General features: G+C 71.4%; 47 protein-coding genes and 1 pseudogene. 23 read left to right on the forward strand and 25 right to left on the reverse strand.

The features are described 5' to 3' along the window. Positions 1–57: 57 nt before the first annotated feature. From QFW80_RS13280 to QFW80_RS13295, 4 genes are all read right to left on the reverse strand, one after another. The gene (locus QFW80_RS13280; RefSeq protein WP_280602453.1) at positions 58–819 is read right to left on the reverse strand and encodes an endonuclease/exonuclease/phosphatase family protein; all 762 of its coding nucleotides are present in this window, start codon (positions 817–819) and stop codon (positions 58–60) included. Positions 820–831: 12 nt separating this feature from the next. Then, positions 832–1689, reverse strand: a complete 858-nt coding sequence (locus QFW80_RS13285; RefSeq protein ID WP_280602454.1) for a thiol:disulfide interchange protein DsbA/DsbL — start codon at positions 1687–1689, stop codon at positions 832–834. Positions 1690–1750: 61 nt separating this feature from the next. Further along, the gene (locus QFW80_RS13290; RefSeq protein WP_280602455.1) at positions 1751–2383 is read right to left on the reverse strand and encodes a thiol:disulfide interchange protein DsbA/DsbL; all 633 of its coding nucleotides are present in this window, start codon (positions 2381–2383) and stop codon (positions 1751–1753) included. A gap of 26 nt (positions 2384–2409) precedes the next feature. Beyond that, positions 2410–3318 carry a c-type cytochrome gene (locus tag QFW80_RS13295; protein ID WP_280602456.1) on the reverse strand — a complete coding sequence of 303 codons (909 nt, stop codon included), beginning with the start codon at positions 3316–3318 and terminating at the stop codon, positions 2410–2412. A gap of 146 nt (positions 3319–3464) precedes the next feature. On the opposite strand from QFW80_RS13295, the gene yihA reads away from it, so the two are divergent. The 4 genes from yihA (at position 3465) to ppc (ending at position 11115) form a co-directional block, all read left to right on the forward strand. After that, a complete protein-coding gene (gene yihA / locus QFW80_RS13300) occupies positions 3465–4076 on the forward strand; it encodes a ribosome biogenesis GTP-binding protein YihA/YsxC (RefSeq protein WP_280602457.1) in 612 nt (203 codons plus the stop codon). Positions 4077–4339: 263 nt separating this feature from the next. Further along, the gene (locus tag QFW80_RS13305) at positions 4340–6814 is read left to right on the forward strand and encodes a cation-translocating P-type ATPase (protein ID WP_280602458.1); all 2475 of its coding nucleotides are present in this window, start codon (positions 4340–4342) and stop codon (positions 6812–6814) included. A gap of 132 nt (positions 6815–6946) precedes the next feature. After that, positions 6947–8311, forward strand: coding sequence for a glutamate--cysteine ligase (locus tag QFW80_RS13310; RefSeq protein ID WP_280602459.1), 1365 nt, complete (start codon positions 6947–6949; stop codon positions 8309–8311). An 86-nt stretch (positions 8312–8397) separates the two neighbouring features. Further along, the gene (ppc, locus tag QFW80_RS13315) at positions 8398–11115 is read left to right on the forward strand and encodes a phosphoenolpyruvate carboxylase (protein WP_280602460.1); all 2718 of its coding nucleotides are present in this window, start codon (positions 8398–8400) and stop codon (positions 11113–11115) included. A 69-nt stretch (positions 11116–11184) separates the two neighbouring features. Here ppc and QFW80_RS13320 read toward each other — a convergent pair whose 3' ends face one another. Then, on the reverse strand, positions 11185–12042 hold the full coding sequence (locus QFW80_RS13320; protein WP_280602461.1) for an alpha/beta hydrolase: 858 nt from the start codon (positions 12040–12042) through the stop codon (positions 11185–11187). 106 nt (positions 12043–12148) lie between these two features. On the opposite strand from QFW80_RS13320, the gene QFW80_RS13325 reads away from it, so the two are divergent. From QFW80_RS13325 to QFW80_RS13340, 4 genes are all read left to right on the forward strand, one after another. Beyond that, the gene (locus QFW80_RS13325) at positions 12149–12424 is read left to right on the forward strand and encodes a metal/formaldehyde-sensitive transcriptional repressor (protein WP_280602462.1); all 276 of its coding nucleotides are present in this window, start codon (positions 12149–12151) and stop codon (positions 12422–12424) included. Positions 12425–12472: 48 nt separating this feature from the next. After that, entirely contained in the window at positions 12473–13582 is a 1110-nt protein-coding gene (locus QFW80_RS13330) for an S-(hydroxymethyl)glutathione dehydrogenase/class III alcohol dehydrogenase (protein ID WP_280602463.1), read from the forward strand. Between the two features lie 183 nt (positions 13583–13765). Continuing rightward, complete coding sequence (fghA, locus tag QFW80_RS13335) at positions 13766–14605, forward strand: S-formylglutathione hydrolase (RefSeq protein WP_280603064.1); 840 nt, start codon at positions 13766–13768, stop codon at positions 14603–14605. A 256-nt stretch (positions 14606–14861) separates the two neighbouring features. Beyond that, positions 14862–16694, forward strand: coding sequence for a methyl-accepting chemotaxis protein (locus QFW80_RS13340; protein WP_280602464.1), 1833 nt, complete (start codon positions 14862–14864; stop codon positions 16692–16694). On the opposite strand, the gene QFW80_RS13345 is transcribed toward QFW80_RS13340, so the two are convergent. From QFW80_RS13345 to QFW80_RS13365, 5 genes and pseudogenes are all read right to left on the reverse strand, one after another. Further along, positions 16679–17386 carry a Dph6-related ATP pyrophosphatase gene (locus QFW80_RS13345; RefSeq protein WP_280602465.1) on the reverse strand — a complete coding sequence of 236 codons (708 nt, stop codon included), beginning with the start codon at positions 17384–17386 and terminating at the stop codon, positions 16679–16681. The two genes, QFW80_RS13340 and QFW80_RS13345, sit on opposite strands and share 16 nt — an antisense overlap. 5 nt (positions 17387–17391) lie before the next feature. Next, a complete protein-coding gene (locus QFW80_RS13350; RefSeq protein ID WP_280602466.1) occupies positions 17392–17733 on the reverse strand; it encodes a hypothetical protein in 342 nt (113 codons plus the stop codon). A 64-nt stretch (positions 17734–17797) separates the two neighbouring features. Continuing rightward, complete coding sequence (locus QFW80_RS13355) at positions 17798–18739, reverse strand: DegV family protein (protein ID WP_280602467.1); 942 nt, start codon at positions 18737–18739, stop codon at positions 17798–17800. A gap of 235 nt (positions 18740–18974) precedes the next feature. Then, entirely contained in the window at positions 18975–20279 is a 1305-nt protein-coding gene (locus QFW80_RS13360) for an amidohydrolase family protein (protein WP_280602468.1), read from the reverse strand. After that, positions 20276–21547: pseudogene (locus QFW80_RS13365) on the reverse strand (amidohydrolase); the annotation flags it as partial. The gene QFW80_RS13360 and the pseudogene QFW80_RS13365, both read right to left, overlap by 4 nt. Positions 21548–21771: 224 nt before the next feature. On the opposite strand from QFW80_RS13365, the gene QFW80_RS13370 reads away from it, so the two are divergent. Further along, positions 21772–22548 carry an AMP nucleosidase gene (locus QFW80_RS13370; protein WP_280602470.1) on the forward strand — a complete coding sequence of 259 codons (777 nt, stop codon included), beginning with the start codon at positions 21772–21774 and terminating at the stop codon, positions 22546–22548. 389 nt (positions 22549–22937) lie between these two features. Next, on the forward strand, positions 22938–23483 hold the full coding sequence (locus QFW80_RS13375; protein ID WP_280602471.1) for a DUF924 family protein: 546 nt from the start codon (positions 22938–22940) through the stop codon (positions 23481–23483). Positions 23484–23567: 84 nt separating this feature from the next. On the opposite strand, the gene QFW80_RS13380 is transcribed toward QFW80_RS13375, so the two are convergent. Both QFW80_RS13380 and grxD read right to left on the reverse strand, forming a co-directional pair. Then, positions 23568–23843 (reverse strand): hypothetical protein, encoded by a 276-nt coding sequence (locus QFW80_RS13380; RefSeq protein ID WP_280602472.1) that lies wholly within the window; start codon positions 23841–23843, stop codon positions 23568–23570. 171 nt (positions 23844–24014) lie between these two features. Continuing rightward, a complete protein-coding gene (grxD, locus tag QFW80_RS13385) occupies positions 24015–24941 on the reverse strand; it encodes a Grx4 family monothiol glutaredoxin (RefSeq protein WP_280602473.1) in 927 nt (308 codons plus the stop codon). Positions 24942–25065: 124 nt separating this feature from the next. Between grxD and QFW80_RS13390 the strand changes: the two genes are divergently transcribed. Then, a complete protein-coding gene (locus QFW80_RS13390) occupies positions 25066–25833 on the forward strand; it encodes a polysaccharide deacetylase family protein (protein WP_280602474.1) in 768 nt (255 codons plus the stop codon). 91 nt (positions 25834–25924) lie between these two features. Here QFW80_RS13390 and QFW80_RS13395 read toward each other — a convergent pair whose 3' ends face one another. The 3 genes from QFW80_RS13395 to QFW80_RS13405 are packed head-to-tail and all read right to left on the reverse strand — an operon-like array spanning position 25925 to position 28499. Then, on the reverse strand, positions 25925–26596 hold the full coding sequence (locus QFW80_RS13395; RefSeq protein WP_425603591.1) for a methyltransferase domain-containing protein: 672 nt from the start codon (positions 26594–26596) through the stop codon (positions 25925–25927). Positions 26597–26616: 20 nt separating this feature from the next. Continuing rightward, positions 26617–27225 carry a GDSL-type esterase/lipase family protein gene (locus tag QFW80_RS13400; protein ID WP_280602476.1) on the reverse strand — a complete coding sequence of 203 codons (609 nt, stop codon included), beginning with the start codon at positions 27223–27225 and terminating at the stop codon, positions 26617–26619. A 5-nt stretch (positions 27226–27230) separates the two neighbouring features. Next, positions 27231–28499: an aminotransferase class I/II-fold pyridoxal phosphate-dependent enzyme gene (locus tag QFW80_RS13405; protein WP_280602477.1), complete on the reverse strand. Its 1269-nt coding sequence runs from the start codon at positions 28497–28499 to the stop codon at positions 27231–27233. Positions 28500–28714: 215 nt separating this feature from the next. Between QFW80_RS13405 and rsgA the strand changes: the two genes are divergently transcribed. The 4 genes from rsgA (at position 28715) to QFW80_RS13425 (ending at position 34607) form a co-directional block, all read left to right on the forward strand. Then, positions 28715–29995 (forward strand): ribosome small subunit-dependent GTPase A, encoded by a 1281-nt coding sequence (gene rsgA / locus QFW80_RS13410; protein WP_280602478.1) that lies wholly within the window; start codon positions 28715–28717, stop codon positions 29993–29995. 19 nt (positions 29996–30014) lie between these two features. Beyond that, positions 30015–31259 (forward strand): flavohemoglobin expression-modulating QEGLA motif protein, encoded by a 1245-nt coding sequence (locus tag QFW80_RS13415; RefSeq protein ID WP_280602479.1) that lies wholly within the window; start codon positions 30015–30017, stop codon positions 31257–31259. Between the two features lie 195 nt (positions 31260–31454). Next, positions 31455–33773, forward strand: a complete 2319-nt coding sequence (locus QFW80_RS13420) for an NADP-dependent malic enzyme (protein ID WP_280602480.1) — start codon at positions 31455–31457, stop codon at positions 33771–33773. 297 nt (positions 33774–34070) lie between these two features. After that, positions 34071–34607, forward strand: coding sequence for an REP-associated tyrosine transposase (locus QFW80_RS13425; protein ID WP_280602481.1), 537 nt, complete (start codon positions 34071–34073; stop codon positions 34605–34607). A gap of 762 nt (positions 34608–35369) precedes the next feature. Here QFW80_RS13425 and QFW80_RS13430 read toward each other — a convergent pair. From QFW80_RS13430 to QFW80_RS13455, 6 genes are all read right to left on the reverse strand, one after another. Further along, entirely contained in the window at positions 35370–35735 is a 366-nt protein-coding gene (locus tag QFW80_RS13430) for a response regulator (protein WP_280602482.1), read from the reverse strand. Positions 35736–35791: 56 nt separating this feature from the next. Then, a complete protein-coding gene (locus QFW80_RS13435; protein ID WP_280602483.1) occupies positions 35792–36232 on the reverse strand; it encodes a response regulator in 441 nt (146 codons plus the stop codon). Next, complete coding sequence (locus QFW80_RS13440; RefSeq protein ID WP_280602484.1) at positions 36229–38040, reverse strand: ATP-binding protein; 1812 nt, start codon at positions 38038–38040, stop codon at positions 36229–36231. Before QFW80_RS13440 ends, QFW80_RS13435 begins: the two co-directional genes overlap by 4 nt. A 212-nt stretch (positions 38041–38252) precedes the next feature. Continuing rightward, positions 38253–38642 carry an STAS domain-containing protein gene (locus QFW80_RS13445; RefSeq protein ID WP_280602485.1) on the reverse strand — a complete coding sequence of 130 codons (390 nt, stop codon included), beginning with the start codon at positions 38640–38642 and terminating at the stop codon, positions 38253–38255. A gap of 14 nt (positions 38643–38656) precedes the next feature. Then, entirely contained in the window at positions 38657–39067 is a 411-nt protein-coding gene (locus QFW80_RS13450; protein WP_331488503.1) for an ATP-binding protein, read from the reverse strand. A 5-nt stretch (positions 39068–39072) separates the two neighbouring features. After that, positions 39073–41082 (reverse strand): SpoIIE family protein phosphatase, encoded by a 2010-nt coding sequence (locus QFW80_RS13455; protein ID WP_280602487.1) that lies wholly within the window; start codon positions 41080–41082, stop codon positions 39073–39075. Between the two features lie 195 nt (positions 41083–41277). On the opposite strand from QFW80_RS13455, the gene aceE reads away from it, so the two are divergent. Then, complete coding sequence (gene aceE, locus QFW80_RS13460) at positions 41278–43968, forward strand: pyruvate dehydrogenase (acetyl-transferring), homodimeric type (RefSeq protein WP_280602488.1); 2691 nt, start codon at positions 41278–41280, stop codon at positions 43966–43968. A gap of 79 nt (positions 43969–44047) precedes the next feature. Here the strand turns inward: aceE and QFW80_RS13465 are convergent, their stop codons facing one another. Beyond that, entirely contained in the window at positions 44048–46444 is a 2397-nt protein-coding gene (locus QFW80_RS13465; RefSeq protein WP_280602489.1) for a DUF4062 domain-containing protein, read from the reverse strand. A gap of 377 nt (positions 46445–46821) precedes the next feature. Here QFW80_RS13465 and QFW80_RS13470 point away from each other — a divergent pair, with 377 nt between their 5' ends. Continuing rightward, a complete protein-coding gene (locus QFW80_RS13470) occupies positions 46822–47442 on the forward strand; it encodes a YoaK family protein (RefSeq protein ID WP_425603592.1) in 621 nt (206 codons plus the stop codon). Positions 47443–47570: 128 nt separating this feature from the next. Here the strand turns inward: QFW80_RS13470 and QFW80_RS13475 are convergent, their stop codons facing one another. Continuing rightward, a complete protein-coding gene (locus QFW80_RS13475) occupies positions 47571–47984 on the reverse strand; it encodes a hypothetical protein (RefSeq protein ID WP_280602491.1) in 414 nt (137 codons plus the stop codon). A gap of 381 nt (positions 47985–48365) precedes the next feature. Between QFW80_RS13475 and QFW80_RS13480 the strand changes: the two genes are divergently transcribed. Then, the gene (locus QFW80_RS13480) at positions 48366–49844 is read left to right on the forward strand and encodes a serine hydrolase domain-containing protein (RefSeq protein WP_280602492.1); all 1479 of its coding nucleotides are present in this window, start codon (positions 48366–48368) and stop codon (positions 49842–49844) included. Between the two features lie 249 nt (positions 49845–50093). Here QFW80_RS13480 and QFW80_RS13485 read toward each other — a convergent pair whose 3' ends face one another. Next, positions 50094–52067: a M61 family metallopeptidase gene (locus QFW80_RS13485; protein WP_280602493.1), complete on the reverse strand. Its 1974-nt coding sequence runs from the start codon at positions 52065–52067 to the stop codon at positions 50094–50096. 209 nt (positions 52068–52276) lie between these two features. On the opposite strand from QFW80_RS13485, the gene ahr reads away from it, so the two are divergent. From ahr to QFW80_RS13505, 4 genes are all read left to right on the forward strand, one after another. Further along, entirely contained in the window at positions 52277–53293 is a 1017-nt protein-coding gene (gene ahr / locus QFW80_RS13490) for an NADPH-dependent aldehyde reductase Ahr (RefSeq protein ID WP_280602494.1), read from the forward strand. 102 nt (positions 53294–53395) lie between these two features. Then, entirely contained in the window at positions 53396–54196 is an 801-nt protein-coding gene (locus QFW80_RS13495; protein ID WP_280602495.1) for an AraC family transcriptional regulator, read from the forward strand. 105 nt (positions 54197–54301) lie between these two features. Further along, entirely contained in the window at positions 54302–54736 is a 435-nt protein-coding gene (locus tag QFW80_RS13500) for a nuclear transport factor 2 family protein (RefSeq protein WP_280602496.1), read from the forward strand. Next, a complete protein-coding gene (locus QFW80_RS13505) occupies positions 54733–55545 on the forward strand; it encodes a class I SAM-dependent methyltransferase (protein ID WP_280602497.1) in 813 nt (270 codons plus the stop codon). Before QFW80_RS13500 ends, QFW80_RS13505 begins: the two co-directional genes overlap by 4 nt. A gap of 93 nt (positions 55546–55638) precedes the next feature. Here the strand turns inward: QFW80_RS13505 and QFW80_RS13510 are convergent, their stop codons facing one another. After that, a complete protein-coding gene (locus QFW80_RS13510) occupies positions 55639–56067 on the reverse strand; it encodes a TetR/AcrR family transcriptional regulator C-terminal domain-containing protein (protein ID WP_331488504.1) in 429 nt (142 codons plus the stop codon). Here QFW80_RS13510 and QFW80_RS13515 point away from each other — a divergent pair. Continuing rightward, the gene (locus QFW80_RS13515; RefSeq protein WP_280602499.1) at positions 55973–57574 is read left to right on the forward strand and encodes an MFS transporter; all 1602 of its coding nucleotides are present in this window, start codon (positions 55973–55975) and stop codon (positions 57572–57574) included. The genes QFW80_RS13510 and QFW80_RS13515 overlap by 95 nt on opposite strands. Positions 57575–57671 lie beyond the last annotated feature (97 nt).

Genomic DNA, 57671 nt, shown 5'->3' on the forward strand with positions numbered 1-57671 from the left:
CTTCCGATCTCCGGGCGGCCGATTGCCCTGGGCGGAAAAGTCGACTCTGACCCCTGTTCAGCGCTGCAGCGCCGACTCCGGCACTTCCAGGTTCAGCGACAGCGCGAGGTGGTCGGAGAATGCCGCCGGCACCGCGCGCAGGCCTTCGCAGCGCAGGCTATCGCTGACCAGGATGTGGTCGATCGCGCGCATCGGTTTCCAGGCCGGGAAGGTATGCACCGCGCAGGCCGGTGGCTGCAGCCGCGTGCGCCGGAACAGATTGCCCATCTCCGGGCAGTCGACCACGCAGTTGAAGTCGCCCATCAGCACCGCGTTGGGGAAGTCCTGCAGCAGCTCGGCGATGAAGTCGAGCTGCATGCGGCGCGACTGCGCGCCGAGCGACAGGTGCGCGACGGCGACCGTGAGGCCTTCCGGCCCGTTGCCGAAATGCCCGAGCAGCACGCCGCGCCCCGAGATCCGCCCGGGCAGCGCGTGGTCGGCCACCTCCACCGGCTCGAGCCGGCTGAGCAGGCCGTTGGCGCTGGAGGCCACCGCGCCCATGCGGCGGTTGGGCTGGTGGCTCCAGTAGTCGAAGCCGGCGCGCTCGGCCAGGTAGTGGGTCTGGTTGGTGAAGCCCGAGCGCCAGCTGCCCGGGTCGCTCTCCTGCAGGCCGACGATGTCGTGCTGCCCGGCGAGCTGGGCGATCGCGTCGAGTGAGGTGCGCTTGCCGCCCGTGGGCAGCACGTGCGACCAGCTGCGCGTGGCGTAGTCGCTGTAGCGCCGGGTGCTCGAGCCTGCCTGGATGTTGGCGCTGAGCAACCGCAGGTGTTGCGTCGACATGCAGGAGGGGCCTCAGCCGCCGGCGCGCACCTGCGCGATGACCCGGTCGGTGTTCTCCAGCATGGTCTCGAAGTTGCGCGCCTTGATGCGGTAGCGGCCGTTGACGATCATCGTCGGGGTCGAGTTCGCGCGCTGCTGGGCGATGTACTGCTTGGCGCGGCCGAACTTCGCGTTCACCGTGAAGCTGGCCATGGTGCTGGCGAACTGCGCCGGGTCGGCGCCGAACTTCGCGTAGGCCCGGGCGATGTCCTGCGCCGAGTCGGCGCCGCGCTCGCCCTTGAGGCTGCGGTCGACGTGGATCGCCTGGAAGATGCCGTCGTGGGCCTTGTCGGCGATGCCCATCGCCTCGGCCGCGTAGTACGCGCGCACGTAGGGATCCCAGTTGCCGCCGAAGGGCGCGGGCACGTAGGTGAAGCGCACGTCGGCCGGCAGCCGCGCCTTCCAGGTGTTCACCAGCGGCTGGAACATGGCGCAGGCCGGGCACACGTAGTTGAACACCTCGACCACCTCGATCTTGCCGTCGAGCGGCTCGAATGGCTGGCCGCCCGGGATCAGGTCGTAGTGTTCGCCCTCGGTGGCGAAGGTGACCGCGGACGGCGTGGACGCCGGCGCGGGCGGCGGGGTCTCGCCGGCCGGCGCGCCTTGGGCCGCGGCGTCGGCGCTGGCATCGGCCTGGCCTGCAGCTGCCGCGGCGGCGGGGTCCAGCGCCGGTTCGTCGGCGATCGCCTCGGCCGGGGCGTCGGCAGCGGGCGCTTCGGCGGCCGGCGGCGCGGCGGCCGCCTCCTCGGGCGTCGACGGCTGGCAGGCGGCCAGCAGCAGCGCCAGCGCGGCGGGCATCAGGACGAGGCGGGAGGCGGCACGAAGGTTCATCGGCGGGTTCCTGGAGCGTTGGGGGGCAAGCGTACCGTGCCGGCCGTGAGGGCCGCGGACCTCAACGCGGAACTGCGCGTTCCATCGCGATCAGGCCTTCGGCGATCCGCAGGCTGTCGCCCAGCGAGCAGCCCTGGACCCGGTACTTGCCGTTGATGATGAGGGTCGGCGTGCCCTGCAGCCCGCTGCGCATCGCGAACTCGCGCGCGGCATTCATTTTTTCGTCAGTCGCCGGCGCGGACATCGCCGCGGTGACGGCGCTCCGGTCCAGGCCCTCGCCGGCGAGGAAGGTGGCCACCTCGGCCACCGAGGCGCCGCGGGCGGGCAGGCTGCCCTCGCGGTGGATCGCGTCGAACAGCCGCGGGTGCAGTTCGGCCACCCGCCCGAGCGCCTCGAGCGCGAAATACGCGCGGGCGTAGGCGTTGCCGGGATCGTAGGCGGCCGGCAGGTAGTGCACGCGGACGTCGTCGCCGGCGGTGCGCGCCCATGCGGCGAGCATCGACTGGAAGCGGTCGCAGTGGCCGCAGGCGTAGGCGAAGACCTCGACCACCTCGACCGTGCCCGGTTCGGGCGTCCAGCGCTGGCCGCCCTCGATCACGACATAGTCGCTGCCGGCCACCGGCGCCTGGGCGGCCGCGGCCACGGGCAGCAGCAGGGCCAGTAGCCCCAGCAGGCTCAGGCGGCGGAACGTCACGATCGCGCTGCGGGCGGGCGCGGGACTCAGGAGCCCTGCGCGTCCGCCTGGGGCGCGGCCTCGGCGGGCGCGTCGGCCGGCGCCGCGGGCGCGGCCGGGGCGGTCGCCGGGGCCGGCGCGGCGGCCGGCGCCACCGGACCCGCGGCCTCGATCGCGGCCAGGGTGGCGGCGTCGGGACGCTCGTGCAGGCCCTGCAGGTAGCTGGCCAGGGCCTGGATTTCCTGGTCGCTCAGCGGGGCGGCGATCTGGGCCATGATGTCGAACAGGTGCCGGTCCTGCTGGCTGGTGGTGCCGGCGCGGTATTCCTGCAGGCGACGGTCGACGTAGCCCGCTTCCTGCCCGGCGACGGCCGGATAGGCCGGGCCCGGGTTGCCGGCGCCGGAGGGGCCGTGGCAGGCCATGCACGCCGGGATGCCGCGCTCGGCGTCGCCGGCGCGGTAGAGCTTCTCGCCGATCTCGTAGAACTTCAGGCCCTGGTAGGGACCCTCGGCGACCACGGCATCGTCGGCGATGCCGGCGGCGGCGGTCTTGGTGGCGAAGAACGCGCCCAGGTCGCGCATGTCCTGCGCCGACAGCGGGCTGGCGAACGGCATCATCACCGCGGCCTGGCCGGTGTTGCGCTCGCCGCTCTTGAACAGCGCCAGCTGGTGGGCGATGTAGCGCTCGCTCTGCCCGGCGATGCGCGGATAGACAAGGCCATCGGGCGGGTTGCCGTCCAGGCCGTGGCAGGCGGCGCAGGTGCCGGCCAGGGTGGCGCCGCGCTCGGCGTCGCCGGCCTGGGTCTTGTCCAAGGCAGCCAGCGCGCTGGCGTCCAGCGGCGCGACCTCCACCGGCGGGTTCTCCGGCAGCGGTTCGACGGTGGACTGGGCGAACGCGACGGCGCCGGCCACGAGGGCGACGAGACCGGCGAAACCGTAGGCGCGAGCGTGGCGCATTGGCTGGGCTCCGGAAATCGGGAACGCGGCCGGGTTCCCACGCGGCCGCAAGGCCCGGGATTATCAGCGCCGGCCACGTGGACGGTCAAACCGCGTCGGCGCGCGCCCGTGAGAAGCTAGGCGCCGCCCCGAGCCCGTGGACCCCGATGTCGAACCCGTTCGCGCGCGCCAGCTACCTGCTGGCCGCCCACACCCCGAAGCAACTGCCGCCCGACGGCGGCGCCGAGGTCGCCTTCGCCGGCCGTTCCAACGCCGGCAAGTCCAGCGCGCTCAACGCGATGTGCCAGCAGAACGCGCTGGCGCGGGTGTCCAAGACCCCGGGCCGGACCCAGCAGCTGGTGTACTTCGCGCTGCCGCCGCACGAGGGCAATTACCTGGTCGACCTGCCGGGCTACGGTTACGCCAAGGTGCCGCTGGCGCTGCGCGAACACTGGCAGGCCTTCATCGACCAGTGGTTCCAGGACCGCTTCGCCCTGCGCGGGCTGGTGGTGGTGATGGACATCCGCCACCCGCTCAAGGACTACGACCTGCAGATGCTCGGCTACGCCATGCGCCGCGGGTTGCCGGCGCATGCGCTGCTGACCAAGGCCGACAAGCTCTCGCGCGGCGCCGCCGGCAATACCGTGCAGGCGGTGCGCAAACAGCTGTCGGCCCTGTGGGGCGACAGCGTCGGCGTGCAGGCGTTCTCCGGCGAGACGAAGGCCGGGGTGGACGAGCTGCGCGCGGTGGTGGCGGGCTGGCTGGAGCTGGGCGGCTGACCAGGCCGCACTGAGGCACGGGCCTCGCCCCTGGCCATCGCCACCACGGTGGCACCCGTGGCGGTCGCCCTCCGGCTGCGCGCCTTCGCCTGGCGCTGCGCCGGCAGGTCCTGAAGCGGGTGCACGCGCCGCCCCTCCAGCAACGCCCTGCGTGAGGCCCGCCGTCGCCCCGCGAGGGCGGGCGGGTTTTCCGGCGAGAATGGCGGGCCGCAGCGGGCCGCGACCGCCACGCGCCGACCGCGGTGCGGCCTGGGAGATCGCCCATGCACGCGAGAATTCCGGACGAACGCCTCGCCGGCCTGCTGGGCACCGGAAACGGGCTGTCGACCGCGGACGCCGAGGTGCGCCGTGCGCGCCACGGCCGCAACGACATCGTCGAGGCGCCGCCGCCCACCTTGTGGCGGCTGCTGCGCGACACCCTGCGCGACCCGATGCTGTGGTTCCTGCTCGGCACGGCGGCCCTGTTCGCGTGGCTCGGCGACCGGGTCGAGGCCATCATCCTGCTGGTCGCCCTGGTCCCGCTGCTGGGCATGGACGCCTACCTGCACCGGCGCACGCAGGCCTCGACCCGTGGCCTGGCGGGCCGCCTGGCGACCTCCGCGCAGGTGCTGCGCGACGGCCGGTGGCGCCCGCTGCCGGCGGGCGAGCTGGTGCCGGGTGACCTGGTCGAGGTGCACGCCGGCGAGGCGGTGCCGGCGGACGGACTGGTGCAGGCCGTGGACCACGTGCAGCTCGACGAGGCGATGCTGAGCGGGGAATCGCTGCCGGTGTCCAAGCGTCCCTGGTCGGTCGACGCGGATCCGGCGGATCCGGCGCACTGGGTCGCGGCCGGCACCCGCCTGCTGACCGGGCAGCTGCGCATCCGCATCGCATACACCGGCGGCGAGACGCTCTACGGCGGGATCGTGCGCCTGGCGGTCCAGGGCACGCACGCGCGCACGCCGCTGCAGCAGGCGATCGCCCGCCTCGTGCGCACGCTGCTGATCGCCGCGCTCGCGATCTGCGCCCTGCTGGCCGCGATCCGGCTGTCGCAGGGCCACGGCCTGGTCGATGCGCTGCTGAGCGCGGTCACGCTCGCGGTCGCGGCGCTGCCTGAGGAGTTCCCGGTGGTGTTCACCTTCTTCCTCGGCGCCGGGGTCTACCGGCTGGCGCGACGGCAGGCGCTGGTGCGGCGCGCGGTGGCGGTGGAGAACATCGGCCGCGTCACCTGCATCTGTTCGGACAAGACCGGCACCATGACCGAAGGCCGGCTGGCGCTGGCGCACTCCGACCCGGCGCTAGGGACGTCGGACGCGGCGTTGCTCGGCCTGGCGGCGCTGGCCTGCCGTGCCGACAGCGGCGATCCGCTCGATGCCGCGATCCTGGCGCTGGCACCTGCCGGCGCGGACGGGCTGGCGCAACGGCGCCGGGTGTTCCCGTTCACCGAGGCGCGGCGCCGCGAGACCGCGATCTGGCAGCAGCCGGGAGCCCCGGCGCTGGCCGTCACCAAGGGCGCGCCGGAAACCGTGCTCGGGCTGTGCGCGATGCCGGAGGCGATGCGCGCGCAGTGGCGCGAGCGGGTGCACGCCCACGCCGATGCCGGGCACAAGGTCATCGCGTTCGCCGCGCGCGAGCTGGCGTCGCCGTCCGCGCCCGACGTGGAGCCGGACGCGGGTTTCGTATTCCGCGGCCTGCTGGCGTTCGCAGACCCGCTGCGCGCGGGCGTGCGCGAGGCGGTGCGTGCCTGCCGCGATGCCGGCATCCGTGTGCTGATGGTGACCGGCGACCATCCCGGCACCGCGCGCGCCATCGCCGCCGAGGCCGGGCTCGGCGACGGCCGGCCGGTGGTCGCCACGATGGCCGCGCTGGCGGATGCGGACGACGCGCTGGACGGCGTCGACGTGGTGGCGCGTGCGGTCCCGGCGCAGAAGCTGGAACTGGTGCAGCGCCTGCAGCGGCACGGCGAGATCGTCGCGGTGACCGGCGACGGGGTCAACGACGCGCCGGCGCTGCAGGCGGCCGACGTCGGCATCGCGATGGGCGGCAGCGGTTCGCAGAGCAGCCGCGAGCTCGCCGCGATCGTGCTGCTCGACGACAACTTCAGGACCATCGTCGGCGCCATCGCCGAGGGCCGCCAGCTGTTCCGCAACCTGCAGTCCAGCTTCGCCTACCTGCTGATGGTGCACCTGCCGCTGGTGCTGACGGCCGCGATCGTGCCGATGGCCGGCGGGCCGCTGCTGTACCTGCCGATCCACATCGTCTGGCTCGAACTGCTGATCCATCCGACCGCGCTGCTCGCGTTCCAGGATCCGCCCCCGTCCGGGCGCATGGCGCCGGTGGATCGCGACCGGCGCGCGACGTTCTTCGGCCGCCGCGCGTGGACCGCGATCGTGGCCACCGGGCTGGCGATGACCGCGGCGGTGCTGCTGGCCTATGCGGCCGGGGCGGACGACGCGGAGCGTGCGCGCACGCTGGCGCTGGCGACGCTGGTGCTGGCCGGCACCACGGTCGCCGCGACGCTGTCGGCGCTGCGGTCGCGCGCCGCGCGCGTCATCGCGTTCGCCGCGCCGGCTTCGCTGCTGCTGCTGGTGCAGGTGCCGGCGCTGGCTGCCTGGGTGCACCTGCGTCCGCTCGACCTCCATGGCTGGGCGCTGGCGACGATCGCCGGGGTCGCCTCCGGCCTCGTGGCCGTGCTGTTCACGGCCGGCGCGCGCCGCGCGGGGCGCCGGGCGCATGTGGCGCCGCGTCCGTCCGGCTGAGGGGGCGGACGCCGCACCGGTGCCGCGCCTGCGTTCCAGCACCGGAATGCCGTGCGCCGGGGCGACGTTCTATAGTGCCGCCTCGCGACCGCCGTGCCTGCGTGCGACGCGCCCGTCCCCTTCGAGCGTCCCATGTCGAGTCCGAGCCACGCCGGCGAGTCCCCCGTCACCCACCGCGACCAGCTGGTGGAGGTGCTCGCGTCCGGCAACAAGCCGCGCGAGGCCTGGCGCATCGGCACCGAGCACGAGAAGTTCGGTTTCCGTCTCGACGACCTGCGCCCGCCGCCGTTCGACGGCGAGCGCGGGATCGAGGCCCTGCTCACCGGGTTGACGCGCTTCGGCTGGGAGGCGGTGCAGGAACACGGGCGCACCATCGCGCTGCTCAAGGACGGTGCGTCGGTCACGCTCGAGCCGGCGGGACAGCTGGAGCTGTCGGGCGCGCCGCTGGTCGACATCCACGAGACCTGCCGCGAGGTCGGCAGCCACCTGCGCGAGGTCAAGGCGGTGGCGGACGAGCTGCGCCTGGGCTTCCTGGGCATGGGCTTCCAGCCCAAGTGGCGGCGCGAGGACATGCCGTGGATGCCCAAGGGCCGCTACCGGATCATGCGCGACTACATGCCGAAGGTGGGCGGTCTCGGCCTGGACATGATGACCCGCACCTGCACGGTGCAGGTCAACCTGGACTACGCCGACGAGGCGGACATGGTGAAGAAGTTCCGTGTCTCGCTGGCGCTGCAGCCGGTGGCCACCGCGCTGTTCGCCGATTCGCCCTTCACCGAGGGCAGGCCCAACGGCTACCTGAGCTACCGCTCGCACATCTGGACCGACACCGATCCCGACCGCACCGGCATGCTCGACTTCGTGTTCGAGGAGGGCTTCGGCTTCGAGCGCTACGTCGACTACCTGCTCGACGTGCCGATGTACTTCTCCTATCGAGACGGCGAGTACATCGACGCCGCCGGCAAGTCGTTCCGCGACTTCCTCGCGGGGCGCCTGGACGTGCTGCCCGGCGCGCTGCCGACCCTCCGCGACTGGAACGACCACATGACCACCGCGTTCCCCGAGGTGCGGCTGAAGAAGTACCTGGAGATGCGCGGCGCCGACGGCGGGCCGTGGAACCGGCTGTGCGCGCTGCCGGCGTTCTGGGTCGGCCTGCTGTACGACGATGCCGCGCTCGACGCCGCCTGGGACCTGGTCAAGGATTTCACGATGGCCGAGCGCCACGCGCTGCGCGACGGCGTGCCGGCGCAGGCGCTGAAGCTTCCGTTCCGCGGCGGCACGGTGCGCGACCTCGCGCGCCAGGCGCTGGAGATCGCCGCCGCGGGGCTGGCGCGCCGCGCGCGACGCAACGCCGGCGGCGAGGACGAGCGCGAATTCCTCACGCCGCTGCTGGAAGTGGTCCAGGCCGGGCAGACCCCGGCCGAGCGCAAGCTGGCGCTGTACCACGGCGAATGGCACGGCGACATCGACCGCGTCTTCCGCGAGTTCGCGTACTGAGCCAAGGGGCGGCGCGCGGCCACCGGCGACGGTTGCGCCGGCAACGGATGCTGCGCTGCGTCACGAAACACGCTAGCCTCTGGCGGATGAATATCCCAGACGGTCCGCTGCGCGACCAGCTCGAATTCGCCGACACCGACACCCTGCTGCGCGACGACGTGCGCCGCCTCGGCGCCCTGGTCGGCGAAGTGCTCGCCGAGCAGGGTTCGCCGGCATTGCTGGAGGAGGTCGAAGGCATCCGCCGCGCCGCGATCGCGCGGCGCGAGCAGGGCCTGCCGGTCGACGCGCTGGCCGAGGAGATGGCGCGCGTGCCGCTGGCCGACGCCGAGGTGGTGGTGCGCGCGTTCTCCACCTATTTCGGTGCGATCAACCTGGCCGAGCGGGTGCACCGCATCCGCCGCCGGCGCGAGTACGAGCGCAGCAGCGAGCTGCCGCAGCCCGGCGGGTTCGAGGCGGTGCTGCGCGGGCTGCGCGAGGACGGCGTCACCTTCGAGGAACTGCAGGCCACGCTGCCGCGGCTGTGGGTCGAGCCGGTGTTCACCGCGCATCCGACCGAAGCCGTGCGCCGGGTGATGCTGGAGAAGGAGCGCGACATCGTCGGCCGCCTGGTCGACGACATCGACCGCACGCGCACGCCGGTCGAACGTCGCGCGGACCTGGAGCGCATCCGCCTGTCGCTCACCGCCGGCTGGCAGACCAGCGACACGCCGGCCGAGAAGCCGACCGTGGCCGACGAGGTCGAGCACGTCGGCTACTACCTGGCCAACATGCTCTACCGCGTGGTGCCGGTGTACTACGAGGCCTTCGCGGAGGCGGTCGAAGCCGTGTACGGCCGCCGCATCACGCTGCCGCAGGTGCTGCGCTTCGGCACCTGGGTCGGCGGCGACATGGACGGCAACCCCAACGTCAACGCCGACACCATCCGCGCCGCGCTCGACGCGCAGCGGGCGCAGGCGATCGCCCAGTACCGCGCCGACCTGCGCGCGCTCGGCAACATGCTCACCCAGTCGCTGGGCCGGGTGGAGGTGGACGCGGCGGTCGTCGCGCGCACCGATGCCTACATCGCGCAGCTGCCGCAGGCCGCGCGCCGGCTGCGGCCGCGCCTGGCGGACATGCCGTACCGGCGCCTGATCGACATGATGAAGGCACGCCTGGCGCTGACCGCCGAGGGCGATGCACGCGGCTATGCCGGCGCACGCGAATTCATTTCCGACCTGGAGCTGATCGACGCCAGCCTCGCCCGCCACCGCGGCGAGCATGCCGGGCGCTTCGCGCTGCAGCGGGTGCTGTGGCGCGCGCGCACCTTCGGCTTCCACCTCGCCGCGCTCGACCTGCGCCAGGACTCGGCGGTGCACGACACCGCGCTCGGCGACCTGCTGGGCGACGACGGCTGGGCCGCGCGCGAGGCCGACGACCGCACCGCGCGCCTGCAGGCGCTGCTGGACAAGCCGCCGTCCGCGCCGTCTGCGCCCGGCGATGTGCTGGCTTCGACGCTCGCGGTCTTCCGCACCGTGCTGGACCTGCGCGCCAGCCACGGCGTGGACGCGATCGGCCTGTACATCATCAGCATGAGCCGCAGCGCGGCCGATGCGCTGGCGGTGCTGGCGCTGGCGCGCGTGGCCGGCTGCGTCGAGGGCGACGGCGTGCCGCTGGACGTCTCGCCGCTGTTCGAAACCGTCGACGACCTCAAGGCCGCGCCCGACGTGATGCGCTCGCTGTTCGCCGATCCCGCCTATCGCCGCCACCTGTCCGCGCGCGGCGACGAGCAGACGGTGATGCTCGGCTATTCCGACAGCGCCAAGGACGGCGGCCTGTTCGCCTCGCGCTGGGCGCTGCAGCGCACCCAGGTGGAGCTGACCGCGCTGGCCAACGAGTTCGGCGTGCGGATCATGTTCTTCCACGGCCGCGGCGGTTCGGTCAGCCGCGGCGGCGGCAAGACCGAGCGCGCGATCATCGCCGCGCCGCGCGGCTCGGTGAACGGCTCGATGCGCGTCACCGAGCAGGGCGAGGTGATCCACCGCAAGTACGGCATCCGAGCGCTGGCGCTGCGCAACCTGGAGCAGACCACCGGCGCGGTGCTGCGCGCGACCCTGCGCCCGCGCCCGCGCGATCCGCGCGAGGACGCCTGGCGCGAGATGGCCAAGGCCCTGGCCGACGCCTCGCGCGCGCACTACCGCGCGCTGGTGCACGAGCACCCGGATTTCCCCGACTACTTCCGCGCCGCCACCCCGGTGGACGTGATCGAACGCCTGCAGATCGGCTCGCGTCCCTCGCGCCGGCGCGACGGCGGCATCGACAACCTGCGCGCGATCCCGTGGGTGTTCGCCTGGTCGCAGAACCGCTCCGGCCTCACCGGCTGGTACGGCATCGGCCACGCGCTGTGCCAGGGCGTGCAGCGCTACGGCCAGGACGCGATGTCGGAGATGGCGCGCGACTGGCCGTTCTTCGCCGCGATGCTCGACGACGTCGAGATGCTGCTGGCCAAGTCCGACCTCGCCATCTTCGAGCGCTATTCGAAGCTCGCCGGCCCGCTGCACGAGACCTTCCACCCCGGCATCGCCGAGGAGTTCCTGCGCACCTGCGACGCGATCCTGCTGCTCAAGCAGCGCGACCGCATCCTCGCCGACGACTACCGGCTGCGGCTGTCGATCCGGCTGCGCAACCCGTACGTCGATCCGCTCAGCCTGCTGCAGGTCGAACTGCTGCAGCGCTGGCGCGCCGGCGGCCGCGAGGACGAGGACCTGCTGCGCGCGCTGGTGTCGACCGTCAACGGGATCTCGGCGGGCATCCAGAACACCGGCTGAGGCCGCGCATCCGGCGGCACCGGCAACCGGCACCCGCGCACGGTGCCGGCCACCCGCGTGATCGAAGACCTATCGCACCGGCACGGGCGCTTGGCCGAACAGCTGCAGCATCGCCCGCCGGTAGCCCTCGCCGATGCTCGCGGCGTGGGTGCCTTCGGGGAGCACGACCAGGTCCACGTCCCAGGGGGCATCGGCGCGGCCGGTCCAGGCGGCCGTCCACTCCGCCGCGCCCTGCACCCGCGGCGCGGTGTCGCGCGCGCCACTGACTACCACGACCGCCAGGTCGTCGCGCCGGTGCGCCGCCGGCGCATCGAACAGCTGCTCGCGCGCCGGCGCGAACACCGGGTTGCTGGCGATCCGGCCCTGGAACAGATCCGGGTCGCGCAGCGCCGACCACAGCACGAAGTAGCCGCCACGCGACTGCCCGACCAGCACGCGCCGCGCAGGATCGGCGCGGTAGCGGCTTTCTACCTGCGGCAGCACCTGCGCGCGCAGGAACCTGTGATAGGCCTCCGCACCGCCCTGGTCCGGTGCGCTGTCGGGACCCACGGCGGTGAAATCGTGGTCGCGCCGGTTGATCGACGGATCGAAATCGCCGTAGGCGATCCCGACCACGATGGCCTCGGGCAGGCCCTCGTCGTAGGTCAGGAACAGGTGGGTGGGCGCCAGCAGGGGAAACAGGCTGTCGCCGTCGAGCAGGTAGACCACCGGCCACGATGCCTCCGGCGCCTCCTCGTAGCCCGCGGGCAGGCGCACGTAGACGTGGTGGGTGCGCCCGCTGGCCGCGTCCACCAGCGGAAAGTAGCCACCGCGCAGTGCGGGCAGGTGGTCCAGCGGCACCGGTGGGGCGCGCTCGTCCGCGGGCAGCGCCGCAGCGGCGGCCATCGCGCACAGCCACAGGCCCAGGACGCAGAACAGCCTCCGCATGGTGGCTCCAGGCCGGCGGGGTCGGGCGCCGGCGGGGCCGATGCTAGCGCAGCACCGCCATGCCGCCTCGGATATACTGCCCCCCACTATCGAGCCGGTGCCCGTCGTGCCGCATTCGCCCGAGGAAAAGAAGAAGGTCCTCGCCCGCATCCGCCGCATCCGCGGCCAGTGCGAGGGCGTGGAGCGCGCGCTCGGGGCCGGTGCCGACTGCGCGCCCGTGCTGCAGCAGATCGCGGCGATCCGCGGCGCGGTCAACGGGCTGATGAGCGAGGTGCTCGAGGCGCACCTGCGCGAGCAGTTCGGCGAACCCGCGGCCGACGCCGCCAGCCGCAAGGCGCGGGTGGACGAGATGACCGCGCTGGTGCGCTCGTATCTGAGATGAAATCCCTGCCGGCGCTGGCGCCGGCATCCATTGCAGGAGTCGTATCCCATGAAATCCCGTGCCGCCGTCGCCTTCGCCGCAGGCGAACCGCTGAAGATCGTCGAGATCGACGTTGCTCCGCCGAAGGCCGGCGAGGTGCTGGTGCGGATCACCCACACCGGCGTCTGCCACACCGACGCGTTCACGCTGTCGGGCGAGGATCCCGAAGGCCTGTTCCCGGTCGTGCTCGGGCACGAGGGCGCCGGCATCGTGGTCGAGGTGGGCGAGGGCGTGACCAGCGTGGCGCCCGGTGACCACGTGATCCCGCTGTATACCGCCGAGTGCGGGCAGTGCCTGTTCTGCACCAGCGGCAAGACCAACCTGTGCACCGCCGTGCGCGCCACCCAGGGCAAGGGCGTGATGCCCGACGGCACCTCGCGCTTCTCGTACGAGGGCCAGCCGCTGTACCACTACATGGGCTGCTCGACCTTCAGCGAGTACACCGTGGTGGCCGAAGTGTCGCTGGCGAAGGTGAACCCCGAGGCCAATCCCGAGCACGTGTGCCTGCTCGGCTGCGGCGTGACCACCGGCATCGGCGCGGTGCACAACACCGCCAAGGTGCAGGAAGGCGACAGCGTGGCGGTGTTCGGCCTGGGCGGAATCGGCCTGGCGGTGATCCAGGGCGCGCGCCAGGCGAAGGCGGGACGCATCATCGCCATCGACACCAATCCCTCGAAGTTCGAGATGGCGAAGCGCTTCGGCGCCACCGACTGCGTCAACCCGAAGGACTTCGACCAGCCGATCCAGCAGGTGATCGTGGAGATGACCGGCTGGGGCGTGGACCACTCGTTCGAATGCATCGGCAACGTGCAGGTGATGCGCGCGGCGCTCGAATGCGCGCACCGCGGCTGGGGCCAGAGCGTGATCATCGGCGTGGCCGGCGCCGGGCAGGAGATCAGCACGCGTCCGTTCCAGCTGGTGACCGGGCGCAAGTGGATGGGCACCGCGTTCGGCGGGGTGAAGGGCCGCTCGCAGCTGCCGGGCATGGTCGAGGACGCGATGCGCGGCGAGATCGAACTCGCTCCGTTCGTGACCCACACCATGCCGCTGGACGGCATCAACGAGGCGTTCGACCTGATGCACGAGGGCAAGTCGATCCGGTCCGTCGTGCACTACTGACGCTCGCGCCCCTCTCCCCCGGGGAGAGGGGTCGGGTCGAGGGGGCGGCGACACCCCGGTGATCGGCCGTTGCGCCCCCGCAGCGTCCGCGTCCGCCGACCCCCTCACGCTCCTTTGCAGCCTCATCCGGCGCGTCGCGCCACCTCCTCCCTGGCGGGAGACGGAAACACGGGAGAGACCATGATGCTCGAACGCATCGAACACCGCGCCTGTTTCGGCGGCTGGCAGGACGTTTACGAACACGCATCGCGCGCGCTGGGTTGCACGATGCGCTTCGGCGTGTACCTGCCGCCGCAGGCGGCCGCGCCCGGCGCGCGCATGCCGGTGCTGTACTGGCTGTCCGGGCTGACCTGCACCGAGCAGAACTTCATCACCAAGGCCGGCGCCCAGCGCTACGCGGCCGAGCACGGCGTGGTCGTCGTCGCCCCGGACACCAGTCCGCGCGGCGAGCACGTGCCCGATGCCGACGGCTACGACCTCGGCAAGGGCGCGGGCTTCTACCTCAACGCCACGCAGGCGCCGTGGGCGACGCATTACCGCATGCACGACTACGTGGTGGAAGAACTGCCGACGCTGGTCGAAGCGCAGTTCCCGGTCGACGACCGGCGCGCGATCAGCGGCCATTCGATGGGCGGCCACGGCGCGCTGGTGCTGGCGCTGCGCAACCCGGGGCGCTACCGCAGCGTGTCCGCGTTCGCGCCGATCGTGGCGCCGTCGCAGGTGCCGTGGGGCGAGAAGGCGTTCACCGCCTACCTCGGCGAAGACCGCGCGGCCTGGCGCGAGTGGGATGCCTGCGCACTGCTCGCCGGCGCCAGCGAGCGCCTGCCGCTGCTGGTCGACCAGGGCGAGGGCGACGAATTCCTCGACACCCAGCTAAGGCCCGACCTGCTGCGGGCAGCCTGCGCCGAGGCCGGGCATCCGCTGACCCTGCGCCTGCAGCCGGGCTACGACCACAGCTACTACTTCATGGCCAGCTTCATCGGCGACCACCTGGCCCATCACGCGCGGGCGCTGCAGGCCTGAGCCCTCGGGGACGGCGGACCCCGCTCGACGGGCCGCCTCCGTCCCGGGGTGCCGCTGCGGCCGTCGCGGCGCTGCCGTCCTGGCGGATACGGCAGGTCCCCTGACGGCGGAGACGCGAGCCGCCGCGGGTTCCCTGGCCGTCCGGCGGCCTGCCGACCGGCCCGTGCCCCGGACGCATCGTCTTCCGCGCGGGGAACGCGGCTCAGTTTCGCGGCTCCGCAGCCGTTATAGGCAGGGACTCCTCCCGGGAGCGGACATGCCCGCCTTCGACGATCCCGCCACGACCCGCCTGCCGGCGCTGCCCGATGCTCCCGTCGCGCTGATCCGGCTGGACGGCGACGGCCGGGTGCAGGCGCTCAACCGCGCCGCGATCGACCTGCTCGACCTGACCGGGGCCGACCCGCAGGCGCTGGGTTGCGATTGCGTGTGGGGCCTGTCGCCGGACGACCTCGGTGGCGAGGAGGGCGTGTGGGTGGCGCCCGGCCCCGATCCGGCGCGCCGCGTGTGCTACCAGTACGACCGCGACGGCGGCGGCTGGCTGCTGTCGCTGCCCGATCCGCACAGCGCCGCGCTGTGGCGCGAACGCGCCGCGGCCGCGTCGGTGGTTCCGCTGCTGCCCGCCGCGCCGGTCGCCGCCGCGGCGACGCCGGTCGCGGCCGCCGACGAAGGCGTCGCCGCCCAGCTGCTGGCGCGCGTGGGCGACCGCCTGGCGGCGTGCGAGCTCGATCTGCTGCTCGATCCCTCGGAGGCCGCGCGCCCCGAGACCCGCCGCCTGGCGGCCGGCTTCGGCAACCTCGCCGAGGCCATCCGCCAGGCGGTGGCGCTGTCGCTGCAGGTCGCCGCCGAGGTGCCGCACGTGGTGGCCGAAAACGACGAACTGGTGCGCCAGTCGCAAGCCCAGGTCGATGCGCTGGAATCGGTCGTCGCCTCCGCGCGCGGACTGCTCGAAGGGCTCGACGGCATCGGCGCCGACCTGCGCGCGGTGACCGCGGTGGCCGCCAGCGCCGACGACAGCGCGCGCGAGGGCGCCGCCGCGGCGCATGCCCTGGCAGAGGCGATGGCCGCGGTGCAGCAGAGCGCGGCACGCGCCAACGACGTGATCGAGGTCATCGACCAGGTCGCGTTCCAGACCAATATCCTCTCGATCAACGCCAGCATCGAAGCCGCGCATGCAGGCCCCGCCGGCCGCGGATTCGCGGTGGTCGCGACCGAGATCCGGCGTCTGGCCGAGCGCGCCGCGGACGCCGCGCGCCACGTGCGCCGGATCATCGGCGAGAACGCGGAGGCGCTGGGCGAAGGCGCCGCGACCGCGCGCCGCACCGAGGACGTGCTCGGCGGGATCGGCGGCCTGCTCGCCCGCGCCAGCGCCGCGATCGACACCGTGGCCACCGGCGTCGCCCGCCAGGGCGAAGCGATCGCCGACATCGACCGCGCCGTGGGCCAGGTGGCCGAACTGGGACGCAGCAACCTGCAGCACGCGGCCAAGGTCGCCGAACGCAGCGAGGCGCTGGGCACCGGCGCCGGCGCGCTGCACGACTGCGTCGGCCTGTTCCGGCTGCCGCCCGATCCGCTGCGCGAACCGCGCCACGCGCGCGTGCTGGACCTGGCGCGCGAGGCGTCGACCGCGATCGGTGCCACCTTCGCCGATGCCCTGCGCCAGCGCTGGATCGACGCCGATGCGCTGTTCTCGCGCGACTACGCGCGGATCGAGGGCATCGAGCCGGCCAAGTACGAAACCGCGTTCGACGCCCTGTGCGACGAACTGCTGCCGCCGCTGCAGGAGGCGGTGCTGGCGGCGCATCCGTGGATCGTGTTCGCGATCAGCGCCAACCCCGACGGCTACGTGCCCACCCACAACGACCGCTTCTGCCAGCCGCTCACCGGCGATCCGGCGCGCGACCTGGTCGGCAACCGCACCAAGCGCATCTTCGCCGACCGCGTCGGCCGCAGCGTCGGCGCGCACACCGATCCGTACCGGCTGCAGGTCTATCGCCGCGACACCGGGCAGATCATGTTCGACCTGTCGGTGCCGGTGTTCGTCGACGGCCGCCACTGGGGCGGCTTCCGGGTGGGCTACACGCTGGACTGAGGCGCGCCCGGGCCGGCATCGGCCAGGGCGAAGTCGGTGCGCGCGAAGCGCCCGTCGTCCAGCGACGTCGCCGCACGCACCAGCGCAAGCGGCGATGCGAACATCGGCCCGGCGTGCACGCAGGTATGGAACTCGCCGTTCTCGCCGCAGGCATCCACGCCCGCCGGCAGGTCGGCCAGCAGCGCGGCGTCGAACGCGCGTCCGGCAAAGGCGGCATCGAGCTGCCGGGTGTCCACGCAGCACAGCGACGCGTGCAGTCCGCCGTCGATCATCTCCCGCGCCAGCGCGGCGGTCTCGCGACCGAACAGCGGCGTGGCGACCCGCCAGCCGATGCGCGCCAGTTGCTGCTCGCGCCACGCGCGGATGTCGGCCAGGAACAGGTCGCCGAACGCGACCGTGCGCAGGTCCGGCCAGCGCATGGCCGCGCCCGCGAGCGCTTCCGTCATCGCCGCCTCGTAGGCCTTGTTCGTGCAGGACGCGGGCAGGTCGACCTCCAGCAGCGGCAGTCCGGTCGCCCCGGCCTGCGCGCGCAGCACCTCGCGGCGCACGCCCTGCATCGAACTGCGGCCGTCCTCGTTCGTGATCGTGCTCAACAGGCCCACCACGTCGAATTCGCCGCGCTGGCGCAGCACGTGCAGGCTCCACGCGGCGTCCTTGCCGCCGCTCCAGGCGAGCAGGGCGGGCGTGGGCAAGGGACTCAGCCGGCGCGCACGTCGCGCAGCTCCCACGCGCTGCCGGCGAGCAGGCGCATGCGCTGGCGCAGCAGGTTGCCGGGCAGCGAGGTGCTGGCGACCAGGTCGACGTGCAGGTCGTGCGGTTCTCCCGTCACCGTGGCGGCTGGGTCGACCGCGCCGAGCGCGGGATCGACCGCGTCCGGATCCTCCTGGCTGGCGCGCCAGCGCTGGAACAGGGCGTCGGTGCGCAGCGCGGCCTGCAGTTCCTCGGCGAAGCCCTCGGCGCCCTGCGAGCGGAAGGCGAAGTCGCCGGCGCCGCGCAGGGCGGCCGGGTCGGGCAGGCGGATGTGGTAGCGGGTGGCCATCGCGTCTCTTCGGTGCGGGTCAGGCCTCAGGCTAGCAGCCGGGCGCGTCGAGGCCGCGTGGCGGTCAGCCGAACTCGTGCGCGTCCGCGGCGAAGCCGACGCACACCGCGCCCTTGCCCACGTTGACCATGCCGGTCAGGCTCATCACGGTCTCGAACACCTCGATGCCGCGATCGGCGCAGGCCGCGCGCAGCGCCTCGTAGCCCGGCATCGCGCGCATCTCGTCGAGTTCGCCGCCGTAGCACAGGCACAGCGTGGGCGTGAGCAGGCCGGTTGCCACGCGCCGCGCGGCGAATTCGAACAGGGCGCGTACGGCCGGATCGAAGCCCTTGATCTTCGCCACCGGGCCGGTGTCGCCGCGCCAGCCGCGCAGTACCGGCTTGATGTCGAGCGCAGTGCCCAGCGCGGCGCTGAGCAGGCTCACGCTGCGGTCGCCCTTGTGGCGGGCGCGGTTGCGGATGTAGTACAGGTCGCGCGGCACCAGGTAGCCGTAGGTGTGCAGCGCCAGGTGTTCCAGGCGCGCGCGGATGCGGCCGGGGCCGTCGCCGGCCGCGCGCAGCCGCACCGCCTCCACCGGCAGCACGCCCTGGGCCGAGAACAGGTTCTGCGTATCGACCAGGCGCATCGCGAACGGCGTGGCATGTCCCGCGGCGGCGCGGATCGGCTTGTACTCGTTGAGGATCGCGTAGCTGGCCTGCTGCGCGTGGTCGCGGATCTGGCTGCGCGTCTTCGTCACCGTCATGCAGAACACGTGGTCGTAGTCGACCACCAGCCGCTGCAGGAACAGGTCGCGGATCTGCTCCACGGTGAACGGGATGGTCTCGGCGTTGGCGCCGCGCTCGGCGATGTGCGAGTGCAGGAAGGCCAGGGTGTCGGCCTCGTCGCGGTAGTCGACCCGCAGCTGGTCGCCGATGCGCACCGAGATCGGCAGGATCTCGACCTGGTGCTCGCGCAGGTACGCGACCGGCAGGTCGCAGGTCGAATCGACCACCAGTCCGATACGCATGCGCTGGGCCTCCTTCCGTCGCGGGCCATCGCGCCCGACTGTCGCCCGCCATTGTCGCGCAGAGACCGCGGCCGCGGCAGCCGCGGATGCGCAGGTGCCCGGTTTCCTCACGGTGGCTCCCATCGCCCCTCTGCGCAGTTCCCGCGCCGGGCCCCGATGCGACGACGGCCGCCCGGGGGCGGCCGTCCCGTCCAGCTTCGCCGCCCGCCAGCGGGCGACGCCGCCGGGGCGGACCTTATTCGACCCGCGCGGGATAGGCGCGCGGCAGGGCGCCGGCCTCGGGCGCCGGCGCCGCGCGCAGGTAGCGGTCGCGCAACTCGGTCTGGCGCGAACGCATCGGGATCGCGCGCCCGCCCAGCCAGACCTGCTCGGCCACATGGGCGACATCCAGCGGATCGCCGGTCCACAGCGCCAGGTCCGCGGTCTGGCCGACCGCGATCGTGCCGAGCCGGTCGCCGAGCCCGAAGGCCTGCGCCGGCACCCGCGTCAGGCCCGCCAGCCCGGCCTCCCACGGCAGCCCGTTGGCGACCGCGTTGCCCGCCAGCTGCCGCACCTTGCGCGCGTTGTGCGAGGCATCGCCCGACTGGGTGAAGCCCACCCGCACGCCGGCCGCATGCAGGCGCGCGGCGTTCTCGAGCGTGGCGCCCAGGCGGTCGAAGTTGCCCGGCAGGTTCACCAGCGGGTCGATGAACACCGGCACGTCGGCGGCGGCGAGTTCGCGGCCCAGCTTCCAGGCCTCGGCGCCGCCGGCGATGGCGATGCGCACGCCGTGCGCGCGCGACCAGCGCAGCAGCTGGCGGATGTCCGCGGCACGGTCGATCTCCACCACGACCCGGCCGCCGCCGTCGAGGTAGCGCTTGAGCGTCGTTCGGCCGGCGGGCGTGAGCAGGGCGAAGTTCGAATCCGCCGGCAGGCGTCCGCGCGCCTCGTCGACCAGCTGGTCGAGCAGCATCCACTGGCCCGCGCGCGAGGACCCGCTGAGGTTCGACGCGCCCGCGCCGAGCGCCACGAACAGCACCTTCGGACCTGCCGGGTCCGGGCTGCCGTCCAGGCGCACCACCGCGCCCTGGCCGCCGATGATCGAACCGCCCGACACCGTGCCGGCGCTGAGCAGGGTGAAGCCGATGCCCTCCACCCGCGCCACCGGCAGCAGGATCGACTCCGGGTTGTAGGCCAGGGTCACGTCGAACTCGGGGCGGACGGTGATGTCCTTGGCGTTCTCGCCCAGCGCCAGCGAGGCGTCCCGGGTCGAGGCTTCGCCCGAGACCTCCTCGATGCCGATCCCGGTGATGCCGCCGAACAGCGCCGGCGTGAGCGGGCGTCCGCCGGCATCCACCTCGGCCACGCCGGCCGCGGACAGCCCGCTGCCGATCGCGGCGATGCGGCCGCCGCGCACCAGCACGTCGTGCGCCTGCAGGGTGCCGCGCTCGGATGCGGTGTGGACGGTGGCGTTGCGGATCAGCACGTCCTGCGCGAACGCGGGCGCGGCGCAGAGCGCGGCCGCGAGGGTCGTGGCCAGCACGGCGAGACGACGGCTCATCGGGCACCTCCGGCCGCGGCGGTCGGCTGGCCGAGCATGAAGTCCGTGGTCGGCCGCAGCCTCGGGTCGGCGCGGTCGTACAGGCGCGCGCCGTCGATGTACACCTGCTCGGCATGCGCGTAGACGGTGAACGGATTGCCGTTCCACAGCACCACGTCGGCCATCTTGCCGGCCTCCAGGGTGCCGGTGACGTCGAGCACGCCCAGCGACTTCGCCGCGTTCTGGGTGATCCAGCGGATCGCGCGCTCGGGCGCGATCTCGATCCCCACCCGGCGTGCGTTGGCCATCACCTTGGCCGCTTCCTGGTTGAGGCGCTGGATGCCCTCGTCCGAGTCCGAATGCACGATCGCGCAGCCGTTCGGCGCGCGGTCGACGATCGCGATGTTCTCCTGGATGCCGTCGAAGGCCTCCATCTTGAAGCCCCACCAGTCGGCCCACAGCGCGCCGCAGACGCCGTCGGCGGCGAGCCGGTCGGCCAGCTTGTAGGCCTCCACGCCGTGGTGGAAGGCGGCGACCTTGAAGTCGAACTCCTTCGCCAGGTCGAGCATCTGCGCCATCTCGTCGGCGCGGTAGCAGTGGATGTGCACCAGGATGTCGCCGGCCATGGCGCCGGCGAGCGTGTCGAGCTTGAGGTCGCGCTTGCCCGAGCCGTCCTTCTCGCGCTTCTTCGCGTAGTCCTGCGCGTCGATGAACGCGGCGCGGTAGCCGGCGACGTTGCCCATGCGCGTGGAGGGACCGCCCTTCTGGCCGTACACGCGCTTGGGGTTCTCGCCGCAGGCCATCTTCAGCCCGTGCGGCGCGCCGGGGAACTTCATGCCCTGCGCGGTGGTGGCGGCGACGTTCTTGAGCGTCACCCCGCGCCCGCCGACCAGGTTGGCCGAACCCGGAAGGATCTGCAGCGCGGTCACGCCACCGGCGAGCGCGGCGCCGAAGCCCGGGTCCTGCGGCCACACCGAATGCTCGGCCCAGACCTGGGCGGTGACCGGCGCGGTGGCCTCGTTGCCGTCGCTGTGCGCGCTGGCGCCGGGACTGGGATACACGCCCAGGTGCGAGTGCACGTCGATCAGGCCGGGCGTGACCCACTTGCCGCGACCGTCCACGCGCACCACGTCGCTGCCGGCGGTCAGCCCGCTGCCGACCGCGGCGATGCGGCCGTCCTGCATCAGCACGTCCGCCCCCTCCAGCCGGCGGCCGTCGCCGGTGAGTACGGTGGCGCCGGTGATCAGCACCGGCGGCGCGGCGATCGCGCGGTAGGTGCTGGCATAGGGCTCCTGGCCGGAGCCGGGGCGCGCCTCGGCGGCGGGCGGCGGCGTGTCGCCGCCGCCGGTACTGGCGCAGCCGGCAAGCAGGGCCGCGCACAGCGCGGCGGTCAAGGGTCGAAGCATGCGTGTGGGTCCCCGGGAGAATCGGCTGACGGTAGCCGCTGGTGCGCGATGCGCCAGCCGCCAAAGGTCATGGTGCGTGACAGAATGCCGCAAAAGCGGAGGCGCGCATGAAGGACAAGCACGAGATCGTCGCCAACTGGCTGCCGCGCTACACCGGCGTGGCGCTCGAGGCCTTCGGCGAACACATCCTGCTGACCAACTTCGGCGGCTACCTGGGGCATTTCGCCCGGCTCACCGGCGCCGAAGTGGTCGGCACCGACCGGCCGATGCCCAGCGCCACCGCCGACGGCATCACCATGATCAACTTCGGCATGGGCAGCCCGAACGCGGCGACCATGATGGACCTGCTGTCGGCGATCGGGCCCAAGGCGGTGCTGTTCCTAGGCAAGTGCGGCGGGCTCAAGCGCAAGAACCAGCTCGGCGACCTGGTGCTGCCGATCGCGGCGATCCGCGGCGAGGGCACCTCCAACGACTACCTGCTGCCGGAAGTGCCCGCGCTGCCGGCCTTCGCGCTGCAGCGCGCGGTCTCGACCATGATCCGCGACCTCGGCCACGACTACTGGACCGGCACCGTGTTCACCACCAACCGCCGGGTCTGGGAGCACGACGACGCCTTCAAGAAGCGGCTGCGGGCGATGCGCTGCATGGCGATCGACATGGAAACCGCGACCCTGTTCGCCGCCGGCTTCGCCAACCGCATTCCCTCGGGCGCGCTGCTGCTGGTGAGCGACCAGCCGATGATCCCGGAAGGGGTGAAGACCGACATCTCCGATGCGCGGGTGAGCGCGGAGTTCGTGGAGCGCCACATCCAGATCGGGATCGAGGCGCTGCGCCTGATCCGCCGCCACGGCAAGTCGGTCCGGCACCTGCGGTTCGACGAATAGCCGCCCCGCGGCACGCACGACGCGCGTCTCCCGCCGAGTTCCCGGATGCGGCCTGCGGCCTTATCCGGGTGACGCGATGCGCCGGCACGGCGGGATCCCGCATCGCGAGCATTCCCGTAGCCCGGGTAAGCGAAGCGCACCCGGGACTCCGCGAAAACACGACCGCCGCGATCTTCCGATCGCCCGGATCCACGGGCGAGGCAATCCCGGCCTGCTCATCCCCGGATGCGGCCTGCGGCCTTATCCGGGCTACGCGACGGGTCGGCATGGAGGGATCCCGCATTGCGCGCATTCCCCGTAGCCCGGGTAAGCGAAGCGCACCCGGGGTCCACGGACCCGACGCGGCACACCCGCCGACCACGAACGCGCGGCGGCGCTATCATCGCCGCATGGACAACGCACACGAGATCCGCCAGGTCATCGAATTCTGGCGCACGTCCGGCTACGAGCGCTGGTTCAACGGCGGCGATGCGTTCGATGCCCAGTGCGGCGAGCGCTTCACCGGGCTGCACCTGGCCGCGGCGCGGCGCGAATGCGATGCATGGATGGACAGCGCCGACGGCGCGCTGGCGCTGCTGATCCTGCTCGACCAGATTCCGCGCAACGTGTTCCGCGGCAGCGGCCACGCGTTCGCCACCGATCCGCTGGCGCTGCACTACGCGGGGCGCGCGCTCGACGCCGGCCTCGACCGCGAGGTTGACGCGGACCTGCGCGCCTTCATGCACATGCCATTCGAGCATTCCGAGGCGCTGGCGGACCAGCAGCGCGCGGTGGCGCTGTTCGAGGCGCTGGGCGACGCGCAGTACCTGCAGTACGCGCGCGCGCACCTCGAAGTGATCGAACGCTTCGGCCGCTTCCCGCACCGCAACCGCGCCTTGGGACGCGAGAACACCGCGGACGAACAGGCCTGGCTCGACGCCGGCGGCGGCTTCTGAGCCAGCGCGTACGCACACCCTCCGGAAGGGCCGCTCGCCTCCCCCAGGCTGAAGAAGGCAGCGGGCCGCATCAATTATCCGGGATCAATTGGTTCGGGGCAGGTCACCGCGGCAGACAACATCATTCCCGCTGCAACGCCCCAGTCGTTGCAGATCGGCTTGGGCGGCGTCCTGGGCGGCGATCCTCTCGGACTCCGTCATGCAGACGCGCTCAACCTTATTGCTTCCGAGACTCTTCTTGCGCTCGCAGTGCACCTTCTTCTCGGCGTCGGTCGTTCCGTCTTCGCCGCGTGCAGCCGGTTCGTTGGCGAAAAGGGACCCGCAGCACAGAATCAATGCCATCAGAAGGATCGACTTCATGGCGAATTCTCCCAGAGCGTTGGAAAACCAGCAGTCGGAATTGGCTGCTGGCACGATCCTATCCCAGACGCATCTCCGCTGCACGCCGCGCGCCGCCGCCGCGATCCCGCGGTGCCCGGGGCCGCGCCGGCGTCACTCCCGCCGGCCCGCCCGCGCTTGAGGTTACTGAGATCAGTAGCGTGGAATCGACGCGTCCACCGTGTCCGACCACGCCGAGATGCCGCCCTCGACGTTGAACACGTTGCGGAAGCCCAGCGCGCGGAATTCCTCCGCGGCGCGGCCGCTGCGGCCGCCGCCGTGGCACAGGAACGCGATCGCGGTGTCCTTCGGCAGCGCCTCGATCGCGCCGCGGCCCTCGTCGAAGGTGCGGTAGGCCACCGGCACCGAGGCGATCGCGCGCTCCTCGGGCGGGCGCACGTCGACCAGCATCACCTCGCCGGTGCGCACCTTGGCATTGGCTTCGGCCGGCGTCAGCGCACCCACCGGGCCGGGCGCGTTGGGGTTGTCGATCACCAGGCCCTTGCCGCGCATGTCGTCGGCGAAGTCGATGGTCAGGCCGTCGGCGCGGCGCGCGCCGGCGACGTCGAACTGCACCCGCACGCCGTCGATGTCGACCGCGATCGCATCGGCGTCGGCCGGGCCCAGGTTGAGGCGGGTACGGAACGCGCGGTCGACTTCCACCTGCAGCGCGACCTCGCCGCCGGCATCGTCGATCGCCTGGCGGATCATCTTCAGTGCCGCGGGCGTGATGGTGATCGACGGCGGAGTGCGGTCGGGCGCGGGCAGGCCCAGCGCGGCATGCAGCTCGCCGCTGTTGACCATCTGGCCGATGATGTCGCTGCCGCCGACCAGCTCGCCGTCGATGTACAGCTGCGGGATGGTCGGCCAGTCACCGTAGACCTTGATGCCTTCGCGGATCGCGGGGTCGGTCAGCACGTCGACGTGGGCATAGTCGGCGCCCAGCGCGTCGAGCGCCGACACCGCCTTGGCCGAGAACCCGCACTGCGGCGCAGCCGGCGCGCCCTTCATGAACAGCACGGCGCGGTTGGACTGCAGCAGCGCGTCGATGCGGGCGCGCACGGCGGGGTCGAGGGACATGGGGGAATCCTGCGTGAAACGGGGCCCACCATGGTAGCGCGATCGCCCCCAGGCGGCCTGTGGACGGCCCGGAACGCACTGGTGCGCGGGCGGCCGCGCCGGCGGCGATGGCATCATCGTGCCGATGCACGCCTCCCATCGCCCACCCCGCCATCCCCGCGCCTGGCTACCGCTGCTGCTGCTCTCGCAGGCGGCGGTGGCGTGGCTGTGGTGGCGCTGGGGCTGGCCGGTCGGGCTGCCGGCGATGCTGGCCACGCACGCGGTCGCCTGGTGGGGCGTGCTGGCGCCGAACGCGGCGCTGTACGGACCGGTGCTCTCGCGGCTGCCCATCGCCGACAGGGACGTCTGGCTGACCATCGACGACGGTCCGTCGGACCAGACGGCGGCGATCCTCGACCTGCTCGACGCCCACGACGCCAGGGCCACCTTCTTCCTGGTCGGCGAGCGCGCCCGGGCGCGGCCCGACCTGGTGCGCGAGATCGCGCGCCGCGGCCACGGCATCGCCAACCACAGCGCGACCCATCCGCAGGCGCGATTCTGGGCGCTTGGCCCGCGGCGCATGCGCGCCGAGATCGAAGGCGCCCAGCACGAACTGCGGAACATCACCGGGTCCGCGCCGCGCTGGTTCCGGGCCGTGGTCGGGCACGCCAATCCGTTCGTGTCCGCGCCGCTGCGCGACGCCAGGCTGGCGCGCGTGGGCTGGAGCGCGCGTGGTTTCGACGCGGTCGAGCGCGACGTCGCGCGCGTGGTGGCGCGGATCGAGCGCGATCTGGCGCCGGGCGCGATCGTGCTGCTGCACGAGGGCGCGCCGCACGGACGCAGCGTGGAGATGATCGCGGCGGTGCTGGGCCGGCTCGAGGCGCTGGGCTATCGCGCGGCGTTGCCGGAGTAGCGGCTAAACAAACCGGGGTCAGAGTCGACTTTCGGCCGAGTTGCTTACGCCTCCCGACTTGCGAGGCGAAAGTCGACTCTGACCCCTGCCCTCACGTCCGTCGCGCCACCACCAGCCAGTTGTTGAACGGCGTGTTGCCGAACCAGGGGCGGATGTCGGCCGCGAGGCCGGCGGCGTCGAGCCGGGCGCGCAGTTCCTCGACCGCCGGATAGTGCTTCGGCCGGTCCGGCATCCAGCCGGTCAGCGCGGCGAAGCGGTCGCCGGCGCGGGTGCGGCGGATGCGCGCGCTGCCGTCGTCGAGCGCGGCGCGCATCACCAGCACGGCGCCGGGCGCGAGCATCGCGGTCGCCGCGTCGAGCAGCGTGGCCTGCTGCTCGCGGGTCAGGAACTGCAGCACGTCGAGGATCGCCACGCTGCCAGAATGCGGCGGGTAGCCCGCGGCCAGGTCGACCACGTCGAAGCGCACGTCGTCCAGCGCCGCACGCGCGGCGATGCGGCGCGCGCGTTCGATCTTGGGCGCGTCGATGTCCACGCCGACGTAGCCGGTGCGCTGGCCGTCGCGGCGCATCGCGTGCGCCAGCAGGCCCAGGCCGCAGCCCAGGTCCAGCAGCGGCGCGTCCACCCCGCGCAGCGCATCGAGCACGCCGGGATACAGCGGGTCGGTGCGCAGCTTGGTCAGCGTGTAGTAGTAGTCGTAGCGGTTGCCGAGCGTGCGCTCGGGCAGGAAGGCGCGGGCGATGCCCTGCGCGGCGGCGGCGTCCATGGGCCGCGGGGCGGGTACGTTCATGGCGGCGACAGTAACCGACGCGCGACCGGCAGCGCCAGCCGCGTCCACTGCGCGTACATCGTCGCGGACGGGTGCAGTCCGTCGTCGGCCAGCATCGCCGGCTCGGCGCCGTGCGCGCGGCTGGCGGCGGTGATGTCGACGAAGGCGATGCCGTGCGCCGCGCAGGCGGTCTGCGCCGCGGCGTTGAAGGCGTCGAGTTCGCGCGCGATCCGGTCCCGGTCGCGGCCGGACGCGATCGCGAACGGGGTCACGCCCCAGTCCGGGATCGACAGCACCAGCACCCGCCCGGGACGATCCCCGGCCAGCGCCGTCGCGCGCGCCAGCAGCGCCTCGAACTGCGCGCCGTACTCCGCCACGTCGCGCCCGCGGTACTGGTTGTTGACGCCCACCAGCAGCGAGACCAGGGCGAACCCGGCCGGCGGCTGCGCCACGTCGATCGCGGCGGACAGTTCGTCGGTGGTCCAGCCGGTGGCGGCGATGATGTCGGGATCGTCGAGCGCCACGCCGCCCGCGCGCAGCGCGCGCGCCAGCTGCACCGGCCAGCGGCCGTCGGCGTCGATGCCTTCGCCGATCGTGTAGCTGTCGCCGAGGGCGAGGTAGCGCACCGGCCTCACGCCGCGGGCCGCGCCTTCTTCTTCATCGGCACCACCTTGGCGTGGGCCTGCGCGCGACGGTCGAGCACGCGGTCGATGCGCGCGAACACCTCGCGCACCACGTCCGGCTGCGGCAGCAGGGTCACCCGGAAATGGTTGCGGTAGGGCACGTTGAAGCTGGCGCCGGGCACGATCAGCACGTCCTCGGTTTCCAGCATCTCCAGCGCGAAGCCGTGGTCGTCGAAGCCCTCGGCCGCGTCGCCGACCACGCCGGGGAACGCGTACAGGGCGCCGGCCGGCGAGGCCAGTTCGAGGTGCGGGCTGGCCGCGCAGGCCTCGATCACGGCGCGGCGCGCCTCGTACAGGCGGCCGCCGGGCCGGCACAGCGGGGTGATGGTGTCGGCGCCGGTCAGCGCGGCCTCGATCGCGAACTGGCCCGGCACGTTGGCGCACAGGCGCAGCGCGCCGAGCAGGTCCATGGCGTGGCGGAATTCGGCGCTGCGCTTCGGGTCGCCCGACAGCACCGCCCAGCCCACGCGCCAGCCGCAGGCGCGGTGCACCTTGGACAGGCCGCCGAACGACAGGCACGGCGCGTCGCCGGCGATCGGCGCCACCGGCACGAAGCCGTGGCCGTCGTAGAGGATGCTGTCGTAGATCTCGTCGCACAGCAGCAGCAGGTTGTGGCGGGCGGCGATCGCGACGATGCGTTCGAGCAGCTCGCGCGGGTAGTTGGCGCCGGTGGGGTTGTTCGGGTTGATCAGCACGATGGCGCGCGTGCGCGCCGACACCAGAGCCTCGAGCTCCACCGGGTCGGGCAGGAAGCCGTTGCCCTCGCGGCACTGGTAGAACACCGGGCGGCCGTCGTTGAGGATGGTCGCGGCCGACCACAGCGGATAGTCGGGCGAGGGCACCAGCACCTCGTCGCCGGGGTTGAGCAGCGCGCGCAGCGAGATGTCGATCAGCTCGCTCACGCCGTTGCCGACGAACACGCGCTCGGGCGAGGCGTGTGGCGTGCCGCGCGCGACGTGGTGCGCGGCGATCGCCTCGCGCGCCTCCGGCAGGCCCTGCTGGTGGGTGTAGGGATCGGTGCGGTGGATGTGGTCGGCGATCGCGCGCTGCAGGTGCTCGGGCGCGCGGAAGCCGAACGCGCCGGGGTTGCCGATGTTGAGCTTGATCAGCGTGCGGCCCTGGGTCTCCAGCTCGCGGGCGCGCCGGGCGAGTTCGCCGCGGATCTCGTAGCGCACTTCGGACAGGCGTTCGCGGACGGGCAGGCTGGGCAGGGACATCGGAGCGGCGGCGGGGCGGCGGGAGGCCGCGAAACTCCGGATCATACGCCTGTGCCGCGCGGTCGCACGCCGGTGTGCAGCCGTGCGTTGGCCCGCGTTCGGGGGTGCCGTCGCGCCCGCCGTGCACGCCTCCGGCCGGCCGCAGACACCCACGGCACGGGCGTGTGCCGCGGCAGGCCCTAGAATCGCCGCATGCAGACCCCGCCCGCACGCGCTTGATTCCCGCCGCCAACGCGCTGCGCGCGATCGGCTGGCCTTGGGTCGGCGCGCCTGCGCCGGGGCCCTGGGCCGACGCCATGGCGGCGCATCCGCAGGCGCGTCCGGCGCGGGTGGTGGAGCAGCACCGCTCGGGCTACGTGGTTGCCGATGCAACCGACCGTTCGTTCACCGTGGAGTCGCCGCCCGAGTGGCAGCGGCCGCCGGGCTACAAGCGCGGCAAGGTCGCGCCCGAGGACCGCGCGGTGGTGGGCGACTGGGTGCTGGTGGAGGACGGCAAGCGGATCGTCGCCCTGCTGCCGCGGCGCAGTGCGATCAAGCGCGGCGCCGCGGGCGAGCACTACCGCCAGCAGCTGATCGCCGCGAACATCGACACGGTGCTGATCGTGTGCGGGCTGGACGGCGACTTCAACCCGCGCCGGATCGAACGCTACCTGCTGCTGGTGCAGGCCGACGGCGTGACCCCGGTGGTGGTGCTGACCAAGGCCGACCGCCCCGGCACGGACGTGGCCGCGGCGCGCGCGGCGCTGGCGGCGATCGACCTGCCGGCGGAGGCGCCCAGAGCTGCGAACGCGGCGGGCGCGCCCGATACGCCCGAGGCGGCCGACCAGGCGCAGGAGCCGCCGCGCGATGCCGCGACGACGGGTCCGGCGCGGTCCGGCCCCGCCGCGACCGGCGTTGCCGTGGTCGCGGTCAATGCGCGCGACCCGGCCAGCGTCGCCGCGCTGGACCGCTTCCTGCCGCCGGGCGCGACCGCGGTGCTGGTCGGCAGCTCGGGCGCGGGCAAGTCGACCCTGACCAACTCGCTGCTGGGCATCGAGCGGATGAAGACCGCCGAGGTGCGCGAACACGACGCGCGCGGGCGCCACACCACCACCTTCCGCGCGCTGATCGCGCTGCCCTCCGGCGCCTGCCTGATCGACACCCCGGGCATGCGCGAGCTCAAGCCCACCGGCGAGGAGACCCTGGCCGAGGGTGGTTTCGGCGACATCGAGGCGCTGGCCGCGCAGTGCCGCTTCCGCGACTGCGCGCACCGGAACGAGCCGGGCTGCGCGGTGCGCGCAGCGGTCGAGGCCGGCCGGCTGGACGCCGGGCGCGTGGCCAACTATTTCAAGCTGCGGGACGAAGTGGCCGCCGCCGCCGACCGGCTGGCCGCGCGCGTAGCCCAGCAGGCCGATGCGAAGGGCGGGTCGGGCAAGCGCCCCGGCCCGGGCGCGCGCGGCTCCGGCGGCCGGCCATCCACCCGACCGTCCGGCGGCGGCAGCGGTCGCCGCGGCTGACGGGCCGGAACGCGCCGCGATGCCCGACGCCATCGCCCATCACGCCGCGCTCGATGCGCGCATGGTCGCCGCAGCGCGCGGCCTGCGGGTGCTGTCGCTGGCGAGCTGGCCGGCCGCGGTGCAGCGCGACTTCCTGGCCGCGCATGCGCGCGGGCAGGCGCGCATGCCCGAGGTGCGCTATCCGCGGCACGACTTCGGGGATGCCCGGCGCGAACTGGCCGCGGTCGCCGACGCCGCGGATCCCGACCACCCGCTCGGCGCCTACCTGGTCGAGTCCTGCCGGCACTGGGACCTGGCCGCGCGCCTGCTCGAGGCGCTGGGCACCGCGCAGGCGGGCGCGCTGTCGGTCGCGCTGTACGGACACCCGGACGATCCACTGCCCGGCGGCGGCACCACCAGCCGCGACGCGGCGCGCCACTTCATCGGCATCGCCGACGAGCTCGACCGCGAACTGCTCGCGCCGCAGGAGCAGGTGGGCGTGTCGGCCACCGCGTTGCGGCTGCAGTTGCAGAACGACCTGGACGCGTTCTTCGGCGAGCGAGTGATCGCGGTCGAGCTGGACCCGGACATGATCGCCAAGGCCGCCGCGGGCGCCTACCGCATCCGCTTGCGCGACGGCGCCGCGTTCAGCGACTACGATCGCCAGCAGCTGCTGCACCACGAGGCGCTGGTGCACTCGCTGACCGCGCTCAACGGCCGCCTGCAGCCGGTGCTGCCGAGCCTGGCGCTGTCCTCGCCGCGGGTCACGGCCACCCAGGAAGGGCTGGCGGTGCTGGCCGAGCAGATCACCGGCAGCATCGACATCGAGCGCATGAAGCGCGTGAGCCTGCGCACCGAGGCGATCGCGATGGCGCTGGGCGGCGCGGACTTCCTGGAGGTGTTCGCCTGGTTCCGCCACGCCGGGCAGTCCGATGCCGAAAGCTTCGCCTCCGCCCAGCGCGTGTTCCGCGGCGTGCCGACCGCCGGCGGCGCGGCGTTCGCCAAGGACACGGTGTACCTGCGCGGCCTGGTGGAGGTGCACACCTTCTTCCGCCATTCGCTGCGCGAGGGCCGGCTGCGCCAGTGCCGGCGGCTGTTTGCCGGGAAGATGACGCTCGACGACGTGCAGCGCTTCGAGCCGCTGTTCGAGGCCGGCGTGCTCGACGCGCCGCGCTGGTTGCCGGACTGGGTGGCGCGCGCCAACGGCCTGGCGGGCCTGCTCGCGTTCTCGCTGTTCGCCAACCGCATCCGGCTGGACCGGCTGTCGAACGGCGGCGAGGGCTGACGCGGCGCGGCGCGGGGCGCGCCGCGGAATTTGACCAGCCACTTTGTCGCATCGCCGCATCGCCGCGTCCGGGTGGGCGCTGCCGGCGCATGGGCGATACGCGCGCGCACCGCGCAGCGGTGCGGGTTGTGGCGCACGCCGGCCCGTTCCGGGACGAGCGGCTAGAATCCCCGTTCCGCACACGGCCGAACCCCGATGTCAGACAAGTTGCCGGACAACAGCGAAACCGCCGACGAATTCCGCCAGGCTGCGCTCGACTACCACCGCATGGCGCCGCGCGGCAAGATCAAGGTCGTCGCGACCAAGCCGATGCTCACCCAGCGCGACCTGGCGCTGGCGTACTCGCCCGGCGTGGCCTACGCCTGCGAGGAGATCGCCGCCGATCCGACCAAGGCCAGCGACTACACCGCGCGGGGCAACCTGGTGGCGGTGATCTCGAACGGTACCGCGGTGCTGGGCCTGGGCGACATCGGCCCGCTGGCCGGCAAGCCGGTCATGGAAGGCAAGGGCGTGCTGTTCCAGAAGTTCGCCGGCATCGACGTGTTCGACATCGAAGTCGACGAGAAGGACCCCGACAAACTCGTCGACATCATCGCCAGCCTGGAGCCGACGTTCGGCGGCATCAACCTCGAGGACATCAAGGCGCCGGAGTGCTTCATCGTCGAGCGCAAGCTGCGCGAGCGGCTGAACATCCCGGTGTTTCACGACGACCAGCACGGCACCGCGATCATCGTCGCCGCCGCCGTGGTCAACGCGCTGGAGATCGCGGGCAAGCGGATCGGGGACGTCCGGCTCGCCACCACCGGCGCCGGCGCGGCCGGCATCGCCTGCCTGGACATGCTGGTGGCGCTGGGGCTGAAGCCCGAGCACATCGTCGCCTTCGACCGCGGCGGCGTGATCCACAGCGGCCGCACCGACCTGGACGAGGCCAAGCGCCGCTACGCGCGCGACACCGACCACCGCGAGCTGGCGCAGATCGTGGCCGGCGCGGACGTGTTCCTGGGCCTGTCGGCCGGCGGCATCCTGACGCCCGAGATGGTCGCCACCATGGCGCCGACGCCGATCATCCTGGCGCTGGCCAACCCGTATCCGGAGATCCTGCCCGAAGCGGCCAAGGCCGTGCGCCCGGACTGCATCATCGCCACCGGCCGCTCGGACTACCCCAACCAGGTCAACAACGCGCTCTGCTTCCCGTACATCTTCCGCGGCGCGCTCGACGTGGGTGCGACCGGCATCAACGAGGCGATGAAGCTCGCCTGCGTGCACGCGATCGCGGCCCTGGCCAAGAGCGAGGCCAGCGACCTGGGCGCGGCCTACGGCGAGGAGATCCCGAGCTTCGGCCCGGACTATCTCATTCCGCGCCCGTTCGACCCGCGCCTGCTGATGCAGCTGGCGCCGTGCGTGGCCAAGGCGGCGATGGAATCGGGCGTCGCCACGCGTCCGATCACCGACATGCCGGCGTATCGCGAAAAGCTCGGCCAGTTCATCTACCGCACCGGGCTGGTGATGAAGCCGGTGTACGACCGCGCCCGCGGCGACCGCCAGCGGGTGGTCTACGCCGAGGGAGAGGAGGAAACCGTGCTGCGCGCGGTGCAGACCGTGGTCGACGAGGGGCTGGCGTTCCCGATCCTGATCGGGCGCCCGGACGTGATCGACATGCGCATCCGGCGCCTGGGCCTGCGCCTGCGCGCGGGCGAGGACTTCGAGCTCACCAACGTCGACGACGACCCGCGCTACAACGACTACTGGCGCCACTACCACGCGCTCACCGAGCGCCGCGGCGTGACGCCGGACGCGGCCAAGGCCATGCTGCGCTCGCGCACCACCCTGATCGCCGCGATCATGGTCGACCGCGGCGAGGCCGACGCGATGATCACCGGCCTGGTCGGCCGCTTCCACAAGAAGCTCGGCTACATCCGCAGCGTGTTCCCGCTCGACCCGGGCGTGCAGAGCACCTCGGCGATGACCGGCGTGGTCAACGACCGCGGCCTGTGGTTCTTCGTCGACACCCACGTGCAGCCCGATCCCACCCCCGAGCAGATCGCCGAGAGCACCATCCAGGCCGCCTACCGGCTCAAGCTGTTCGGGATCGAGCCGAAGATCGCGCTGATGTCGCACTCGAACTTCGGCAGCCACGACGATGCCAGCGCGCGCAAGATGCGCGAGGTGCGGCAGATCCTGCTGCGCCGCGCGCCCAAGCTCGAAGTGGACGGCGAGATGCAGGGCGACACCGCGTGGGACGACGGCCTGCGTCGCCGCATCTTCCCCAACACCACGCTGGAGGGCCGCGCGAACCTGTTCGTGATGCCGAACCTGGACGCGGCCAACATCACCTACAACCTGATCCGGATGATGACCGACGGCGTGGCCCTGGGCCCGATCCTGATGGGCGTGAGCAAGCCCGCGCACGTGCTCACCCAGACCTCCACCCCGCGCCGGGTGATCAACATGACCGCGATCGCCGCGGTCGAGGCCCAGATCCGCAAGCAGATGCAGTCCGAACGCGAAGCCTGACCCGCGCCGCCCATCGCTACGGGTCCCGGATGCGGCCTTTGGCCTTATCCGGGCGACGCGTCCCGCAGCGTAGCTGCGTAGCCTGGATAAGCGAAGCGCATCCGGGGGAAAGCTCCCGTTGCGATCGACGACACAGCACCGCCCGTCATCGGGGCTCCCCGGATGCGGCCTGCGGCCTTATCCGGGCTACGTATCTCCGGGTCCCGGTGCGCGTAGCCCGGATAAGCGAAGCGCATCCGGGGCGAGTCCCGACCCGCGCGCGGGCGTAACCCCTACCAACCGTCCCGGCGCAGGGCGATGCCCCTGTGCAAGCGCACCTGCGAACGTAGGCGCATGGTGCGCTATCGCCGCAATCGCGTTCCCGACGGGACGTTCTTCTTCACCGTCACCCTGCGCGACCGGCGCAGCGACCTGCTCGTGCGCCACATCGACCTGTTGGGCGCCTCTTGGCGCAAGGCGCGAGGACGCATCGCCCACCATATCGTGGCGGTCGTGGTCCTGCCCGACCACCTCCATGCAGTGATCACCATGCGCGACGGGGCCGGCGACTATTCCGGCCTGTGGCGCGAGATCAAGAAGGGGTTCACCCGCGGCATCGGACCGGCCGCGAGGCCATGGCAGTCGCGCTTCTGGGAACACACCATCCGCGACGCGGACGACCTGGCCGCGCATGTCGATTACGTGCATGCCAACCCGCTCAGACACGGTCTGGTATCCCGCGTGGCCGAATGGCCGCATTCGAGCTTCCATCGCCATGTTCGCCTCGGGGCGCTCCCGCAGGACTGGGGTGGCGAGGTGGACCTGCCGGCCGCTGCGGGAGAACGCGATCCGTAGGCCGGACAGGCCGATCGCGGGGCCGCGACGGCGCGTTTGCGGTATATGCGGGGGCGGGCAGGCATCGTGGCCTTCCCGGATGCGGCCTCCGGCCTTATCCGGGCTACGCGGGCGGCGCGCGTAGCCCGGATAAGCGAAGCGCATCCGGGATGGGCGGTCTCCATGGCGCGTGTGGACGAATCTGACATCCGTGGTCCCCGGATGCGGCCTTCGGCCTTATCCGGGCTACGCGGGGGGTGGAGGATGACACCGAGGTGCGTTCTTCGCGGATCCGCCTGTGGCCTTCTGCGGACGATGCATCGATCCGCGCGGCCGGCATGCCGGTCCCCGATGCGGCCTCCGGCCTTATCCGGGCTACGCGGGCGGCGCGCGTAGCCCGGATAAGCGAAGCGCATCCGGGATGGGCGGCCTCCATGGCGCGGGTGGGCGATGCGGACACCCGTTCTCCCGGATGCGGCCTTCGGCCTTATCCGGGCTACGCGGGGGGGGATGACACCGAGGTGCGCTTTTTCGCGGCTCCGCCTGTGGCCTTCTGCGGACGATGCATCGATCCGCGCGGCCGGCATGCCGGTCCCCGATGCGGCCTTCGGCCTTGTCCGGGCGACCCGGGTGACGCGCGTAGCCCGGATAAGCGAAGCGCATCCGGGATGGGCGGTTTCCATGGCGCGGGTGGGCGATGCGGACATCCGTTCTCCCGGATGCGGCCTTTGGCCTTATCCGGGCTACGCGGTAGGCCCGTTATCCGGGTACGCGACGGCTCGGCTAGGGCTGCGAATCGCGCGGGGTTGCGGCGCCGAGCAGCGGGCGCAGCACGTCCGGCAAGGCGTCCAGGTCGTCCTTGAGGACCAGCCCATCCGCGGGCGGCGGATCGTCGTCGGGCGCCAGGCCGCCGGTGAGGAACACGAACGGAAGCGAGGGGTCGTGCGCGCGCACCAGCGCCAGCGCCTCGGCGCCCGAGAAGCCGGGCAGGTTGACGTCCGACACCACCGCGTGCGGCGCGAAGGCCTCGAGCGCGTCGGCCAGAGCGGCGCCGGTGTCGACGCGCCGGCATTGCACCGCCAGCCCGCCCTTGCGCAGGGCGTACTCGGCCAGCTCGGCGTCGTCGCGCGAATCGTCGACCAGCAGCACGCGCCAGTCCCCGTCGTCCCGTCCGGACCCGGACGGCGACCCTCCCGCCATCGGCGTCAGCCCTTCTTCGGCGGCTCGTTGAGCACCGCCCAGAACCGGCCGAGCGTGCGCACCGCGTCGAAGAACTGGTCCACGTCCACCGGCTTGACCACGTAGGCGTTCACGCCCAGGTCCCAGCTGCGCGCCAGGTCGCTCTCCTCGCGCGAGGACGACAGCACCACGATCGGCAGCGACTTGAAGCGGTCGTCCTTGCGCAGCTCGGTCAGCACTTCAAGGCCGTCCATGCGCGGCATCTTGATGTCGAGCAGCAGCACGGCCACGTCCTCGTCGGGCCGCTCGGACCACTTGCCGCGGCGAAGCAGGTAGTCCAGCGCGTCGACGCCGTCCTCCACGTGCACGATCGGGTTCGCCAGGTGCGCCTCGCGCAGCGCATCGATGGCCATCTCCGCGTCGTGGGGGCTGTCCTCGGCCAGCAGGATGGTGCGCAGTTCGCTCATGGGGTGGTCTCGTTGGAGGCGGGCGTTTCGCCCGCGGCAGGAAGGGTGAAATGGAAGGTGGCGCCCTGGCCCAGTTCGGACTCGGCCCAGATGCGGCCGCCGTGGCGCGTGAGCACGCGGCGCACGCTGGCCAGGCCGATGCCGGTGCCGGGGAACTCGCTGGCCGCGTGCAGGCGCTGGAACACGCCGAACAGCTTGCCCGCGTACTGCATGTCGAAGCCGGCGCCGTTGTCGCGCACCTCGAACTGGTGCGAACCATCGTCGCCGCGGCGGTAGCCGATCTCGATCCGCGCCGGCTCGCTGCCGCGGCTGTACTTGACCGCGTTGCCGAGCAGGTTCAGCCATACCTGGCGCAGCATGTTCTCGTCGCCCACCACCACCGGCAGCGGCGCGATGCGCCATTCGATCCGGTGCCCGGGCGTCTCGCTGGCGGTGTTGGCGTCGAGCATGGCGCGGGTCTCGGCCGCCAGCGACTGCATGTCCACCGTCTGCATCCGCAACGCGCTGCGGCCCAGGCGCGAATACACCAGCAGGTCGTCGATCAGCGCCGACATGCGCTTGGCCGAGGACACCATCACGTCCAAGTAGTGCTGCGACTTCTCGTCCAGGCTCTCGCCCAGGTGGCGGCCGAGCTTGTCGCCGAAGCCGGCGATGTGGCGCAGCGGCGCGCGCAGGTCGTGCGAGACCGAGTAGCTGAAGGCCTCCAGCTCGCGGTTGACGTCCGAGACCTGCTCCACCTTGCCCTCGAGCTGGCGGTTGAGTTCGCGGATCTGGCGGTCGCTGGCCTTCTGCACGCTGATGTCGCTGACGGTCAGCAGGGCCACGTTCTCGTCGCTGTCGGGCAGCGGCATGCGGCGGGCGTTGATCACCATGGTGCGCTCGACGCCGTCGGCGGTGGTCTGCACCTGCTCGTGGTCCCACAGCTCGCGGCCGCGCGTGAGCACGTCGGCCAGGCGGCGCAGGGTGCGCTCGTCGTTCCAGGCGCCGTCGCCCAGTTCGGCCAGCGGGGTGCCGCGCGCATCGGCCTGCACGCCGTACATCTCGGCGAAGGCGGCGTTGTGCATCACCACGCGCTGGTCGGCGTCCACCAGCACGATCGGCTCGCGCACCGTGTCCAGCACCACGCTCGAGCGTGCGCTGGCGCGCTGGGCGTCGTTCTCGGCGCGCAGCCGGAACGCCAGCTGCCGGGCCGAATACACCAGCACGCCGCCGAGCAGCAGCAGCTGCCCGGCCATCGCGACCCAGGTGGCGAGGCGGGCACGGGACTCCATCTGTTCGGCCCGCGCCTGGCGCTCTGCCAGCAGGCGCTGTTCCTCGTCGACGATCTGGCGGATCAGCCCATGGATCGGGTAGCGCGCCACCATCGCGTCGATGTCGATCGCGCTGACGTCGCTGGCGCCGGCCCCGATGATGCGGTCGGCGTGCGCCTTGCGCAGCAGCAGGTTGGTCTGCAGCTCGGCGATGCGCACCTGCTGGTCCGGGTTGTCGCTCGTCAGCCGCTGCAGCTTCTGCAGGGTGGGGACGATGCGTTCGCGGCTGTCGGCGACGCGGTCACGCAGCATCGCGTTGTCCACGCCCGCGGCCAGCGACAGCGCGCCGGACTCCATGTTGCGCATGTCCGCGGCCAGCGAATGCACCGTGGCCTCGGTCTCGTGGGTGTGCACCACCATCTGCCAGGCCGCGTCGATGTCCACCGCGGCCTGGCGCAGCAGCAGGAACGGGGTGACCACGATCACCACGATCACCAGCCCGAGTGCGGGCAGGCGCCAGTTCGACAGCGGTTGCGGATAGGCGGAGGACAGGGACATCGAGCGGGGACTGGGGCCGGGCGGACACACGGGACCCGGGACGCCGACCCCGGCGCCTCACTCCCCTGTGGCGGCGATCATTGCCGACGCAATCCCGGAGGGCAAGCGCCGCGGGTGGGTGGCGCCGGGCCTGGGGCCCGGGCGGAAAACGGGGCAGATTGCCCGCGGCGATGTGCAGGCGGCGCGAAGACCGCGAAGACGCGGGCGGCCGGTCAGTCGGCGTCGTCGCCCTCGAGCACCTTGCGCTGCATGGCGTCGAGGTAGGCATCGGCCTCCGCGGCGGAGGCGAAGATCTCGTGCAGCGGCACCGCCTTGACCAGGTCGAACACCTTCTGGATCTGCGGCTGCGGGTTGACCACCAGCACCCGCCCGCCGCGCGCCGACAGCGCCTTGCGCGCACGGAAGATCGAGCGCACCCCGGCGCTGCTGATGTACTGCAGGTCGTGCAGGTCCAGGACCAGCGAGCGCAGCGATTCGGCCTCGAGCACCGGCCCCAGCGCCTGGTCGAGCTCGGTGTGGGTATGGGTGTCGAGCCGGCCGCCGACCGCCACGGTCTGCACGTCGTTGCGCGCCGGGTCGATGCGGAGGGAAAGGGTGGACATGCGCGGGTTCCTTGTCAGCCGGTCGCGGGGTCGAGCCGCAGGGTGACGCGCACGAGGTTGCGGCCCTCGTGGCGCCGGTAGTCGAGGCTGTGCGCCAGCTCGCGCACCAGGTGCAGGCCCAGGCCGCCGATGGGGCGCTGGTCGATCGACGCGTCCAGGTCCGGCGCGGGCGCGGCGGTGGGGTCGAACGCCGGGCCGTTGTCGTCCAGTTCCAGCACCAGCTGGGCGGCGTCCAGCTGCAGCCGCAGCCGCAGGTGCGCGTCCTCGTCGGCGCTGCCGTGGACCAGGGCGTTGCAGGCCAGCTCCTCCACGATCAGCCGCGCATCGTGGATGCAGGCGCGGTCGATGCCGGCCTCGGCCAGCGTGGTCTCGACCGCGTCGGCGAGTTCGCCGATGTGCGCCGGACTGGCGATGGTCTTGTGCACGGCCCTCATCCCCCTGTCGCCACGGCCACCGCGTCGTCCACCGTGGTGGCGGCCGCGACGGCGTGCGTGCGCCGGATCGCCAGCACGGTGATGTCGTCGGACTGCGCCGCCCCCGCCACGAAGTGTTGCACATCGCGCAGCAGGCGCCGGCAGGTCGCGTCCGCGCCCTCGCCGGGCCGCAGCGCCTGCCGCAGCCGCGTGTCGCCGTAGCCGGCATCGTCGGCGTCGAAGGCCTCGGTGATGCCGTCGGTCCAGGCCACCAGGGTGGCGTCTGCGGGCAGCCAGGCCTCGCGCACCACGTAGCGGTCGAACACCTCGAAGCCCAGCGGCGGCCCGGCCTCCAGCGCCAGGGTTTCGACCCGGCCGTCGGCGTGCACCAGCGCCGGCGGATCGTGGCCGGCGCTGGCCAGCAGGCAGCGGCCGGTCGCCACCTCCAGCCGCCCGCACAGCACGGTGGCGAACATGCAGGTCTCGTTGCCTTCCACCAGCCGGCCGGAGGCCGCGGCCAGGATCGCCGCGGGCGAGGCGTGCCGCCGCGCCTGCCCCTCCAGCACCGTCGCGGTGCGGGCCATGAACAGCGCCGCCGGCACGCCCTTGTCGGAGACGTCGCCAATGGCGAACCACACCGCGCCGTCGTCGAGTTCGGCGAACTGGTAGAAATCCCCGCCCACCGCCTTGGCCGGCTCCAGCACCGCGCACAGGTCCACGGCCATGCCGGCGTGCTCGACCACACGCGGATGCGGCAGCATCGACTCCTGGATCTCGCGCGCGATGCCCAGCTCGCTCTCCAGCTTCTGCCGCGCGCCGGCCATCGCCTCGATCTCGCGCAGCTGGCGCTGGATCGAACCGCGCGCGCTGTTGTACGCCCGCGCCATCACCCCGACCTCGTCGCGGCGGCCGATGTGCGGCAGCGGGTAGTCGAACTCGCCATTGGCGAAGTGCCGGGCCGAGTCGGTCAGGTCCTCGATCGGCTGCAGCAGCCGCCCGGTGTAGCGGCGCACCAGCACCAGCGCCGGCAGCAGCGCCAGCAGGCCGATCAGCGCCACCCACTGCGCCACCTCGCGCAGCTGGCGCAGGATGAAGCTCTCCGAGGCCGAGGTGGCGAAGGTCCAGCCGCTGTCGCCCACCGGCGCGGCCTGGGTGAGGAAGGACTCGCCGCTGGCCGGGTCGTGATGCTCGAACTCCACCGCCTGCCCGCTGGCGTGCGCCTGCGCCAGCGGCGCCAGGTCGGCGCGGCCGCCGTGTTCGACCAGCACCGGCAGCCGCTGGCGCATGCGCAGGCCGGCGTCGGGATGCACCACCGCCAGCCCGCCGGGCGAGAACAGCATCGGCTGCAGCCCGGCCTCGGCCGGCACGCCCTGCAGCAGGCCCTCGAGCAGGCGCGAGACCGGCACGTCCAGGCTCACCATGCCCAGCGCGGGCACCAGCGCGCCATCGCCGGGCAGGCGCAGCGGCAGGTTGTAGGTGGTGAAGTCCGCGCCCGCGGTGGCGGCATTGGCATAGGGCTCGGACCACCACGGCCGCGGCGCCTCGATCGTGCGCACGTACCAGGGCATGGCGCGGTAGTCGTAGCCCAGGTCCTGCACCGAGCGCTCCACCAGGCGCTGGCCGTCGCGGCGGATGTACCAGGTGAACCCGGGATCGTCCGGCGCCAGCCGGCCGGGCTCGACGATGATCATCGCCCCGGCGATGTCCGGGTCGCCCGCCAGGCTGGCCAGCAGCAGCGAGCGCAGGTGCAGCGGCTGCGCGCCGACGCCGGTCGCGCCCGCGGCCAGGGTGCGGCCGCTGACCTGCACCGAGTCCAGGATCGCCTCCAGGTTCAGCGCTCCCTGACGGGTGAGCGCCTGCGCCTCCACGCGCGCGTTGTGCACCACCAGCATCCGCGCGCCGAGGTAGAACGCCAGCGTGGTGGCCAGCACCAGCACCGCGTTGAGCAGGCCCGACCACAGCGCCATGCGCGTGCGCAGGCTGCGGTGCCAGCGCAGCCGGGGGGAGCGGGGTGGGTCGCGGTCCATGCCCGGGGTCTCCTGCGGATGCCCGTGGCCGCGATCATAGTCCGCGCGGAGCCCGTGCAGTGCGCCGGCGCATGGTCGTCACGGCCTTCGCCCGCGGCCCGCGGCGCGCCCGGGCGGCGCCGGGCCGGCTGCTAGAATCGGGGGTCCAACTTCCCCACGACTAGGCGTGGCCAGCGGGCCGCGGCGGAGCAAGCGATGAACTGGTTGAACGACGTGCTGCAGAACGACCCCGATCCCACCGAGACCCGGGAGTGGATCGAATCGCTCAAGGCGGTCATCGACCACAGCGGCCCCGAGCGCGCGCACCACCTGCTGCAGGACATGGTGGAGCTGACCCGCCGCGCCGGCGCCCACCTTCCGTTCGCCCCCACCACCGAATACATCAACACCATCCCGGCCCACCTCGAGCCGAAGATGCCCGGCGACCAGACGCTGGAGTGGAAGATCCGCTCGATCATCCGCTGGAACGCGATGGCCATGGTGGTGCGCGCCAACCGCAAGCCCGGTGACCTGGGCGGCCACATCGCCAGCTTCGCCTCCAGCGCCACCCTGTACGACGTGGGCTTCAACCACTTCTTCCGCGGCCCCGACGGCGACCACCCGGGCGACCTCATCGCCACCCAGGGCCACAGCTCGCCCGGCATCTACGCCCGCGCGTTCCTGGAAGGCCGCATCAGCGAATCGCAGATCGACCACTTCCGCATGGAAGTCGACGGCCGCGGCATCTCGTCCTACCCGCACCCGTGGCTGATGCCCGATTTCTGGCAGGTGCCCACGGTGTCGATGGGCCTCGGGCCGATCGCCGCCATCTACCAGGCGCGCAACTGGAAGTACCTCGAGTCGCGCGGCCTTAGCCCGAAGTCCGACCGCAAGGTGTGGTGCTTCCTCGGCGACGGCGAGACCGACGAGCCCGAAAGCCTGGGCGCGCTGTCGATCGCCGGGCGCGAGGGCCTGGACAACCTGGTGTTCGTGGTCAACTGCAACCTGCAGCGCCTGGACGGCCCGGTGCGCGGCAACGGCAAGATCATCCAGGAGCTGGAGAGCCAGTTCCGCGGCGCCGGCTGGAACGTGGTCAAGACCATCTGGGGCAGCTACTGGGACCCGCTGCTGGCCAAGGACCACCAGGGCATGCTGCGCAAGCTGATGATGGAGACCGTCGACGGCGAGTACCAGAACTGCAAGGCCTTCGGCGGCGCCTACACGCGCGAGAACTTCTTCGGCAAGTACGAAGAAACCGCGGCCATGGTGGCCAACCTGTCCGACGACGACATCTGGCGACTCAACCGCGGCGGCCACGATCCGCACAAGGTGTACGCGGCCTACACCAACGCCATGCAGACCAAGGGCCAGCCCACGGTGATCCTGGCCAAGACGGTGAAGGGTTACGGCCTGGGCAGCGCGGGCGAGGCGCTCAACCCCACCCACAACACCAAGAAGCTCGACGACGCCGCGGTGCGCGCGTTCCGCGACCGCTTCAAGATCCCGGTCGACGACGAGCAGCTCAAGGACGGCAACATCCCCTTCTACCACCCGGGCGAGAAGTCCGAGGAAGTGCAGTACCTGCTCGAGCGCCGCAAGTCGCTCGGCGGCTTCCTGCCGCAGCGCCGGCGCAAGGCCGACGAGTCGCTGGTGGCCCCGAAGCTCGAGGTGTTCGAGCGCCTGATGAAGGACACCGGCGAGCGCGAGATGTCCACCACCATGGCCTTCGTGCAGTCGCTCAACATCATCCTGCGCGACAAGCAGGTGGGCCCGCGCGCGGTGCCGATCGTCTGCGACGAGGCGCGCACCTTCGGCATGGAAGGCCTGTTCCGTCAGATCGGCATCTACGCCCCGGCCGGACAGAAGTACAAGCCGGTGGACCGCGACCAGCTGATGTACTACCGCGAGGACACCACCGGCCAGGTGCTGCAGGAAGGCATCACCGAGGCCGGCGCGTTCGCCTCGTGGATGGCCGCGGCCACCAGCTACTCCACCAACAACCTGCAGCTGCTGCCGTTCTACATCTACTACTCGATGTTCGGCTTCCAGCGCGTGGGCGACGCCGCCTGGCAGGCGGCCGACATGCGCGCGCGCGGCTTCCTGCTCGGCGGCACCGCCGGCCGCACCACGCTCAACGGCGAGGGCCTGCAGCACGAGGACGGCCACAGCCACCTGCTGTCCGGCGCGATCCCCAACTGCCGCAGCTACGACCCCACCTTCGCGGGCGAGGTGGCGGTGATCCTGCAGCACGGCATGAAGCGCATGATCGAGGAGCAGGTGGACGAGTACTACTACCTGACCCTGATGAACGAGAACTACAGCCACCCGGCGCTGCCCGAGGGCGCGGCCGACGGCGTCATCAAGGGCATGTACCTGCTCAAGGACGCCGGCAAGGCCAAGAAGGGCGAGCTGCGCGTGCAGCTGATGGGCAGCGGCACGATCTTGCGCGAAGCCATCGCCGCGGCCGAGCTGCTGGACAAGGACTTCGGCGTGGTGGCGGACGTGTGGAGCTGCCCCAGCTTCACCGAACTGCGCCGCGACGGCTACGACGCCGAGCGCTGGAACCGCCTGCACCCCGAGGACAAGCCGCGCAAGGCCTATGTCACCGAGTGCATCGAGTCCCGCCCCGCCGGCCCGGTGATCGCCGCCACCGACTACGTGCGCAACTTCACCGACCAGATCCGCGCCTTCATCCCCCGCACCTACACCGTGCTGGGCACCGACGGCTTCGGCCGCAGCGACACCCGCGCCAACCTGCGGCGGCACTTCGAAGTCGATAGGTATTACATCGCGCATGCCGCGATCGACGCGCTGGCGAAGGACGGCAAGATGACGGCGAAGGATGCGGCCCGGGCGATCAAGCTGTACAAGCTGGATCAGGAGAAGCCGAATCCGTTGGGGGTTTGAAGTCGCGGGTTTTAGATAAAGCAAAGGCGGCTCTCGAGCCACCCTTTGCCTGTTGAGATTAATGAGTTGCAGCCCGGATCTAGTTACTCTGTCTCCGCTCTTTTAGCAGTCGGCCTAGCGCTTTCTTGCCTTGAGGCGCGGGCAGAGAGCAGGAAAAGTCAAGCCAGTGTGAAACGTTATAAAAATATGTCTGGCCTGCGGTGTATGCGTTCAGCATTTTTCGGACCACTCTCTTCGAGTTTGATTTAGCAAACTTTATTGCGCCAAACCTTCTTACAGTCTCTGACTCGTGATCGAATAAAGTCAGGATAGTCTTGGAGCTGAGTTCTGAGAATGCGACTTCAGGAGAACAAACGATCACATCGGCAAGCAAGTATCCAGGCATAGGCATTTCCAGTAGCTCGCGTAACCTATGCTTACCTAGGGCGACTAGCGTTTCGGCAAGGTGTAATCGATCTTCCTGATGTATGTCGATGGTCAAGAAGGGTGACTGACGCCGAGACTCTGACGATATCAGGAGTTCGATGTCTTTCCATTCTCCGTGCTTTCTAAGTAGTTCCGTGTCGCTAGCAGAATACGGTAATTTCCCTCGACTCAATATCAGCCGAACTGTGGGAAGATCTGAGGCGTCGCCAATTTCTCCTAATAGATTGAGGGCCGCCCGAGTGAATCGATCGGTCAAGAAATCGCGCAGTGCACGCGTCTGAGTGAGGGTGTCAGCTGGGAATCCAGATCGTTCCATTGATTCGAGTTTTCGATCGAAGTGATCATAAAACTGGTTCTCAATCAATCCCCTCAGTGTCGCCTTGCCTCTCGCTCTTGCCTTCGCGGCTTGAGCGAGGAGGATATCAATCTCAAAGATCGACTCCTGCTCGCGTAATGCAGCTAACGCATTGCTCTCACTAGCAATAAGCGTTTGTCGGCGGTGTTTCCTCCAAAGTGAATCATCCTCTTGGCCTAACAGCAGGCCCGTCTTCTTCTCCACAAGTAGCGCGCGCGCTCTCGCTTCGGAGAAAATTTGTCCGCGGCTTGAAAGAAGATCGATGACTACGAGCCTTACTTTACGATCGTCATCATTGAGGTAGGCCTCTGCAAGCTCAGTGGGGAACTCATCCCGTTTGATCAGCTCTTGTGCCGCTAGCAAACGAGTGTTTGAGTGCTTGGCCTGAAGTGCAAGTTGCAGTGTCGCCGTGTTGAGGTCGTGACCGACTGAAAAAATATCATTCAGAATTTGATCGGAGACAGCGCTAGGCTGGAGTTCGCAAATCGCGTCCAACGCATCATTTCTGCTCGATTTCAGTGATGTCCTTATATAGGAGTCCAAAGCGACGCGAGAGGTTTGGCTATGGTTGCTCTCGATTTCAAGTCTAATTATCGGGAGATCCTGTGTTTCACCATGCTCGACGAGATACTCTAGCGCCGCCACGCGTTCGAGTATCTCTCGTTCTTCGGAGAGCCACTCGCGGAGAATGAGGCTTCGCTCTAAGTTTGGTGTATCCGGTAATTTCTCCCCGACTAAGAGCATTGCGCGGAGCGCGCCAGCTTTCTGAGGGGAAGGCCCGGTCAGCGTGAGTCGCCACAGCTTAGAGATATTTGGAGATATCCAATGCCAAAGAGGCACATTCTCAGAAGCGATGTTGGCCAGGCCGCAACTTATCAAACCAATTATCTCATCTGTACCAAGCGATAGTCTGTCTCTATGAAGAAACATCAGATTGGCGTCGTGCGTGCCTAAGAGCGACTCATCGTTTCCATGGAGGCCGGAAATGCTGGATAGAAGTCGAAATCTCGCTATGTCGACCGAGTCTATTGAGTGATCTTCGGTTCGGCCAACCAAGTCTCGAAGGAATGAGGTGCCTTCCGCTGAGAGGAGCAAAGGTCTTGAATCATCGGACGATGTGATATCCGATGACGATTGGTCGCTTTTTCCGGGGTCGGCAAGTTCTTGGCGCGTAGATTCCAAATACTTGAACACACATCTGCGAATTCGACGTTCGAAGTCAGAAGTTGAGGAAAACTGTTCAAATAGAACAGACTTTCCACCGATGAGCTCTGATTTGAAGTCCAGGACTTTCCTAAGCTCGGGTCCTGGGTCGGCCAGGATTTCTGGGCTTACCTCTTTGAAGAAGAGGCTTATTTCGGGCGAGCCGGTAGATGTCCTCCGTTCGACCGACCTTCTAAATTCCTCCTCGAATCCAGATGAGTAATGTCCTTCAGTGTCCGGCGGGGTGCCCCACCGCTTCCATATCATGCCGATGAAGAAGTCACATCTTTCTAGATCCCGATTGATTGTCGCCTGAGGTCTGCCGAAGACTGAGACAGTGTCTTCCCAGCCGACTAGTTCGACGCGGCATTCGTAGACATCGCCGACTAGTGAGTTGACTTCCTCAACAACGCTTCGCGCTAGTTTCCTCTCTTCTGCGAGATCTCCAGGGGATGCGAGGAAGATCCTAATAAGCCTCTTGGCGCCTACCATTATTCTGACTCTATGGACATTAGGGGTATGGCTTCATTCTCCACGGGAAGTGGTGTTGCGAGCAATCTAGGCGTTTGAGAATGCGAAACAGGGGTCAGACTCGACTTTCTCCGCGCCCGCCCTCCCCGATCTGCGTAGCCCGCGACCTTGGCGATTACAATTCCGGCGGTGAGACGACGAGACGGCCATGGCCCATCGAAGCCGCCGGCCTACGCCGGCCGGCGCGTCGGCCTCGCCGCGGGGGCGTGCAGGCGTCGCTCCGGGAGCGCGGCGGCACGCTCGCGCTCGCACGCGTGCCCGACGCCGGCTGGAATCGCGCCGGGAGCCGCGGCGTGATCTCCCGGCTGCCGCCGTGGGTCTGGGGCGGCGCGTGGGCGATGGCCTTCATCGCCGGGATCGTCAACGTGGTCGGCATCCTGGGCCTGGATCACCAGGCGCTGACGCACCTGACCGGCAACACCACCCTGCTGAGCGCCGCGCTGGCGGATGCGGATCTCTCCCGTGCCGCGCACTTCGCCAGCGTGCTGGCGGCCTTCCTGGGCGGGGCGGTGCTGAGCGGCATGATCGTGCAGGGGGACTCGCTGGTGCTCGGCCGCCACTACGGCGTGGCGCTGGCGTTGGAGTCGGCGATGCTGTTCGGCGCCGTGATCGTGCTGTCGCGATCGGCCGCACTCGCCACGCTCATGGCGGCGTTCGCCTGCGGGCTGCAGAACGCGATGGCCTCCACCTACAGCGGTGCCGTCGTTCGCACCACCCACGTCTCCGGCATGTTCACGGACCTGGGCATCGGCATCGGCCACCTGCTGCGTGGTGCGCCGGCGGACCGCAAGCGCATCGCGCTGTGCGCCTTGATCATCTTCGGATTCTTCGCGGGCGGGCTTGCGGGCGCGCTCCTGTTCGACGCGATTGCCGAGCGCGCGCTGCTGGTGCCGGCCGTGCTCACGGCTGCGGTGGCCATCGGCTACGTGGCGTACGCGTCGTGGATGCGCCGACGGTGAGGTCGACGCCGTTCGCGGCGGCATCGCTTTGCATCGATGCGGGGGCGGTTTTGTCCCGCCCCGCACCCTTGGCGGCTGTGCCGTCGAATGTCGGCTGCGTGCGCTGACGCGTCAGGCGCCGCGCCGCGTCACGGCTGGTAGCACGCTCCGCTCGGGTCGTGTTCGATCTGGACCAGGTCGCCACCCGCGCCGCCCCAGATGTTGCCGTCGGTGAAGATCAGGCAGCCCTCGCCGCGGTAGAGCACCTGCATGCGGCGCGCGTCGTTGCCGTAGTAGAACGGGATCCAGCGCTTGCCCGACTCGTAGGTGTGCTGGCGGTCCGGGACGCGGTCCATGACCTCCTGCACCTGGCCGCTGCTCATGCCGATCCTGAGTTCGGCGAACTTCGCACCCGGCGCGGGCTCGCCCACCACCTCGCCACTGAAGGATCCATCGATCGACTTGACCTCGCGTCCACGCTTGGCGGGCTCGGACGGACTTCCGCCCCCGCTCGCGCAGGCGGCCAGGCCCAGAGCGATCGCGACCACGGACAACGCCTTCATTCCCCTCATTGCACTGCACCTCCCCTTGAGTGGCGCGCAGCATCGCCCGAATGGATGCCCCAGGCAACACGCGCGAGTGGCGCATTGCACTTGGGCACCTGTTCGCGGCGATGCCTGCTCCGGGCAGCAACACAGGGGTCAGAGTCGACTTCTCTACCGGGTCTCGGGTCCGGGCCATAAGGGCGCCGGATGCCTGAAGGATAGGGTGTCGATCAAGGTGCTGCCCGCCCAGGGTCGGCGGCGGGGTAGAACCGTCCTGCTGGCGGCTTGGGGTGTCGGTCCGGTGCTGCCACGGCCGCCGAGACCTCTTTCGTCGCCCTGACTGCAACCGCTCAAACCCCGGCCGCATCCCGATGGGCGACTCCATTCCGGATCCACGCCATGACCCGCTCCCGCCTGCTCCTGCTCGCCGCCTGCCTGTCCGCCTTGGTGAGCGCCCACGCGCCCGCGGCGCCGCCCGCCACCGCCGCCGCGCCCGAACGCTCCGCGCAGGCCGGCCAGCCGCCCGCGTCCGTCGATCCCGATTCCCCCGAGGCCGCCACCAGCCCGGCCCGCCAGGCCACCGACGCCTGGCTGGCCGCGTTCAACGCCGGCGATCGCGCGTCGCTCGAGGCCTACGCCAGGCGCTGGAACCCGGAGATGGACATCGACCGCCAACTGGGCTTCCGCGGCGACACTGGCGGCTTCGTGCTGCTCCGGCGCGAGCCGGCGCCGCCGGGCGAGGCGCACGCGCTGCTGCGCGAGCGCGACGGCGATACCGTCGCGCGCGCCATCGCGACGATCACGCCGGCCGGCCACGCGCGCGTCGCGGTGCAGGCCATCGACCCGCCGGCCGACCTGCGCGTCGCGCGTCTGTCGCAGCGCGATGCGCTCGATGCGCTGGTCGCGCGCGCCGATGCGCAGGCGGCGAGCGACGCGTTCTCCGGCGTGCTGCTGGTGGCCAGGGGCGACGAGGTGCTGCTGCAACGCGGCTGGGGGCTGGCCGATCGCGCCGCGAACACGCCCGTCTCGCTGGACACGAAGTTCCGCCTGGGCTCGATGAACAAGATGATCACCGCAGTGGCCGTGCTGCAGCTGGTGCAGCAGGGCAGGCTGTCGCTCGACGACACCGTGGGCGAGGCGCTGCCGGGTTATCCGAACGCGGAGGTCGGCGCGGCCACGATCCGCCAGCTGCTCACCCACAGCGGCGGCACCGGCGACATCTTCGGTCCCGACTTCGACGCGCAGCGCCTGTCGCTCCGCTCGCACGACGACTACCTGCGCCTGTACGGCGCGCGGGGGACCGACCACGCGCCCGGCGCGGAACAGCGCTATTCGAACTACGGCTTCGTGCTGCTGGGCGCGATCATCGAGCGCGCGAGCGGGCAGTCGTACTACGACTACGTCGACGCGCACGTGTACGGGCCGGCGCGGATGCGCGACAGCGGTTCGCTGCCCGAGGCCGTGGATGTGCCCGGGCGCGCGGTGGCCTACACCCGCCGCGACGGCACGCTGGTGGATGCCGCCGACACGCTGCCCTGGCGCGGCACGGCCGCCGGCGGCGGCTACAGCACGGCCGGAGACCTGCTGAAGTTCGCGCACGCGCTGCAGGACGGCACGCTGCTGTCGCCGGGACTGCTGGCCGAGGCCACCCGCGGGCAGACCCCGTGGTACGGCTACGGCTTCCAGGTGCGCGAACACGACGGCCAGCGCGTGTTCGGCCACGGTGGCGGCGCGCCCGGCATGAACGGCGACCTGCGCATCTATCCCGGGCTGGGCGTGGTGATCATCGGCCTGGCCAACCGCGACCCGCGCGTGGTCGACCGGCTGGTCGACTTCTACGCGCTGCGCATGCCGCTGCAGGGCGCCTCGACCGACTGAGCCGCATCGCCTGGACGGGCCGGACGCACGATGTTGCCAGCGCGATTCGCAACGGTTCGCGCGCTGCCGGAAAGGAACCGGCCGGTCGGATTCCATGACGTCGCCATCGGGCGTCGTGGTGCCCGGCGCGACCGGACCATCAAAGGGTACGGAGGGAATTGGCCTGCACGACGCGGCGGGAGGCTTGCCTTCCGGCAGACCACGCGCGCGCCGCGTTCTCGCATCTCACTCGCCGCCATCGGACCGTGCCTACCGCGGTTGCAACAGCGACGTCAGCGTGTCCGTCGTGCCCTCGACCCGCGCCAGGCGGGGATAGCGCAGGGTGCCGCGGTACGCGATGGTTTGCTCCACGCGCTCGCCGTCGTGCTCGATGGTCAGCCGCACCGGCGATTGCGCCGCGTTGCGTACCGCTTCCACCAATGCCGCACTGTCGAAGGGCGCGCCCTGCACGGCCACGACCCTGTCGCGCGGGGCCAGGCCAGCCTCGAAGGCCGGCCCCTGCCACGCGACCGCGCGGACGAGGCCGTTGTCGCTGACCGCGAGCCCCAGCGAGTAGGACAGGTCGGTGACACCGGACTCCTCCTGCTGCTGGAGGAAGGCCTGTGTCGGTGTGTCGCTGTACACCAGTTGCCAGCCATGGCGTCGCAGGCCCGCGGTCGTGTCGACCTCCTGGTGGCCCTGTACCCATGCGGACAGTTCGCCGGCCCAGTCGTGCGGAACGGTGGCTTCCAACGCTTCGCATATCGCCTCGAACGTATAGGTGCGGGCCGGCGCCCCATCGCTGGCGCCCGCGAAGAAGTGGCGGGCGAAATCATCCAGTCCCTTCCGGCCCGCGCTGCGCTCGCGCAGCGTGGCATCGACGGCCAGCCACAGCATCACGCCTTCGACGTAGTAATCCTTGCGCCGCTGCCAGTCGCGCCACGGGACGGCCTGGCGGAGCATGAAGGCCGGGTAGCGCACGTCGTCGGCCAGGTTGCGCCAGGCGCGACCCGGGCGGTTGGCCACTTCGGCCGCGTCCAGCGCCAGCTGGTCGAGCGTTTCCTGATGGCTGCGCAGCCCGGCGCGCGCGGCCAACACGCGTCCCCAGAATTCGGTCTGGCCTTCGTACATCCACAGCAGGCTGGTGCCCTGCGGCGTGTTGGGCGTGGGCGCCCACTGGTCGGCGGGCACGCGGTAGAGGCCGTTCCAGGCGTGGACGAGCTCGTGCGCGATGATGTCGCGCCCGATGATCTGGCTGTCCCATGCGCTGAAGTAGTGCGAGGGCAGCGAGATCTCGCCGGATCGCCGGTGCTCGATGCCGCCGGTGGCCGCATCGTTCTCGAGCCGGGCCAGGAATTCGTAGCGATCGAAGGGAGGTGCACCGAACACGGACGCCGCCTGCGCGCCCATGCGCTGAAGGGCGGCCAGCGGCTCGGCGGGCACGTCCAGCACATCGTCGCTCCCGGCGATCAGGTTGAGTGCGACCGGGGCGTCCCCGGGAAAGTCGAGGGCGATGCGCCTGGCATGGCGCGCGCCGTACACGGGCGAATCGAGCAGGGTTTCCAGCGTGACCGGGGCGAAGCGGACGCTGGCATCCCCGGTGGCCGCGACCTGCAGCGACGACACCGGCGCCAGCCCTGCCGGCAGGGTGAGCTGCGGCGTCACCACCAGGTTGCGGGCGTACCAGCCGGCCGGATACAGCACCAGCCGATGCCAGGGGACGACGACCACGTCCCTGGCCAGGACGTTGGCATCGCCGATGATCTGGTAGCGCGCCTCGATCGTCCGCGCGCCGGCGGGCACGTCCACGCGGAAGGCATGCGGCTCCAGCGGATGCCGCTGCCAGGCCAGGGGCTGGCCGTCGGCCGAAACGACGAGGCCGGCGAGGTCGGTGACGGTCAGGCTCGGTCCATGGCTGCCGGTGTCCCAGCGCGGATACAGCAGCGTGAGCGCACCGGCCTGCTGGACCGGCATGCGCACGCGCACCGTAAAGAGCCTGCGCGCCACATCGGTGGCCTGCACGTCCAGTTCGATGTTGCCCGCAAACGCCTGGTCGACCGGGGCCGGGACGGCGGGCGCCTGCAGGACCTGCACCGGCTGGCCGGATGCGTATCCCGGGCCGGAAGGCAACGCCACGGCGGCGGTGGCCAGCGCCACGGCCAGCGCGGCGTGCGGGCGCCACCGGCCCGCAGGCCTGGCGCGGGTCGATGGAGCTGCAGCGCAGGGGTGCAGGCGAGATTGCATGGAGGCGTTTCTCAAAGGGGGAGGGCGGAGGTGCAGTCGACGCCGACAGCCTGGCCCAATGGCAGCGACATGGGGCCAGCTTCGCTTCGATCGAACCGGATCTTCGTCGCAGCCGACATGCGAGGTGCAATATCGGCGCCGGGGGCCGTCGTTACCGGCGACACGCCGGCGGCGTATTGTGCCGACTCGTCCCACCCGAGGATCCCACGATGACCACCTCCTACCGCGCCTGGGCCGCCCCCAAAGCGGGCGCCCCGCTGGAACCCTTCGAGTACGACCCCGGCCCGCTGGGCGCCGACGAGGTCGAGATCACGGTCGAGCACTGCGGCCTCTGTCATTCCGACCTGTCGATGCTGGACAACGAGTGGGGCTTCACCGCCTATCCGTTCGTGCCCGGCCACGAGGCGGTGGGGCGGGTGACGGGGCTGGGCGAACACGCCCGGGGCGTGGCGCTGGGCCAGCGCGTGGGCCTGGGCTGGAACGCGCGCAGTTGCCTGCACTGCGCCGCCTGCCTGGCCGGCGACCAGCACCTGTGCCCCGAGGTGCAGGCGACCATCGCCGGGCGGCATGGCGCCTTCGCCGAGAAGGTGCGCGCGCACTGGGTGTGGGTGGCGCCGCTGCCCGAAGACCTGGAAGCGGCCGAGTCCGGCCCGCTGCTGTGCGGCGGCATCACCGTGTTCGCGCCGCTGCGCGAGCTGGGCATCGCGCCCACCGCGCGGGTCGGCGTGGTCGGCATCGGCGGGCTGGGCCACATGGCGCTGAAGTTCTGCCGCGCCTGGGGCTGCGAGGTCACCGCGTTCACCACCAGCGCCTCGAAGGAAGAGGAGGCGCGCGCGTTCGGCGCGCACCGCGTGGTCACCACCGGCGATGCCGCGGCGCTGAAGCAGCTGGCCGGCAGCTTCGACCTGATCATCGACACGGTGAACGCGACGCTGGACTGGCCCGGCCTGGTCGCGGCGCTGGCGCGCAAGGGGCGGCTGCACGTGGTGGGCGTGCCGCTGGAGCCGATCGCGGTGCCGGCGTTCTCGCTGATCTCGGGGCAGAAGGCGCTGTCGGGTTCGCCCACCGGCTCGCGCGGCGCGATCGACACGATGCTCGGCTTCGCCGCCCGCCACGGCGTGGCGCCGCAGACCGAGCACTTCCCGATGCGCCGGGTCAACGACGCGCTGGACCACCTGCGCGCCGGCAAGGCCCGATACCGGATCGTGCTGGACGCGGATTTCTGATCGCGGCCGCGGTGCGAACCGCGGCGGCCTGCGCATCCCCGCACTTGCGGCGGACTCCACCGCGGCCCACGATGCGAGCGGACGCATTCACTTCGCGACGCCATGGCCCGGGGCCGGTTCACCATCATCCGCAGCCACGCGCCCGGGGTGCTCCCGGTGCTTGCCGAGTCCGCGCAGGCGTTCGCGCGCCACACCCACGAGCAGTTCGGGATCGGCGTGATCGACCGCGGCGCGCAGACATCGCGCAGCGGCCGTGGCCAGGTTGAGGCCGCACGCGGTGACGTGATCACCGTCAATCCCGGCGAGGTGCACGACGGCACGCCCATCGAGCAGGCGGGGCGGTCCTGGCGGATGCTGTATCTCGACGTGGCCTGCGTGGCCGAGGCGGCGCGTACGCTGGGAGCGGCGGGCACCTACGAGTTCGAGCGTCCCGTCGTTGGCGATGTCCGCATGGCGGCCGCGTTCGGCAGGCTGTTCGCGGCCATGACCTCGGACGATCCGGTCGCGCCGCTGGCATCGGAAGGACGGCTGCTCGAACTGCTGGCGGCGCTGCGCGACGGAGGCCGGCGCACCCGCACGCCCGGGGTGCCCCATGCGCTGGCGCGGGCGAAGGCGCTGATCGACGACGATCCGGCCTCGCCGGTGACGCTTGCGGCCTTGTCGCAAGCCAGCGGCCTGGACCGGTTCCGGCTGCTGCGGGCGTTCGCGCAGGCCACCGGACTCACGCCGCATGCCTACCTGGTGCAGCGCCGGATCGACCTGGCCCGGCGCCTGATCGCCGGCGGCCAGCCGCTGTCCGAGGTCGCGCTGGCCAGCGGCTTCGCCGACCAGAGCCACATGACCCGCGTCTTCGTGCGCAAGTACGGCATCTCGCCGGGCGCGTACGCGACCGCGACCGCCTGAGCGCGACGCGCCGCAATTTCGTTCAAGACCGCGCGCGGCTGGCGTCGCGATGCTTGGGCCCCCGTCGCCATCCGGTCGACGGGCCCCAACCGATCGGAGCCGCTCATGAAACCTGACTTGTCGTGCCTCGCTGCGCTGGCGCTGTCGGCCACCTGCACCGCGGCGACGCCAGCCGCACCCGCACCCCCACCCGAAGCGGTGGTCCGCGCCTACGCCGATGCCGCCAGCCGCAACGCGCTGGAGGAATTCCTCGCGCTCTACCACCCGCAGATCCGCAAGTACCGGTTCCCGGGAGAGCTCGCCTCGGAGGGCCTGGCCCACAACCGCCGCGTCTACGAACGCTCGTTCGCGCAGAACCCCGACCTGCGCGTCGACGTGGTCCAGCTGATCGCCGTCGGCGACAAGGTGGCGGTGCACGACCGGGTCACCGGCCTGGCGTCCGGCGAGACGGTCGACGAACTGACCGTCTACGAAGTCGAGGACGGACGCATCGTCAACATCGTCTACGTCGAACGCCTGCCGCAGGTGGCATCGCCATGAGCGTCGCCCCGCAGCCCTACGTGCATGGCTACGACGCGGCCGAGAGCATCCGCCTGCGCGACCAGGCCGGTGCGCTGGAAGCGTTGCTGCATGCGGACACCGCCTATCCGGCGGGCAGCCTGGTGCTGGAGGCGGGATGCGGCGTGGGCGCGCAGACCGTGGTGCTGGCGCGCAACAGCCCCGGGGCCCGCTTCGTGGCGGTGGACGTGTCGCCCGACTCGGTCGCCGAAACGCGACGACGCCTGGAAGCTGCGGGCTGCGCGAACGTCCGCGTGATGCAGGGGGACATCCACGACCTGCCGATGGCCGAAGGCAGTTTCGACCATGTGTTCGTGTGCTTCGTCCTCGAGCACCTGGCCGATCCGCTGCGGGCGCTGGCTGCACTCCGGCGCCTGCTGCGACCGGGCGGCACGATCACCGTCATCGAAGGCGACCACGGATCCGCGTTCTTCCACCCGGACGATGCCGCGGCGCGCGATGCCATCGCGTGCCTGGTCGAGCTGCAGCGTCGCGCCGGCGGCGACCCGATGATCGGCCGTCGCCTGACCGGACTGTTGCAGCAGGCGGGATTCGACCGGGTGCGCACGGCGCCACGCTGCGTGCACGCAGACGGAGCGACCCCGGCGCTCGCCGACGCCTTCACCCGGCGCACGTTCGCGGCGATGGTGGCGGCGGCGCGCGATGCCGCGCTGCAGGCGCGGATGATCGAGCCGTCGCGCTTCGATGCAGGCATCGCGGCGCTGCATCGCAGCGCGGAGCGCGACGGTGCGTTCTGCTACACCTTCTTCAAGGCGGTGGCCGTCCGGTAGTGCGCATGTTGGAGGCGGATGTCCGGACACCGGCGCCGGGCAGGGAGTCCGGTGCCGCGTCGGAGCAGCGTCCGAATGATCGCCGGCTGCGCCTCAGCCGTAGTAGCCGAGGAACATCTCCACCGCCGACTCCGCCACCGCCACCTCCTTCGCCTCGTCCAGCGGCGGCTGGCCCATCGCCACCTGCGGCCAGAACGCGGCGCCCTTGATCAGCGATTCGAGCTGCTGGGTGGCGAAGGCGGGGTCGGGCGTGCGCAGGCGGCCGTCGGCGGCGGCGGCGCGGATCCAGGCGCCCATGGCGTGTTCGCGCGCGCCGAGCAGGGCGGTGAGCGGCCGCGACCGGCCTGGCCGGCGGTGGGGATGGCGCGCGATGCAAATGGCCCCGCGTTGCCGCACACTTCGCCGCTTTGCCCCCGGCGCATCCCGCATGACCAACGGCCTGTCCTTCCGCCACCCCCTCGTGTTCTGGTTCGGCTGCGCGCTGCTGGTGGGCGGGGTGTTCGCGCACGCGCCGATGTTCATGATGGGGCAGCACACGCACTGGCAGATGGTGGGCATGCCGATGACCACGGAGATGTGGCTGGGCATGGCGGCGATCCCCGTCGGGCTGGCGCTGTCGGCCTTCGGGATGCTGCCGCGGCTGCCCGGTGGCGCCGCCGCGGCGCCGGGCGCGCACCTGCATTTCCATGTCGCCGATGGCGTTCCGCTCAACCGTGCCCACGCCACGCTCGTGATCGTGCTGATCGTGGCGCTGGCGGTGGACGTGATGAAGCCGGCCACGCTCGGCTTCGTGATGCCCGGCATGCGCGCCGAATACGACATCGGCACCTCGCGCGCGAGCCTGCTGGCGCTGTTCGCGCTCACCGGCACCACCGTGGGCTCGATCGTGTGGGGCCGCATCGCCGACATCGCCGGCCGGCGCGCGGCGATCCTGCTCTCGGCGTTGATGTTCATGGGCACCGCGATCTGCGGCGCGATGCCGACCTTCGAGTGGAACCTGGCGATGTGCTTCCTGATGGGCGCGTCCGCCGGCGGCCTGCTCCCGATCACCTTCACCCTGATGGCCGAGACCGTGCCGGCCGCGCACCGCGGCTGGCTGCTGGTGGCGCTGGGCGGCATCGGCACCTCGGCCGGCTACCTGCTGGCCGCGGGCGCGGCGGCGTGGCTGGAACCGATGTTCAGCTGGCGCGTGCTGTGGCTGCTGGGGCTGCCCACCGGCGCGGTGATCATCGTGCTCAACCGCTGGATTCCCGAATCGCCGCGGTTCCTGTCCAACGCCGGCCTGGATGATGCGGCGCGCGCGGTGCTGCGGCGGTTCGCGGGCCAGCGGCGCGACGCGGTGGAGGTGGACGATGCCGCGCATCCCGGCGCGCCGGTGATCGAGGAATCGCATCCGGTCAGCGGCCTGCGCGCGCTGATGCACGGGCGCCACCGGCCGATCACCTCCGGCCTGCTGGTGTGCGGCGTGGCGTGGGGGTTGGCGAACTTCGGCTTCCTGCTGTGGCTGCCGACCAACCTGGTGGAACTGGGCGTGGACGCCGCGGGCGCGAGCGCGGTGCTGGCGCGTTCTGCGTTGCTGGCGCTGCCGGGCATCGCCGTGGTGATCTGGCTCTACCACCGCTGGAGCAGCGTGCGCGCGCTGGTGCTGTTCATCGCGGCCACCACGCTGTCGCTGCTCGCCTTCGCGACCATGGGTTTTGCCGAGGTACGCGCCCCGACGGCGGTGGTGGCGGCGACGGTGGCGCTGCTGGTGAGCGTGAGCGGGGTGATCGCGATGCTGATCCCGTACGCGGCCGAGATCTACCCGGTGCGCCTGCGCGGCACCGGCTCGGGCGTGGTCGCGGCCAGTTCGAAGGCCGGCGGGATCCTCGGCGCCGGGCTGGGCGTGGTCGGCTTCTTCGACCACTTCGCCTGGTCGGCGCTGCTGATCGCGCTGCCGATGGCGCTGTCGGGCTGGATGCTGCTGCGCCACGGCATCGAAACGCGCGGGCGGCGGCTGGAGGAGATCGAGACGGCGCTGGCGGGGTAGGGGTGCGGGGAGCGCGCAATCCCGCCCGTACTGATTGAAATGGGCCGGCTGATGGTGCGCGTCTGACAGGGCGCGCCGCTGCCAGGGCGCCCGCGGA

Origin of the sequence: Luteimonas rhizosphaericola (genome assembly GCF_029888045.1) — a bacterium.
GTDB classification, from domain to species: domain Bacteria; phylum Pseudomonadota; class Gammaproteobacteria; order Xanthomonadales; family Xanthomonadaceae; genus Luteimonas; species Luteimonas rhizosphaericola.

Bases quoted from the DNA above. Each gene is read 5' to 3' on its own strand.
- QFW80_RS13280 (WP_280602453.1), bottom strand. From the start codon at position 819: ATGTCGACGCAACACCTGCGGTTGCTCAGCGCCAACATCCAGGCAGGC.
- QFW80_RS13285 (WP_280602454.1), bottom strand. From the start codon at position 1,689: ATGAACCTTCGTGCCGCCTCCCGCCTCGTCCTGATGCCCGCCGCGCTG.
- QFW80_RS13295 (WP_280602456.1), bottom strand. From the start codon at position 3,318: ATGCGCCACGCTCGCGCCTACGGTTTCGCCGGTCTCGTCGCCCTCGTG.
- yihA (WP_280602457.1), top strand. From the start codon at position 3,465: ATGTCGAACCCGTTCGCGCGCGCCAGCTACCTGCTGGCCGCCCACACC.
- QFW80_RS13305 (WP_280602458.1), top strand. From the start codon at position 4,340: ATGCACGCGAGAATTCCGGACGAACGCCTCGCCGGCCTGCTGGGCACC.
- QFW80_RS13310 (WP_280602459.1), top strand. From the start codon at position 6,947: ATGTCGAGTCCGAGCCACGCCGGCGAGTCCCCCGTCACCCACCGCGAC.
- ppc (WP_280602460.1), top strand. From the start codon at position 8,398: ATGAATATCCCAGACGGTCCGCTGCGCGACCAGCTCGAATTCGCCGAC.
- QFW80_RS13320 (WP_280602461.1), bottom strand. From the start codon at position 12,042: ATGCGGAGGCTGTTCTGCGTCCTGGGCCTGTGGCTGTGCGCGATGGCC.
- QFW80_RS13330 (WP_280602463.1), top strand. From the start codon at position 12,473: ATGAAATCCCGTGCCGCCGTCGCCTTCGCCGCAGGCGAACCGCTGAAG.
- fghA (WP_280603064.1), top strand. From the start codon at position 13,766: ATGCTCGAACGCATCGAACACCGCGCCTGTTTCGGCGGCTGGCAGGAC.
- QFW80_RS13340 (WP_280602464.1), top strand. From the start codon at position 14,862: ATGCCCGCCTTCGACGATCCCGCCACGACCCGCCTGCCGGCGCTGCCC.
- QFW80_RS13350 (WP_280602466.1), bottom strand. From the start codon at position 17,733: ATGGCCACCCGCTACCACATCCGCCTGCCCGACCCGGCCGCCCTGCGC.
- QFW80_RS13355 (WP_280602467.1), bottom strand. From the start codon at position 18,739: ATGCGTATCGGACTGGTGGTCGATTCGACCTGCGACCTGCCGGTCGCG.
- QFW80_RS13360 (WP_280602468.1), bottom strand. From the start codon at position 20,279: ATGAGCCGTCGTCTCGCCGTGCTGGCCACGACCCTCGCGGCCGCGCTC.
- QFW80_RS13370 (WP_280602470.1), top strand. From the start codon at position 21,772: ATGAAGGACAAGCACGAGATCGTCGCCAACTGGCTGCCGCGCTACACC.
- QFW80_RS13375 (WP_280602471.1), top strand. From the start codon at position 22,938: ATGGACAACGCACACGAGATCCGCCAGGTCATCGAATTCTGGCGCACG.
- QFW80_RS13380 (WP_280602472.1), bottom strand. From the start codon at position 23,843: ATGAAGTCGATCCTTCTGATGGCATTGATTCTGTGCTGCGGGTCCCTT.
- grxD (WP_280602473.1), bottom strand. From the start codon at position 24,941: ATGTCCCTCGACCCCGCCGTGCGCGCCCGCATCGACGCGCTGCTGCAG.
- QFW80_RS13390 (WP_280602474.1), top strand. From the start codon at position 25,066: ATGCACGCCTCCCATCGCCCACCCCGCCATCCCCGCGCCTGGCTACCG.
- QFW80_RS13395 (WP_425603591.1), bottom strand. From the start codon at position 26,596: ATGGACGCCGCCGCCGCGCAGGGCATCGCCCGCGCCTTCCTGCCCGAG.
- QFW80_RS13405 (WP_280602477.1), bottom strand. From the start codon at position 28,499: ATGTCCCTGCCCAGCCTGCCCGTCCGCGAACGCCTGTCCGAAGTGCGC.
- QFW80_RS13415 (WP_280602479.1), top strand. From the start codon at position 30,015: ATGCCCGACGCCATCGCCCATCACGCCGCGCTCGATGCGCGCATGGTC.
- QFW80_RS13420 (WP_280602480.1), top strand. From the start codon at position 31,455: ATGTCAGACAAGTTGCCGGACAACAGCGAAACCGCCGACGAATTCCGC.
- QFW80_RS13425 (WP_280602481.1), top strand. From the start codon at position 34,071: ATGCCCCTGTGCAAGCGCACCTGCGAACGTAGGCGCATGGTGCGCTAT.
- QFW80_RS13435 (WP_280602483.1), bottom strand. From the start codon at position 36,232: ATGAGCGAACTGCGCACCATCCTGCTGGCCGAGGACAGCCCCCACGAC.
- QFW80_RS13440 (WP_280602484.1), bottom strand. From the start codon at position 38,040: ATGTCCCTGTCCTCCGCCTATCCGCAACCGCTGTCGAACTGGCGCCTG.
- QFW80_RS13445 (WP_280602485.1), bottom strand. From the start codon at position 38,642: ATGTCCACCCTTTCCCTCCGCATCGACCCGGCGCGCAACGACGTGCAG.
- QFW80_RS13455 (WP_280602487.1), bottom strand. From the start codon at position 41,082: ATGGACCGCGACCCACCCCGCTCCCCCCGGCTGCGCTGGCACCGCAGC.
- aceE (WP_280602488.1), top strand. From the start codon at position 41,278: ATGAACTGGTTGAACGACGTGCTGCAGAACGACCCCGATCCCACCGAG.
- QFW80_RS13465 (WP_280602489.1), bottom strand. From the start codon at position 46,444: ATGGTAGGCGCCAAGAGGCTTATTAGGATCTTCCTCGCATCCCCTGGA.
- QFW80_RS13470 (WP_425603592.1), top strand. From the start codon at position 46,822: ATGGCCTTCATCGCCGGGATCGTCAACGTGGTCGGCATCCTGGGCCTG.
- QFW80_RS13475 (WP_280602491.1), bottom strand. From the start codon at position 47,984: ATGAAGGCGTTGTCCGTGGTCGCGATCGCTCTGGGCCTGGCCGCCTGC.
- QFW80_RS13480 (WP_280602492.1), top strand. From the start codon at position 48,366: ATGACCCGCTCCCGCCTGCTCCTGCTCGCCGCCTGCCTGTCCGCCTTG.
- QFW80_RS13485 (WP_280602493.1), bottom strand. From the start codon at position 52,067: ATGCAATCTCGCCTGCACCCCTGCGCTGCAGCTCCATCGACCCGCGCC.
- ahr (WP_280602494.1), top strand. From the start codon at position 52,277: ATGACCACCTCCTACCGCGCCTGGGCCGCCCCCAAAGCGGGCGCCCCG.
- QFW80_RS13495 (WP_280602495.1), top strand. From the start codon at position 53,396: ATGGCCCGGGGCCGGTTCACCATCATCCGCAGCCACGCGCCCGGGGTG.
- QFW80_RS13500 (WP_280602496.1), top strand. From the start codon at position 54,302: ATGAAACCTGACTTGTCGTGCCTCGCTGCGCTGGCGCTGTCGGCCACC.
- QFW80_RS13505 (WP_280602497.1), top strand. From the start codon at position 54,733: ATGAGCGTCGCCCCGCAGCCCTACGTGCATGGCTACGACGCGGCCGAG.
- QFW80_RS13515 (WP_280602499.1), top strand. From the start codon at position 55,973: ATGACCAACGGCCTGTCCTTCCGCCACCCCCTCGTGTTCTGGTTCGGC.
- QFW80_RS13510 (WP_331488504.1), bottom strand. From the start codon at position 56,067: ATGAACATCGGCGCGTGCGCGAACACCCCGCCCACCAGCAGCGCGCAG.